Annotated in this window: 61 protein-coding genes and 1 riboswitch (1 of these 62 running past the window's edge); of the genes, 40 read left to right on the top strand and 21 right to left on the bottom strand. The window is 37.7% G+C overall.

The window, feature by feature from the left end:
- Positions 1-455 carry the end of a DUF1002 domain-containing protein gene (locus AC5WOC_RS20660; protein WP_496057314.1) on the top strand. Its footprint begins 460 nt before the window's first position, so 455 of the gene's 915 nt are visible here — the last part of the coding sequence; its start codon lies beyond the left edge, outside the window; the stop codon is at positions 453-455.
- A gap of 85 nt (positions 456-540) precedes the next feature.
- Here AC5WOC_RS20660 and AC5WOC_RS20655 read toward each other — a convergent pair whose 3' ends face one another.
- Together AC5WOC_RS20655 and AC5WOC_RS20650 are read right to left on the bottom strand one after the other, a co-directional pair.
- Complete coding sequence (locus tag AC5WOC_RS20655) at positions 541-1,158, bottom strand: nitroreductase family protein (RefSeq protein WP_496057313.1); 618 nt, start codon at positions 1,156-1,158, stop codon at positions 541-543.
- A gap of 10 nt (positions 1,159-1,168) precedes the next feature.
- On the bottom strand, positions 1,169-2,125 hold the full coding sequence (locus tag AC5WOC_RS20650; RefSeq protein WP_496057312.1) for a DMT family transporter: 957 nt from the start codon (positions 2,123-2,125) through the stop codon (positions 1,169-1,171).
- A 119-nt stretch (positions 2,126-2,244) separates the two neighbouring features.
- On the opposite strand from AC5WOC_RS20650, the gene AC5WOC_RS20645 reads away from it, so the two are divergent.
- The 4 genes from AC5WOC_RS20645 to AC5WOC_RS20630 all read left to right on the top strand — a co-directional run bounded on the left by AC5WOC_RS20645 (position 2,245) and on the right by AC5WOC_RS20630 (position 7,465).
- On the top strand, positions 2,245-3,468 hold the full coding sequence (locus AC5WOC_RS20645; RefSeq protein ID WP_496057311.1) for an aminotransferase-like domain-containing protein: 1,224 nt from the start codon (positions 2,245-2,247) through the stop codon (positions 3,466-3,468).
- 422 nt (positions 3,469-3,890) lie between these two features.
- On the top strand, positions 3,891-7,031 hold the full coding sequence (locus AC5WOC_RS20640; RefSeq protein ID WP_496057310.1) for an MMPL family transporter: 3,141 nt from the start codon (positions 3,891-3,893) through the stop codon (positions 7,029-7,031).
- 17 nt (positions 7,032-7,048) lie between these two features.
- Positions 7,049-7,183, top strand: a complete 135-nt coding sequence (locus AC5WOC_RS20635; protein ID WP_496057309.1) for an SRPBCC domain-containing protein — start codon at positions 7,049-7,051, stop codon at positions 7,181-7,183.
- Between the two features lie 21 nt (positions 7,184-7,204).
- On the top strand, positions 7,205-7,465 hold the full coding sequence (locus AC5WOC_RS20630) for an SRPBCC family protein (protein WP_496057334.1): 261 nt from the start codon (positions 7,205-7,207) through the stop codon (positions 7,463-7,465).
- Between the two features lie 117 nt (positions 7,466-7,582).
- Here AC5WOC_RS20630 and AC5WOC_RS20625 read toward each other — a convergent pair whose 3' ends face one another.
- Positions 7,583-7,894 carry a hypothetical protein gene (locus tag AC5WOC_RS20625; RefSeq protein ID WP_496057308.1) on the bottom strand — a complete coding sequence of 104 codons (312 nt, stop codon included), beginning with the start codon at positions 7,892-7,894 and terminating at the stop codon, positions 7,583-7,585.
- Positions 7,895-8,044: 150 nt separating this feature from the next.
- Positions 8,045-8,359 carry a hypothetical protein gene (locus AC5WOC_RS20620; protein ID WP_496057307.1) on the bottom strand — a complete coding sequence of 105 codons (315 nt, stop codon included), beginning with the start codon at positions 8,357-8,359 and terminating at the stop codon, positions 8,045-8,047.
- A gap of 308 nt (positions 8,360-8,667) precedes the next feature.
- Here AC5WOC_RS20620 and AC5WOC_RS20615 point away from each other — a divergent pair, with 308 nt between their 5' ends.
- From AC5WOC_RS20615 to AC5WOC_RS20590, 6 genes are all read left to right on the top strand, one after another.
- Positions 8,668-9,324, top strand: coding sequence for a succinate dehydrogenase cytochrome b558 subunit (locus tag AC5WOC_RS20615; protein ID WP_496057306.1), 657 nt, complete (start codon positions 8,668-8,670; stop codon positions 9,322-9,324).
- 15 nt (positions 9,325-9,339) lie between these two features.
- Complete coding sequence (gene sdhA, locus AC5WOC_RS20610) at positions 9,340-11,097, top strand: succinate dehydrogenase flavoprotein subunit (RefSeq protein WP_496057305.1); 1,758 nt, start codon at positions 9,340-9,342, stop codon at positions 11,095-11,097.
- The gene (sdhB, locus tag AC5WOC_RS20605) at positions 11,094-11,870 is read left to right on the top strand and encodes a succinate dehydrogenase iron-sulfur subunit (protein WP_496057304.1); all 777 of its coding nucleotides are present in this window, start codon (positions 11,094-11,096) and stop codon (positions 11,868-11,870) included. Before sdhA ends, sdhB begins: the two co-directional genes overlap by 4 nt.
- 192 nt (positions 11,871-12,062) lie before the next feature.
- Complete coding sequence (locus AC5WOC_RS20600) at positions 12,063-12,683, top strand: hypothetical protein (RefSeq protein ID WP_496057303.1); 621 nt, start codon at positions 12,063-12,065, stop codon at positions 12,681-12,683.
- A 268-nt stretch (positions 12,684-12,951) separates the two neighbouring features.
- Positions 12,952-13,593: a hypothetical protein gene (locus AC5WOC_RS20595; protein ID WP_496057302.1), complete on the top strand. Its 642-nt coding sequence runs from the start codon at positions 12,952-12,954 to the stop codon at positions 13,591-13,593.
- 290 nt (positions 13,594-13,883) lie between these two features.
- On the top strand, positions 13,884-14,240 hold the full coding sequence (locus AC5WOC_RS20590) for a hypothetical protein (RefSeq protein WP_496057301.1): 357 nt from the start codon (positions 13,884-13,886) through the stop codon (positions 14,238-14,240).
- A gap of 370 nt (positions 14,241-14,610) precedes the next feature.
- Here AC5WOC_RS20590 and AC5WOC_RS20585 read toward each other — a convergent pair whose 3' ends face one another.
- Complete coding sequence (locus tag AC5WOC_RS20585; protein ID WP_496057333.1) at positions 14,611-14,760, bottom strand: DUF3885 domain-containing protein; 150 nt, start codon at positions 14,758-14,760, stop codon at positions 14,611-14,613.
- 84 nt (positions 14,761-14,844) lie between these two features.
- On the opposite strand from AC5WOC_RS20585, the gene AC5WOC_RS20580 reads away from it, so the two are divergent.
- The 8 genes from AC5WOC_RS20580 (at position 14,845) to bioC (ending at position 22,248) form a co-directional block, all read left to right on the top strand.
- The gene (locus AC5WOC_RS20580) at positions 14,845-15,210 is read left to right on the top strand and encodes a hypothetical protein (protein ID WP_496057300.1); all 366 of its coding nucleotides are present in this window, start codon (positions 14,845-14,847) and stop codon (positions 15,208-15,210) included.
- 111 nt (positions 15,211-15,321) lie between these two features.
- On the top strand, positions 15,322-16,212 hold the full coding sequence (locus AC5WOC_RS20575; RefSeq protein ID WP_496057299.1) for a metallophosphoesterase: 891 nt from the start codon (positions 15,322-15,324) through the stop codon (positions 16,210-16,212).
- A 283-nt stretch (positions 16,213-16,495) separates the two neighbouring features.
- Entirely contained in the window at positions 16,496-17,845 is a 1,350-nt protein-coding gene (gene bioA / locus AC5WOC_RS20570; protein ID WP_496057298.1) for an adenosylmethionine--8-amino-7-oxononanoate transaminase, read from the top strand.
- Positions 17,842-18,552, top strand: a complete 711-nt coding sequence (gene bioD / locus AC5WOC_RS20565; protein ID WP_496057297.1) for a dethiobiotin synthase — start codon at positions 17,842-17,844, stop codon at positions 18,550-18,552. Before bioA ends, bioD begins: the two co-directional genes overlap by 4 nt.
- Positions 18,552-19,559 (top strand): biotin synthase BioB, encoded by a 1,008-nt coding sequence (gene bioB, locus AC5WOC_RS20560; RefSeq protein WP_496057296.1) that lies wholly within the window; start codon positions 18,552-18,554, stop codon positions 19,557-19,559. Before bioD ends, bioB begins: the two co-directional genes overlap by 1 nt.
- Complete coding sequence (gene bioF / locus AC5WOC_RS20555; RefSeq protein WP_496057295.1) at positions 19,547-20,740, top strand: 8-amino-7-oxononanoate synthase; 1,194 nt, start codon at positions 19,547-19,549, stop codon at positions 20,738-20,740. The genes bioB and bioF overlap by 13 nt, the downstream gene beginning before the upstream one ends.
- Positions 20,733-21,455, top strand: coding sequence for an alpha/beta fold hydrolase (locus AC5WOC_RS20550; protein ID WP_496057294.1), 723 nt, complete (start codon positions 20,733-20,735; stop codon positions 21,453-21,455). Before bioF ends, AC5WOC_RS20550 begins: the two co-directional genes overlap by 8 nt.
- Positions 21,442-22,248 (top strand): malonyl-ACP O-methyltransferase BioC, encoded by an 807-nt coding sequence (gene bioC / locus AC5WOC_RS20545; RefSeq protein WP_496057293.1) that lies wholly within the window; start codon positions 21,442-21,444, stop codon positions 22,246-22,248. Before AC5WOC_RS20550 ends, bioC begins: the two co-directional genes overlap by 14 nt.
- Before the next feature lie 114 nt (positions 22,249-22,362).
- Here bioC and AC5WOC_RS20540 read toward each other — a convergent pair whose 3' ends face one another.
- Positions 22,363-23,391 carry a LacI family DNA-binding transcriptional regulator gene (locus AC5WOC_RS20540; protein ID WP_496057292.1) on the bottom strand — a complete coding sequence of 343 codons (1,029 nt, stop codon included), beginning with the start codon at positions 23,389-23,391 and terminating at the stop codon, positions 22,363-22,365.
- Between the two features lie 314 nt (positions 23,392-23,705).
- On the opposite strand from AC5WOC_RS20540, the gene AC5WOC_RS20535 reads away from it, so the two are divergent.
- The 5 genes from AC5WOC_RS20535 to AC5WOC_RS20515 all read left to right on the top strand — a co-directional run bounded on the left by AC5WOC_RS20535 (position 23,706) and on the right by AC5WOC_RS20515 (position 29,203).
- Positions 23,706-24,674: a sugar phosphate isomerase/epimerase family protein gene (locus tag AC5WOC_RS20535; RefSeq protein ID WP_496057291.1), complete on the top strand. Its 969-nt coding sequence runs from the start codon at positions 23,706-23,708 to the stop codon at positions 24,672-24,674.
- Between the two features lie 11 nt (positions 24,675-24,685).
- A complete protein-coding gene (locus tag AC5WOC_RS20530) occupies positions 24,686-25,708 on the top strand; it encodes a Gfo/Idh/MocA family protein (protein ID WP_496057290.1) in 1,023 nt (340 codons plus the stop codon).
- Positions 25,709-25,724: 16 nt separating this feature from the next.
- Positions 25,725-27,002, top strand: a complete 1,278-nt coding sequence (locus AC5WOC_RS20525; RefSeq protein WP_496057332.1) for an ABC transporter substrate-binding protein — start codon at positions 25,725-25,727, stop codon at positions 27,000-27,002.
- Between the two features lie 65 nt (positions 27,003-27,067).
- The gene (locus tag AC5WOC_RS20520) at positions 27,068-28,363 is read left to right on the top strand and encodes a carbohydrate ABC transporter permease (protein WP_496057289.1); all 1,296 of its coding nucleotides are present in this window, start codon (positions 27,068-27,070) and stop codon (positions 28,361-28,363) included.
- 12 nt (positions 28,364-28,375) lie between these two features.
- Positions 28,376-29,203: a carbohydrate ABC transporter permease gene (locus AC5WOC_RS20515; RefSeq protein ID WP_496057288.1), complete on the top strand. Its 828-nt coding sequence runs from the start codon at positions 28,376-28,378 to the stop codon at positions 29,201-29,203.
- Between the two features lie 139 nt (positions 29,204-29,342).
- Here AC5WOC_RS20515 and AC5WOC_RS20510 read toward each other — a convergent pair whose 3' ends face one another.
- Positions 29,343-29,897, bottom strand: coding sequence for a helix-turn-helix domain-containing protein (locus AC5WOC_RS20510; protein WP_496057287.1), 555 nt, complete (start codon positions 29,895-29,897; stop codon positions 29,343-29,345).
- 109 nt (positions 29,898-30,006) lie between these two features.
- On the opposite strand from AC5WOC_RS20510, the gene AC5WOC_RS20505 reads away from it, so the two are divergent.
- The gene (locus tag AC5WOC_RS20505) at positions 30,007-30,591 is read left to right on the top strand and encodes a LysE family transporter (RefSeq protein ID WP_496057286.1); all 585 of its coding nucleotides are present in this window, start codon (positions 30,007-30,009) and stop codon (positions 30,589-30,591) included.
- 457 nt (positions 30,592-31,048) lie between these two features.
- Here AC5WOC_RS20505 and AC5WOC_RS20500 read toward each other — a convergent pair whose 3' ends face one another.
- The 5 genes from AC5WOC_RS20500 to AC5WOC_RS20480 form a co-directional block, all read right to left on the bottom strand.
- Complete coding sequence (locus AC5WOC_RS20500; protein WP_496057331.1) at positions 31,049-31,792, bottom strand: SDR family oxidoreductase; 744 nt, start codon at positions 31,790-31,792, stop codon at positions 31,049-31,051.
- Positions 31,793-31,796: 4 nt separating this feature from the next.
- Entirely contained in the window at positions 31,797-32,204 is a 408-nt protein-coding gene (locus AC5WOC_RS20495) for a MerR family transcriptional regulator (protein WP_496057285.1), read from the bottom strand.
- 35 nt (positions 32,205-32,239) lie between these two features.
- Complete coding sequence (locus AC5WOC_RS20490) at positions 32,240-32,611, bottom strand: carboxymuconolactone decarboxylase family protein (RefSeq protein WP_496057284.1); 372 nt, start codon at positions 32,609-32,611, stop codon at positions 32,240-32,242.
- 173 nt (positions 32,612-32,784) lie between these two features.
- Positions 32,785-33,894, bottom strand: coding sequence for an ABC transporter ATP-binding protein (locus tag AC5WOC_RS20485; protein WP_496057283.1), 1,110 nt, complete (start codon positions 33,892-33,894; stop codon positions 32,785-32,787).
- 453 nt (positions 33,895-34,347) lie between these two features.
- Positions 34,348-34,737, bottom strand: a complete 390-nt coding sequence (locus AC5WOC_RS20480; protein ID WP_496057282.1) for a hypothetical protein — start codon at positions 34,735-34,737, stop codon at positions 34,348-34,350.
- Positions 34,738-35,241: 504 nt separating this feature from the next.
- Between AC5WOC_RS20480 and AC5WOC_RS20475 the strand changes: the two genes are divergently transcribed.
- The 8 genes from AC5WOC_RS20475 to AC5WOC_RS20440 all read left to right on the top strand — a co-directional run bounded on the left by AC5WOC_RS20475 (position 35,242) and on the right by AC5WOC_RS20440 (position 42,217).
- Complete coding sequence (locus AC5WOC_RS20475) at positions 35,242-36,408, top strand: cytochrome P450 (protein ID WP_496057281.1); 1,167 nt, start codon at positions 35,242-35,244, stop codon at positions 36,406-36,408.
- A 29-nt stretch (positions 36,409-36,437) separates the two neighbouring features.
- Positions 36,438-36,635, top strand: coding sequence for a hypothetical protein (locus tag AC5WOC_RS20470; protein WP_496057280.1), 198 nt, complete (start codon positions 36,438-36,440; stop codon positions 36,633-36,635).
- Between the two features lie 87 nt (positions 36,636-36,722).
- The gene (gene ppaX / locus AC5WOC_RS20465) at positions 36,723-37,358 is read left to right on the top strand and encodes a pyrophosphatase PpaX (RefSeq protein WP_496057279.1); all 636 of its coding nucleotides are present in this window, start codon (positions 36,723-36,725) and stop codon (positions 37,356-37,358) included.
- On the top strand, positions 37,359-37,748 hold the full coding sequence (locus AC5WOC_RS20460; protein WP_496057278.1) for a globin domain-containing protein: 390 nt from the start codon (positions 37,359-37,361) through the stop codon (positions 37,746-37,748).
- A gap of 156 nt (positions 37,749-37,904) precedes the next feature.
- On the top strand, positions 37,905-39,002 hold the full coding sequence (locus AC5WOC_RS20455) for a collagen-like domain-containing protein (protein WP_496057277.1): 1,098 nt from the start codon (positions 37,905-37,907) through the stop codon (positions 39,000-39,002).
- A gap of 128 nt (positions 39,003-39,130) precedes the next feature.
- A complete protein-coding gene (locus AC5WOC_RS20450) occupies positions 39,131-40,246 on the top strand; it encodes a hypothetical protein (protein WP_496057276.1) in 1,116 nt (371 codons plus the stop codon).
- A 129-nt stretch (positions 40,247-40,375) separates the two neighbouring features.
- Positions 40,376-40,801, top strand: a complete 426-nt coding sequence (locus AC5WOC_RS20445; RefSeq protein ID WP_496057275.1) for a class I SAM-dependent methyltransferase — start codon at positions 40,376-40,378, stop codon at positions 40,799-40,801.
- Positions 40,802-41,005: 204 nt separating this feature from the next.
- A complete protein-coding gene (locus AC5WOC_RS20440) occupies positions 41,006-42,217 on the top strand; it encodes a cytochrome P450 (RefSeq protein WP_496057274.1) in 1,212 nt (403 codons plus the stop codon).
- 160 nt (positions 42,218-42,377) lie between these two features.
- Here AC5WOC_RS20440 and AC5WOC_RS20435 read toward each other — a convergent pair whose 3' ends face one another.
- A complete protein-coding gene (locus tag AC5WOC_RS20435; RefSeq protein WP_496057273.1) occupies positions 42,378-43,217 on the bottom strand; it encodes an MBL fold metallo-hydrolase in 840 nt (279 codons plus the stop codon).
- A 172-nt stretch (positions 43,218-43,389) separates the two neighbouring features.
- Between AC5WOC_RS20435 and AC5WOC_RS20430 the strand changes: the two genes are divergently transcribed.
- Complete coding sequence (locus tag AC5WOC_RS20430; RefSeq protein WP_496057272.1) at positions 43,390-44,235, top strand: lipase family protein; 846 nt, start codon at positions 43,390-43,392, stop codon at positions 44,233-44,235.
- Here the strand turns inward: AC5WOC_RS20430 and AC5WOC_RS20425 are convergent.
- The 3 genes from AC5WOC_RS20425 to AC5WOC_RS20415 form a co-directional block, all read right to left on the bottom strand.
- Positions 44,222-45,457, bottom strand: a complete 1,236-nt coding sequence (locus tag AC5WOC_RS20425; protein WP_496057271.1) for an aspartate kinase — start codon at positions 45,455-45,457, stop codon at positions 44,222-44,224. The genes AC5WOC_RS20430 and AC5WOC_RS20425 overlap by 14 nt on opposite strands.
- 350 nt (positions 45,458-45,807) lie before the next feature.
- Positions 45,808-45,991: riboswitch (Lysine riboswitch) on the bottom strand.
- A gap of 363 nt (positions 45,992-46,354) precedes the next feature.
- Complete coding sequence (locus AC5WOC_RS20420) at positions 46,355-46,993, bottom strand: helix-turn-helix transcriptional regulator (protein ID WP_496057270.1); 639 nt, start codon at positions 46,991-46,993, stop codon at positions 46,355-46,357.
- Between the two features lie 356 nt (positions 46,994-47,349).
- Positions 47,350-48,165 carry a helix-turn-helix transcriptional regulator gene (locus AC5WOC_RS20415; protein WP_496057269.1) on the bottom strand — a complete coding sequence of 272 codons (816 nt, stop codon included), beginning with the start codon at positions 48,163-48,165 and terminating at the stop codon, positions 47,350-47,352.
- A gap of 197 nt (positions 48,166-48,362) precedes the next feature.
- Here AC5WOC_RS20415 and AC5WOC_RS20410 point away from each other — a divergent pair, with 197 nt between their 5' ends.
- Positions 48,363-49,298, top strand: a complete 936-nt coding sequence (locus AC5WOC_RS20410) for an NAD-dependent epimerase/dehydratase family protein (protein WP_496057268.1) — start codon at positions 48,363-48,365, stop codon at positions 49,296-49,298.
- Between the two features lie 150 nt (positions 49,299-49,448).
- Here AC5WOC_RS20410 and AC5WOC_RS20405 read toward each other — a convergent pair whose 3' ends face one another.
- A complete protein-coding gene (locus tag AC5WOC_RS20405; RefSeq protein WP_496057267.1) occupies positions 49,449-49,631 on the bottom strand; it encodes a hypothetical protein in 183 nt (60 codons plus the stop codon).
- A 353-nt stretch (positions 49,632-49,984) separates the two neighbouring features.
- Here AC5WOC_RS20405 and AC5WOC_RS20400 point away from each other — a divergent pair, with 353 nt between their 5' ends.
- The 4 genes from AC5WOC_RS20400 (at position 49,985) to AC5WOC_RS20385 (ending at position 52,141) form a co-directional block, all read left to right on the top strand.
- Positions 49,985-50,599: a superoxide dismutase gene (locus AC5WOC_RS20400; protein WP_496057266.1), complete on the top strand. Its 615-nt coding sequence runs from the start codon at positions 49,985-49,987 to the stop codon at positions 50,597-50,599.
- A 24-nt stretch (positions 50,600-50,623) separates the two neighbouring features.
- Positions 50,624-50,938, top strand: a complete 315-nt coding sequence (locus tag AC5WOC_RS20395; RefSeq protein ID WP_496057265.1) for a luciferase domain-containing protein — start codon at positions 50,624-50,626, stop codon at positions 50,936-50,938.
- A 21-nt stretch (positions 50,939-50,959) separates the two neighbouring features.
- Entirely contained in the window at positions 50,960-51,583 is a 624-nt protein-coding gene (locus AC5WOC_RS20390; RefSeq protein ID WP_496057264.1) for an FMN-dependent NADH-azoreductase, read from the top strand.
- Positions 51,584-51,874: 291 nt separating this feature from the next.
- Positions 51,875-52,141: a hypothetical protein gene (locus AC5WOC_RS20385; protein WP_496057263.1), complete on the top strand. Its 267-nt coding sequence runs from the start codon at positions 51,875-51,877 to the stop codon at positions 52,139-52,141.
- Between the two features lie 337 nt (positions 52,142-52,478).
- Here AC5WOC_RS20385 and AC5WOC_RS20380 read toward each other — a convergent pair whose 3' ends face one another.
- The 4 genes from AC5WOC_RS20380 to AC5WOC_RS20365 all read right to left on the bottom strand — a co-directional run bounded on the left by AC5WOC_RS20380 (position 52,479) and on the right by AC5WOC_RS20365 (position 57,182).
- Entirely contained in the window at positions 52,479-53,972 is a 1,494-nt protein-coding gene (locus AC5WOC_RS20380; protein WP_496057262.1) for a phytoene desaturase family protein, read from the bottom strand.
- Positions 53,973-53,995: 23 nt separating this feature from the next.
- Complete coding sequence (locus AC5WOC_RS20375) at positions 53,996-54,613, bottom strand: TetR/AcrR family transcriptional regulator (RefSeq protein WP_496057261.1); 618 nt, start codon at positions 54,611-54,613, stop codon at positions 53,996-53,998.
- A 301-nt stretch (positions 54,614-54,914) separates the two neighbouring features.
- Positions 54,915-56,687 carry an excinuclease ABC subunit UvrC gene (uvrC, locus tag AC5WOC_RS20370; RefSeq protein ID WP_496057260.1) on the bottom strand — a complete coding sequence of 591 codons (1,773 nt, stop codon included), beginning with the start codon at positions 56,685-56,687 and terminating at the stop codon, positions 54,915-54,917.
- Between the two features lie 54 nt (positions 56,688-56,741).
- Positions 56,742-57,182, bottom strand: coding sequence for a GTP pyrophosphokinase (locus AC5WOC_RS20365; protein WP_496057259.1), 441 nt, complete (start codon positions 57,180-57,182; stop codon positions 56,742-56,744).
- A 221-nt stretch (positions 57,183-57,403) separates the two neighbouring features.
- Here AC5WOC_RS20365 and AC5WOC_RS20360 point away from each other — a divergent pair.
- Positions 57,404-57,671: helix-turn-helix domain-containing protein (locus tag AC5WOC_RS20360; RefSeq protein WP_496057258.1), on the top strand; the 268-nt coding region annotated here is incomplete at its 3' end.

Genomic DNA, 57,671 nt, shown 5'->3' with positions numbered 1-57,671 from the left:
AACAAGCAACAGGAAAACAGATCAGCGAAAACCAAAAACAAGTAGCCAACCAAGAGATTGTTCGTACACAAGATGTTGCCAAAGACATTGGTGGAGATTCCAAAACTGCTGGGGACAAAGCTGCACAGTTTATGAACTCTGTAAAACAAGAAATTGCAGATCAAAAACCACAAACTCCACAAGAGTACCGTGACATCATTGTCAATGTAGCTGGGGATCTAAACATCAACTTGAATCAAACAACGATCAATCAATTAGTGCAGTATGGTCAAGCATTCTCTACATTAGATATTAATTATGACCAATTGAGCGATCAAATTTCCAAATTACGCGGGAGTTTGAGTGATGTATTAAGTGTAGACCCACAAGGGATTTTTGATTCTATATTAGAATTCCTTGGAAATATCTTTAGTACGATCGGAAACTTCTTTACATCTTCCTCTTCTCGTCAATAAAGAAGAGATATACAAAAGCCACCCGGAATAATATGGGTGGCTTTTTGTATTTGTGTTATTTACGGACCATCTTATTAAAATAATTTTAAAATGACTCATGAATAACAGTATCTTCTAGCGGTAAGCGTATGGTTTTATACGGAGAAGAAGCAGCAATTCCAGCAGCGATCATCATCACAGGTACATAACGATCAGGAATATGCAAAGTCTCGACTAATTGATCTGCTTGAAATCCACCCATTGGAACAGAATCATATCCCTTTGATTTAATCGCAAGCATCAATTGCATGGCAAATAAGCCCGCATTTAAAAAGGCACTCTCTCTTCTATCAGCTATAGGAGATTGATAAGCCCCATAAATATCCCTTGTTGTCTGCTGGTATATTTCTTCTGACATAAGCCCTGCATTTACTAGTGGCCTATTCACTTTGTCTGCTGTCTTATTCGCTTCTATATCTCCTAAAATAACGAATACAACTGATGCATCTATTACTTGTCTTTGGCTGTAAGCAATTGGCAAAAGTGCTTCCTTCTGCTTAGCATCTTGAACAAGTACCACTTTCCAATGATGAAGATTCCAGGCCGAAGGCGCCGTTTGTGCTAGTTCAAGAATCTCCTGCAACTCGTTTATTGGGATAATATGATTTTTTTGATACTGACGGACAGCATGACGCTCTTTCAATACATCATCGAAAGATTGCACCTTTTCAGCTCTATGCATATTGATCACATTTTTGTTTTTTTGTAATTTCCTTCTTAGAACTGACTCTCCAATAACCTGCTAAATTGGTTCCTAAAACTCCCAGTATTATCATAGCAGCACCAATGATATGAATATAAGTAATCTGTTCATGCAGAAATAAAACCCCTGCCAAAATAGAAACCAATGTACTTAAATTATTAAAAACACTAACTTTATAAGCTTCCAATTTTGAAAGTGCGTAGTTAGAAAGCAAAATGGCAAAAACACCACTAAATGCTGCCAAATAAAAAATGCTAGTTACAAAAACAGGTTGATAGAATGGTTGAAATATCTCTCCTACTGTTCCATTTATGATATGTTGAACAATGCTGATGACAATAAAAACGAAAGAACCTAACATAATAATCACAAAGCTTAAATCGTAAGGTTTGTACGTTTGACTAGAACGGCGAACCAAAATGGTATATACTGCAAAAGTTAAAATGGATAGAAGAAGAAATCCAATACTGCCAATATGATCAATAGAAATGGAGTTTCCTTGCATAGCAAATATGAAAATCACGCCAGAGACAGATAAAATCAAAAATAATCGCTGCCATAAATTTGTTTTCTCTTTCAAAAAGAATGTACCGAGAATTACTGTAAAGATTGGAGTAGTCGCTTGAATGATTCCTCCTTCAGCAGATGATGCACCTAGCAAACCCAACGTTTGAAAAGTAAAAAAGAGAATTGGGTATAAAAGGGCAAACGGAATCAATCGATAAACATTTTTCCATTTAATTTGGAGTCTTATCCAGCCAAATAAAACAGGAATCGCTAGCAATAGAAACGCTAGCAAAAATCGAGCTGCCAAGATATCAAAGGTTGATGCAATAGGAACGATTAATTTCACAAACATAAACGAGAGCCCAATGAATAGGGAATAAGTGATAGCAGCAACATAAGCCATTTTGTTTCCTGGTTTCATGATTTTTAAAACCTCCTATCTAGCAAATTAATTGTCGATCTAACCGACTATGGTAACTATACATCCATAAAAGTATTATGAATATATCGTATTACCGTAACTGTACCGGTACAGAAAGGATGTCCAAAATATATAAATATGAAGAAGTAGTTCAGGACTTGTATCAAAAAATAAGCAATGGAACATGGAAAGAAGGACAAAGTTTACCATCTATTCGCCAACTTGCTGAACTGTATCAATGCAGCAAAAGTACTATCATACGTGCCTATACAAAATTGGAAGAACAGCACATAATCTATGCGATACCACAAAGTGGTTATTATATAGTGAAACAAGAAAAGCAAGAGATCAATAATATTGATCACATCATTGACTTCAGATCTGCCTCTCCTGATTCTACTTTGTTTCCCTATCGAGATTTTCAACATTGTTTAAATCTTGCAATTGACCGATATCAAAAAAGTTTATTTGAATATGGAACACCGCAGGGGCTGCCGTCCCTCCTCAGAGTTATCCAAAGACAACTTACTGATTACCAAGTATTCGCTCGAATCGAGCAATTTGTAATCACTTCAGGTGTCCAACAAGCACTTTCTATCCTTACTTCCATGCCCTTTCCAAGTGGTAAAGAAATAATTCTAATCGAACAGCCCAGTTATTATAAGTTTATTCAAACACTACAGTTGTTGGGTAAAGTCATAATTGGAATTCCTAGAAACATAGATGGTTTTGATTTAGATCTACTCGAATCAATTTTCCGCCAAAATTCAATCAAATTTTTTTATACAATGCCTCGATTACAGAATCCCTTAGGCACCTCTCTTCCTTCAAAACAGAAGAAAGCAATCGCAGAGCTCGCAAAAAAGTACAATGTATATATAGTGGAAGATGATTATTTAGTCGATTTAGAAACTGATAAAAATAATGATCCAATTTTTTCCTATCAAAATGGACATACCATCTATTTAAAAAGCTACTCCAAAATATTGTTTCCTGGTTTGCGTATTGGCGTTTCTATTCTTCCGGAAGAACTAATCGAAACTTTCCGTTCCTATAAAGAATCCCAAGATATCGATAGTTCTATGCTTTCACAAGCAGGTCTAGAAATATATATGAAAAATGGTATGTACCGTTACCATCGAGAAAAATTAAGAAAAGCTTATTCTCACAGAATGAAATTGGTCTATCAGACATTGAAAGCAAATCCTATGCAGGATTATGTCATGTATCCATCTGTGCAAACAGGTGTACATACACATCTTGTTATAAAACAACCAATTTCTTTTACAAACTTAAAGAAAAGGCTGTATAAAAAAACATATTTCTATTGGTTCCATTTCTGATCACTATTTAGATAAACAAAATCGAAGCAATATTATTCACTTAAACATTTCAAATGCAGTGGAAGAAAATATAGCAGATGGAATACAAATGATTTTGTCTGAAATCAAACAAATAGCTGATTTACATCGTCGTCAGTTCTTTTAAAAAGATACAACCGGTTTTTTGTTGTTATCTTCGAATATTTTCCAACCAAGTTTTGTACGCTTTTAGAGAATAAAGTCGATGCTAACTTCATCTTCAAATGCAATTCTCTCTTTTTGAATTGTATATCTACAAACTAAAATTCAATCTAAGGAAATTCCCTTTTCATTTTATGGTATCATGTGCCAGTCTTGTGTCATTTCTTTTTGAAATAGAAAGCAATGATATAATAATTCTATTCATGCAAAAAATTACATCCTACTGGTGGTGATAAATAAGTATGCGAAATGTCATACGATTGAAATGGTTTTGGCTCGGATTATGGGTCGTTTTGTTATCGATAATCTTATGGACAATGCCTTCCATGGATACACTGATTCGGGAAAAAGGACAGCCAAATTTAAATGGTTCCTATTCGTCCAGTACTGCATCCAAGTTACTTGCAGAATTTCATAAAAGCGACAAAGGCGGGAAAAATCTAGATACAATTCTAGTGTTCCATGATCCAAAAGGATTTCAATCAGCAGAAAAAAAGCAAATTGAGCAGAAATTAAAACAAATGCTGGGAAACAAAGCTTTACATATTCAGTCCATCTTAACCCCGTTTGCTAGTAAAGATGCAGAAAAACGGTTATATTCCGCTGACCAAAAAACAATTATGGCAATCGCTAGTGTAGAAAAAACAACACAGACGATTCCTCAAATCCGCACACAGTTTGAACAACAGATGAAAATACAAGGTATTCAGACGTATATTACTGGCGATGGATTCATTGAAGAAGATTATGCACAAAATTCCATTGATGGCGTGAAAAAAACAGAACTTTTTACTGTAATCTTTATCGTTCTTGTTCTCATTCTGGTTTTTCGTTCCCTGATTACACCTGTTATATCTTTGCTTATTGTTGGTGTAGCATACCTAATCTCGCAAGGGGCAGTTGGATTATTGGTAGAATACTTTGATTTCCCTTTTGCCAATACCACACAGATTTTTCTCATCCTTGTTTTGTTTGGAGTAGGAACAGACTACAATATATTACTATTTATGCGCTTTAAAGAAGAATTGGGTCAAGGAAAAGGCTTAATTACTTCTATTGTAGAAACATATCGCACAGCTGGGAAAACCGTATTTTTTAGTGGATTAGCAGTATTGATTGGATTCACGATGCTGGGATTTTCCACATTTTCGATTTACCAATCAGCGGTGGCTGTGGCCATTGGAGTAATCTTTTTACTTGGTGCGCTCTTCACAATCAACCCAATAATAATGGCACTGATGGCTCAACGATTGTTCTGGCCGTTAAAGAAATTTCATGGTCATGGTCAAAATCGCTTATGGTCGCGTCTTGGGCATTTTTCGGTCATCCGAGTATCAGTAAGTATTCTTTTAGTCGTCGTTTTGTGTGTTCCTGTGTTTCTTTTCTATAAAGATAAATTATCTTTTGACAACCTTGCAGAAATTGGTTCCGATTCTCCTTCTGTGAAAGGATTTACGATTGTTTCTCAATCTTTTGGATCAGGACAAATCTTACCTACTACTCTTGTCATCAAATCCAAAACACCGATGGACACAGCGGATGGTCTGGCTTTCTTGGATCAAATACACGAACGTTTGACACAAGTAAAAGGAGTAAAAGATGTTTATGGTCCTACTCGTCCTAACGGCGAATACATCAATGACTTATACTTGTCGAAACAGACCAAAGGAGTAAGTTCAGGAATCGGACAATCCAGTGATGGTTTGGGGAAAATCACACAAGGTCTGTCTACGGTATCCGATAAGATAAAAACTTCCACCTCTGGTGACTTAAATGATATCAATAAGTTAATTGAAGGAACGGTCTCCGTTCGCTCTGGTCTCAGTGAAGTACAAACAGCATTAACCCAGATAAACCAAGGCGTAAAGCAAGGAGCATCTGGCGCAAAACAAATTGAATCTGGATTGGCTACTTTGGAAAGCTCATTAAAGAAAGTGAACAGTTCTACCAAACAGTTACTTGCTGGTTATACCAAAATTAACAGCAGTATCGGGCAGCTCTCTACCGGCTATCAAGGAATTGCTGCAGGAATCAATAGTTTAGGAACATTAAACGGCTCCATGCAGACTGCGATTGCATCCATGGAAAAAAATCATCCCGAATTAGAAGGCGATGCAGATTTTACCAGCTTGAAAAACTCGAGTAATAACATGAATCAAGCACTGCCAATATTACAGAAATCCATCACGCAGCTTAATAGTTCATTGACAGCTTTAAATAATAGTTTATCTGCTGCAAACAAAGGATTATCACAAATTACAAGTGCGCAAACGCAAATTGCCTCTGGAACAGGAAAATTAAAAGATGGTGCTGGTAAATTGGCTGAAGGTCTCAAACAAGGAGCAAATGGGCAGTCGCAAGTAATCGCATCGATCCCTTCCATGAATGAAGGTTTAGGAGCAATAACGAATGGACAACGTCAGGTTTTAGCTGGGTTAAACGATTTTGAATCGAAAATGAAGCAATTGCAAGAAGGATTGTCACAGAGTGTAACAGGGTTAGATAAGATCAACAATGGTTTGAATTCCGCAAATAATTATTTGACAGAGGTTACAGGCGAAGGCTCAGCATATGGAACATTTTTTGTCCCGAAAGAAGTTCGTAACAGCAAAATGTTCCAGTCGGCACTGGACATATACATGTCCAAAGATCGCAAAATCGTGACTTGGACGATACCTTTATCCGTTGACCCATATTCAAAAAATGCAATGGGTGTCGCCCATGAAATCGATAAAACAATACGAGAAGCAATTTCTCACACCCCATACAACAATATCCAAATCGGAACTGGCGGAGTATCCTCTGCTAACTACGATTTGAGCAACATTTCCAATAAAGACTTCTCCCTAACGATTATATTGATGTTAGCAGGTATAGGAGTATTACTTCTCATCATGTATCGATCAGTATGGATCACAATTACAATACTAGGTACTTTGATTCTCGCATACTATTTTTCTTTGACCATCTCAGAAAACATCTTTATTCACTTCTTTGATGTGTCAGGATTATCATGGACCATTCCGTTTTTTGCTTTCATCATGGTAATCGCGCTTGGTGTAGATTATAGTATTTTCGTCATGATGCGTTATAAAGAATACAAACATCAAGGAATGGTAGTGGCAATACTCAAAGCAGTTGAACGCACAGGCAGTGTAGTCATTTCTGCTGCGATCATCTTAGCTGGAACATTTGCTGCCATGTATCCATCTGGTGTAACTACACTCGTACAAATTGCAACAGTAGTAATTATTGCCCTTTTGTTGCTGGCATTTGTACTATTACCAATGGTCTTACCTGCATCGATCTCTTTGTTGGACCGCATTTTAAAGAGCGACCAAGAAACAGTGGTTCCGGAAAGAAAAGAAGATATATATTTGTAAGTAGAGGCGTAATTAATATGAGTTCGATATCCAAAATCAATGCTCCAAAAAATAAAGTATGGGATGCAATTACCAAAACAGAATTAGTAAAACAATGGCAGTACAATAGTGACCTTATCACTGATTGGCAAATCGGTAGTGATATTCGTTAACTAAATGAATGGGAAGCAAGTATTTATGAACAAAATGGAAAAGTGTTAGAGGTCAAGCCATACGAGGTCATCAAATACACCCTGTTTGCACCACGGCCTGGTCTAGAAGATGCACCTGAAAATTATTTTGTCATGAGTTACTTGCTGACTGATGATGCTAACGGCACATTGTTGACCATTAAACAAGAAGATAATAGACAGATGGAGAACGTTCCAGAAACCGATGATCAAGAATCACCTATTTTAAAGTCGTTAAAAGATCTAGTAGAACAAAATATATAAAAAGAAAGAAACTAGCTAAAAACAGCTAGTTTCTTTTGTTTACTGTATCTAATGATGCTTATCGTTATCATCACGCTGGTGGAATATCCACCAGCGCATATTACTCTTTCATTGGTATCAACGCCACTGCTGAGGGCCGATCCAGATCTGATTCGCATAAGGAGCTGGCAAAATGAAAATGTCGCCATCATATCCTTCAACATCAAAAAAATCATCTCGCAAATTACCCTCTTCAAAGATTGCATTAGGAATAGAAATAGAAAACTCTTTCTGGGTCTTAGTCTCTCTATCTTCATAATTTCCTTTTACTCGATGAAGAGAACCTGTATCGCCTTCGATGATCAGAAACCCTTTGTCTGTAAGAGAGAGCTTCAGATCACCCGAATATTCAACAGTGTAAATTCCGATTTGCTTAGTAGTCTTCTTCATGCTATCTCCAATGAAAAAGTAACGATTTACTTACTTCTTAATTATATTTTTAACATTACCAATCTTCAATATTCATTTATGACTTACTATTCCACATCATATTACCGCGCTGATGGATACCCACCAGCGCGTTTTACTCCTCTACCGGTATTAATATTCGCTATTTTGCGTAAGACCAAACCATACAAAATGCTTAAATCTATCAAAAGAAACAAAAATGTCGCCAGTCATTTTGTCATGACGACAACCAGATCCCAGAACACCTTTTTGGAAATTCACATCAAGAAAAGAAATAGAGAACTTCTTTTTGCTGTTATCCTTCTTATCTGTATAATTTCCGGTAATTTGGTGAAGGGTACCGGTGCCTCCTTCGATAATCAGATGCTCTGTATCTGTAAAAGAAAATCTGAGATCACCTGAGTACTCTACAGTATAAATTCCAACTTTTTTGGTGGTCTTAGCCATGCCATCTCCAATACAAGAGTAACTATTGCTTACTTCTTAAGTATATTTGATCAATCTTAGTTCTTTCAATAAGTATGCTCTGTATAAACAAATACCATTTTTACAAAAACTAAATAAAACCAATATCTATCTTTTAAGACATTAGAGAAATAAATTTTTAAGAGCAGAACCACCCATTTGTTAAGATTTTATCCTTTTTGCAAGCTATGACGATTTCTTGACGCTCGATAGATGTTGGGAGTACAATAAGAAACGTTGAAGAACCATGAAAATGATTATTTTCGGTAATGAGAAATGGAGGCTTAGTTGTGAGCAATCAGACCGATTTTCTCAACCGGCGGCTTCACTCCCTTCTTGGTGTGATACCGGTTGGCTTTTTTTTGCTTGAACACCTTTATACGAACTATCATGCAACACAAGGCGCAGACGAATTTGTTGATGCTGTAAACTTTTTATGGGGTATTCCCATTTTGCCTGTCCTTGAAATTTTCTTCATTTTTATTCCTCTGATGTACCATGCGTTTTATGGTCTGTACATTGTATTTCGAGCTCGAAATAATGTAAGTCAGTTTGGAACGTTTCGTAATTATATGTTTCTTCTCCAACGTGTAACTGGAGTAATTACTCTTATCTTTATATTATGGCACGTTTGGGAAACCCGGGTTCATGTTCTATTGACACCTGGTATAACAGCAGATGGACTTGCAACACACACTGCAAGCATTTTATCTGGTAATGTAACAGCTATTTTATATGGAATAGGGCTTGTATCAACTGTATTTCACTTTTGTAACGGTATGTGGTCCTTCCTTGTAAGTTGGGGCGTCACCATTGGTCCACGTGCACAACTCGTTTCCACATGGGTTTGGATTGTTGCTTTTATCGTTCTCTCCTATTTCGGCATTGCATCGATAGCTGCATTCCATGATCCAAACTTTGCAAATAATGTATCAGCATTGCGATAGAAGGGAGCTTTACCAATGAATGAAAAACTGATTATCGTTGGGGGCGGTTTAGCAGGATTAGCTGCTGCTATGCGATCTGCTGAAGCTGGTGCTACTGTTGAACTATTCTCCATAGTACCCGTAAAACGCTCCCACTCCGTCTGTGCACAAGGCGGTATCAATGGAGCAGTGAACACAAAAGGAGAAGGAGATTCTCCATGGGTACACTTTGATGACACGATTTATGGAGGAGACTTCCTGGCTAACCAACCTCCTGTAAAAGCGATGTGTGAAGCAGCACCAGGTATTATTTATTTAATGGATCGTATGGGAGTTCCATTCAACCGTACACCAGAAGGTTTGATTGACTTCCGTCGTTTTGGAGGAACAAAACATCATCGTACTGCGTTTGCTGGTGCGACAACAGGTCAACAACTTCTTTATGCATTGGACGAGCAGGTACGTCGCTATGAAGTAGAAGGAAAAGTAGTAAAATACGAACACTGGGAATTCCTTTCCATCGTTCAAGATGATGAAGGCAGATGCCGTGGTATTGTTGCTCAAAATATGAGAAGTAATGAAATTAAAGCTTTTTCTGCCGATGCAGTAATTTTAGCCACTGGCGGCCCTGGTATTATTTTTGGTAAAACCACCAACTCTATGATCAATACAGGAACCGCAGCAAGCAGTGTTTACCAGCAGGGTGCTCATTACGCAAATGGTGAGTTTATTCAAGTTCACCCTACTGCAATTCCTGGAGATGACAAATTACGTCTCATGTCCGAATCGGCTCGCGGCGAAGGCGGTCGTATCTGGACATACAAAGACGGTAAACCTTGGTATTTCTTAGAGGAGAAATATCCAGCATATGGGAACCTCGTTCCACGTGATATCGCCACCCGTGAAATCTTCAAAGTTTGTGTCGATATGAAACTCGGTGTAAACGGCGAAAACATGGTATATCTCGATCTATCTCATAAAGATCCAAAAGAATTGGATATTAAATTAGGCGGTATTATCGAGATTTATGAGAAATTTATCGGAGAAGACCCACGTAAAGTACCAATGAAAATCTTCCCTGCGGTTCACTACTCAATGGGTGGTCTATGGGTAGACTTTGATCAAATGACCAATATCCCAGGTTTATTTGCAGCTGGGGAATGCGAGTACCAATATCATGGTGCAAACCGCCTCGGTGCAAACTCTCTTCTTTCCTGTATTTTTGGTGGTTTGATTACTGGACCAAAAGCGATCGAATACATACGGGGATTGGATAAATCAGTCCAAGACTTCGATCCTTCTTTCTCTGAATCACAACAGAAAGAACAAGAAGCGAAATACGAAAATATTCTTAAGATGGAAGGCACAGAAAATGCTTATGTCATCCATCGTGAACTTGGAGAATGGATGACAGACAATGTTACTGTTGTTCGTTACAATGATCGTTTAAAACAAACAGATGAGAAAATTCAAGAATTAATCGAACGCTATAAAAAGATCAATATGGTGGATACGAGCAGATGGAGTAACTCCGCTGCACCATTTACACGCCATCTCTGGAATATGCTGCAGCTATCTCGTGTTATCACATTGGGAGCACTCAATCGTAATGAAAGTCGTGGAGCACATTACAAACCAGAATTCCCAGAACGCGATGATGAAAACTTCCTAAAGACAACTAAAGCTCGTTTTACTCCAGATGGGCCAGAACTAAGTTATGAAGATGTCGATGTTTCATTAATTAAGCCACGTGCACGCCGTTACGATGTGGCGAAAGGAAGTGACAAGAAATGAGTGAACAAACTACAACAGCAGCAGAACAACAACAAACCGTTCACTTGATTTTTACTCGACAAGATGGTCCTGACAGCAAAGCCTATCAAGAAGAATTCCGAGTACCATATAAGAAGAATATGAACATTATTTCTTGTATGATGGAAATTCAACGCAATCCAGTCAACAGCAAAGGGGAAACCGTCGCTCCAATTCAGTGGGAATCCAACTGTCTAGAGGAAGTATGTGGAGCCTGTTCGATGGTCATCAATGGCAAACCCCGCCAAGCATGTACTGCCTTAGTAGACAAACTGCAACAACCGATTCGCATTGGTCCAATGAGTACTTTCCCAGTTATCCGTGATTTAGTCGTCAACCGCGGGCGCATGTTTGATGCATTGAAAAAAGTAAAAGCATGGGTACCAGTTGACGGTACACACGATCTGGGTCCAGCTCCCCGCCAATCTGCTACTGAGCAGCAATGGCGTTATGAGCTATCCAAATGTATGACTTGCGGGGTATGTCTCGAAGCTTGTCCAAATGTGAACGATAACTCAGCATTTATCGGACCTTTTGCTGTAGGTCAAGTAACCTTGTTCAATACACACCCAACTGGCAAGCTCAATAAAGAGGAACGTACCGAAGCATTGATTTCGGATGGTGGATTGCAACAGTGCGGAAACTCGCAAAACTGTGTACAAGCATGTCCAAAAGGAATTCCACTAACGACTGCCATTGCGACGATGAACCGCGAAGCAACAAAACATATGTTTAAAAAATGGTTGTCTTTCTAAGTTTCTTTGATAAAGCATTTCTCGATCACCGAGAAGTGCTTTTTTGTTTTTATCGATATTTCATTCCTGTCATTACTCGTTAAAGTCATTCTCATACAAAACTAATTAAATCACTTTACACCAAATTACATTATTACACCATTTCAAATTCTGATATAATTTCTACAAGTACAAGTGATCATAAGGAGTGTCATGAGCTTCACAATCCTTCGTCAGCGGGATGACAGCGACTCTCTTCTCCTTGGAGATATCAAGGAGTCAGTCCTTCAATCCATTCCTGACTGTAAGAAGAAAACGGCATCCAAATTCCTAAGCTCCACATTCAAGAAACTGGACAAGGATCAGCGTTACCTCTTCCTGAAGGCGATGCCCCTTTTCTTTTCCAGGCTTGAAACTGCCATGCATGAGAGTTCTCCTTGGGTGCCTGGGTTGACAGTCCAGGAAAGCATCCAAATCTCAGCACGATTTGCCATGCTCTCAGCTGAGATGGAAGAAGCTGTGAAGCTTTCTCTCTTCTTCTATGCCAAACGGCTTCAAGCTCAGCAGGTAAATGAAAGCCGCTTGCGCCGATCTCAGTCAAGGAAGCCGTACCAGTTCCCTGCGGAAATCATCATGCTTCATTCTCTTTTTGAAGAAGCAGATGATTACTTGGACACTGCCAACCGTGTCTTCCAGTTCGAGATTTCCCATTACACCGCTGCGCTGTTCAAATTGGATGGGCAGCAGCGTCAGGAATTGGATGACTGGATCTCCGTACTGACCAAAGCTCCTTGCTCTCAGCTGATGAATACAGCTCGCAAGCTTATTAGCTGATCGAGCTTCTTTCGAGTTAGTCTTGGAGTCCAGCTCTGCACACAGATCATGGTCACGGGCAGCAGATCATTCTGTTGCCCATCCATTTTCAAATGATCCATTCATGGTATAAATAAATTTAATTTGTCCCTTACGCATTCCTCAAAAAAGGAAATAGTATATTCCTGCACAGAAAATTCTTATCATTTATCTCTCATTTATTGAAAATACCGGTTAACTTCCTTACAATAAAATTAAGGTAAAAGCGACCACACAAGGAGTATGTACCGTGAGCATCAAGTCTGTGCTTCGGAAGTTCATTGACTCGACCGAGATTCGTAAGCAGGAGATGGAAGGCTTCATTGAGGAGCTTCCCGAGGGCGACCGTGCAGAGGCAACCAGCGTGATGGAAAGCTTCGTCGACAGTTTCAGTGTCAAGGATCTCCAGTCACTGCTGACGATCTACATGGAGCTGACGATCTACCAGCGAGTCCGCTTCCTCCAGGCACTCACGCTGTTCAACGAGCGCTTCCGTTTCCGTCAGTACGAATATCACATGAACAAGGAACTGCCTGTCCAGGACCGAATTCGGCTGGCAGAAGCTTTTGCCAAGCTTTCTTCCACGATGCTGGAAGTGATCAAGCTGTGCATTGAGTTCAGTGTTCTGAAGTCGGAAACGCCGAGGTACACCGACAGCAACGGCTACAAAACGCTGAATGCCCTGTTCAACGAAATCGGTGAGGGATGTGACAAGATGAATGTCATCCACATCCGAACGAAGAACATGGAAGAAGTGAGCGCTGAGCTCTTCAAGGCTCAGCGCAAGCTGAAATCAAAGGAAAACCAGAAGATTGAGCTCTGGCTTGACTGTCTGTCGAGCCCTGTTCTCGGGGGTCACCTCAAGGCGGCTCGCGAGCTGCTTGAGCAGTGAGACTGACAACTCACAAGGCATATCTGCTTTGTGTGGTCGCGGGCAGTGAATCCCATTCGCTGCCCGTCCATTTTCATCTGCTGATTAATTTTCCAATATACATAAAAAACATGAAATTTTCGTAATAATACCCACAAAACAATAGCAACTCCAATATCTTCAATCGGATAATGATATAATTTTTTAAATACAAAATAAATTACATTTCAAGTAGGAAAATAAAATAAACGAAGAGAATACTTTTGTAGATGGGAGTATATCATTTAATTACATCAAGAAAGGTCGTTCATATGTATATTATAACGCTTATATTGGAACTTACCCCAGAAACTGATTTTAAAGCCACGATTGACTACTATGAGAAAAAAATTGCCCCTGCATCTCTACGCATACCAGGTATTGAGAAGATTAACTGTGTACAATTAAAATCCACACCCTATAATGAATATGACCGAACACCTCTACGCAATCTCTTTTATCAAATTCAAATATCATTTTCCTCCGAAGATGCTGTAGAAGAAGCACTGCAAAAGCCAGAAACGATGAAATTAATTAAACGTTTTCTCATCTCAAGCAAATGTAACTTTCACTGGTTTGTGGGACACGAACAAACCTATTATGCGCAGCTGCAAAAAGAAAGTTCTTAATATGTAACCGTAAACATAATGCATATGCTTCAATCATTAAACGCTCAACTATACTCCATCCGATAAGCAAAACATTTACTGAAAAATGGAAATAAGAGGTCTTTATACGTTTCTTATAAGAATAGGAAAAACCACACATCGTTTGTGTGGTTTTTTATATGGTGAACTGTTTTTAGAAACAAAGAAACTTCATTATAGAAAACTTGCATGGAAAACTCAAAACGACAAAAGCCCTGCCTCTCTTTCATCTTTGCGGCTCCGATGACCGCGCCAAATGAATTGGGCTTCCAATACTAGAACTTTCTCTGCTTTCATGTATTACTAGTTACTACCAAAAAGAAATTATATCATCAAATCATAATTGATGCAACTAATTGAAAATAATATCGATTCTTTTTCTATCGTATTCCAAAATCCAATTTAAATATATGTTATGTATTGTTTCTAAAGAACTCTTTGAACTTGCAATCATATCACATCCTCGATCATCGTAAATGAAAAAAATGATTCCTTTACCAATATGAAAGTATGATCTATCACTCTACTACTAGTTATGATAGTCTTTCCAATATAGCAACCGCAGGACGAATCGGAGGATAAAAGAATGAGCGACATCGAAAGATTCACCTACTACATGGAAAAGAAAAAACACATATTGGATAAACCCTTTTCTCCTAATGATACAGTTGGATATCTTGCAATTGTTGAAATCCCCCATGTATTTCAGCTTGCAACAATTACTGCAGCGAATTTAAAACGATTTCAAAAAGAGGTATCTAGTTTCCCTTATTATTTCGCTTGGAAATTATCAAATTTAAAGAATGTAACTGCTTTTATAGAGCTCATGCTAGATTATTTGAATGAGAACCAGTTAGATAATAGCAAAGTAGAAGATGATTGTTTTGATTTATTGATTCATGAAATAAAACCCTTTATCATCAAGGAAATTGATCCTTACTCTACTTTATAGCACGCTGAATTTCTCACTTGTTAAAAATTACCATTTTTTAGATTTTGTGTCGTAATACGCTTGTAACATTCATAGCATAGAGTAGGTTACTAAAGCGAGGTATGACATAGAATGATTCAAAAACAAGCCATTAACGAAACAGCCAAACTTCACATAAATAGAAGAGACTTTATCAAACGCAGTTTTTATTTTTTATCTGGATTAATAGGCATCACTGGTTTAACTAGTGCATATTCCCGTTGGATTGAGCCATACCAACTGGAAACAACCAAAGTCGATATTACTCTCCGCAACTTACCTTCGAGTTTTCATAACTTCACTATTTGTCACTTTAGTGATCTTCATTTGGGCTTTCATCTTGAGATAGACGATCTTTCTCCACTTATCTACGCCATTCAAAATGAAGTTCCCGACTGTATTTGTTTTACAGGGGATTTATTTGATAAGGAGCCAAACAATCTCAAAAAAACAACAAAACTGCTCTCTCAATTAGAAGCTCCGTATGGGAAATATGCTGTCTTTGGCAACCATGATAATTGGTCGAACCAGCAGTCCGTGAAACATGTTTTGAAGAAAGCTGGATTTGAACTATTAGTAAATAAACACATCTCATTAAAAAGAAAGACAAACAATCTCTATATCGCTGGAATTGATGATCCTTGGGTTGGAGATGCAGATATCGAGGCCTCTTTACGTGGTATTCCAGAAGATAATTGCGTGATACTTCTATCCCATGAGCCTGATTTCGCGGATGAATTTTATCGTTATCCCATTGACTTACAATTATCCGGGCATAGCCACGGCGGACAAGTCCGAATTCCTTTTGCAGGGGCTCTCTATACACCACCCCACTCAAGTAAATATCCCTATGGTTTAAATAGAGTTAAAAATAGCGAGTATCAAGTGTACACGACAAGAGGCATTGGAATGACTCGCATGCCTATTCGTTTTCATTGTAAACCTGAACTAACGATAATCACATTAAAATCACAATCCGAATAAAACGCTACGAAGCGAGAGATAATCTCGCTTTTTGAATACATTTTTACTGAATTTTATATTCCGAACTTCATTTATAACCTTTTTTTGCAATTACACGAATAACTATTTACATGTACTTGTTTGTTCTCAAATATGATAACTCCACCTTTTAAAGGATACAGCTTTTATGGATTCTGGCAACTTTTTTTGGCTTCCAACCAATTATAGGTTTCTGGTATACTTAACGAAGATTTATTGTAAACTTAAAAATATATTCGGTTTACAATCAGAAAGAGGTGTATCTTTGTCAGTTAAATATACGGAGTTATTGGAAAAAAACAAGAAATATTTATGGAATCCATTTACACAAATGAAGAATTATCTAGAAAGTGAGCCATTAATTATTGAGCGCGGTGAAGGTGTGAAACTGTTCGATGTACGTGGAAATGAATATTATGATGGCAACGCCTCTGTTTGGCTAAATGTCTTTGGCCATAACAAACAAGAGTTAAATGAAGCTATTGTGAGTCAACTGGAAAATATCGCTCACTCCACCTTACTTGGTATGTCAAATGTCCCATCTATCTTATTAGCTGAAAAATTAGTTCAGCTAACTCCTCCAAGCTTACAAAAAGTATTTTACTCCGATAGTGGAGCTACAGCAGTAGAAATTGGTCTTAAAATCGCTTTTCTCTATTGGAAGCATCGAGGGAAACCACAGAAGAATAAGTTTCTAAGCCTGCGAAATGCATATCATGGAGATACGGTAGGAGCTGTAAGTGTTGGAGGAATTGATACTTTTCATCATGCTTTTGATCGATTGCTTTTTCCAACAGAAAAACTATCCTATCCTTATCCATACCGTTTTTCTGGGTCCATGATGGAATGCAAGGAAGCGTGTCTCATTGAACTTCGGCAAATATTAGAAGAGAAAGCAGAACAACTAGCTGGCTTAATATTAGAGCCAATGGTACAAGGAGCCGGCGGGATCATAGTTATGCCAGATGGTTATCTTGCTGAAGTAGAAAAATTGTGCCGGAAATACGATGTTTTACTACTGGCAGATGAAGTTGCAACTGGGTTTGGTCGTACAGGGAAAATGTTTGCTTGTGAGCATGAATCAATCGAACCAGATATTATGATGGTTGGGAAAAAATTAACAGGAGGTTACTTACCTGTTGCGGCAACGCTCACCTCGAACGAAATATATGATGCATTTTATGCTGATCAAACAGAAGGGAAAACGTTCTTCCATGGTCATTCCTATACAGGCAATCAATTGGGATGTGCAGTAGCTCTTGCTAATTTAGATCTGTATGAAAAAGAAAATCTGCTCGAACATGTACAAACAACTAGTAAATTGCTTGCCAATGAGCTATTGAAACTGCAAAATTTGACACACGTTGGTGAAGTACGACAAATAGGCTTGATGGCGGGCATCGAACTCGTAAAAGACAAAATGACGAAAGATCAATACTCCATTGAAGAAGTAATTGGTGAACGAGTTTGCCATCGTGCTAAAGAACTCGGGTTAATCACACGTCCACTAGGTCCAGTGATTACTTTTCTGCCCCCTCTCATATCATCAGAACACGAAATAAAAGAGATGCTGCAACGTTTATGTCAAGCGATTCAAGAGGTTACAGAGGCATGAGTAAGGGAGTGTTTGTTACAGCAACAGGAACCGAGGTAGGAAAAACCATTATAACTGCTGGACTAGCGCTCGTCTTTCGCTCTTACGGACTTCGAGCAGGCATCTTGAAGCCGATTCAAAGCGGCCATAAGCTGTATTCACCTGAAAGTGATGGTATGCGATTAAAAACGTTGGCAAAATTGGAACAAGCAATAGAAAATATTGTTTTATATAGTTTTGATGATCCTGTAGCCCCTCAGTTAGCCTCCGAATTAAATGGCGTAACAATAGACCCAGCAAAAATATTGGAGCGGCTAAAAGAAATACAAAAAAAGTATGATGTCGTTTTGGTTGAAGGTGCAGGCGGTTTGTTGGTTCCAATTCTAGAACACTACACAATGGCAGATTTAGCACGAGACATTGGTTGGCCAATGATTATTGTTGCCCGCCCTCTTCTAGGTACAGTGAATCATACTGTCTTAACTGCATTAGCAGCCCGTCAGTACGGATTAGTTCCAAGTGGCGTTATTTTAAATGGTTTAAAAGAAAGTGAACAAGATTTGAGTGTACCACATAATGCTAAATTTATTGAACAAATGTCATCTGTTCCTGTGTTAGGGACTGTTCCTTGGATAAAAGAAACCATTGAATCAGATATTTTACAACAAATAATTCAGCAGTACGTAGATATACCAAAATTAATTTTTCATTTGGGTTGGAGGATATAATGAGTAAACAAATTCAAAAAACAAGCAATCTCCTTTGGGAGAAGTATGCAGATAAAGCTTTAAATGGCGAACGATTATCAATGGAAGAAGGACTATCCATTCTAAACGCAGATGATGATCAATTAATGCCGTTATTGCAAGCTGCTTTTCGAGTTAGAAGGCATTACTTTGGCAAAAAAGTAAAACTCAATATGATTATTAATACAAAGAGCGGTTTATGCCCAGAGGATTGTGGTTATTGCTCTCAATCGATTGTCTCTACTGCTCCGATTGAAAAATATAACATGCTAAAAAAAGACGTGATTATTTCTGGGGCAAAAGAAGCACTGGCACGTCAAGCAGGCACTTATTGTATTGTTGCAAGTGGACGTGGACCGACTGAAAATGAATTAGAAGAAGTTATTCAAGCAGTAAAAGAAATAAAAAAAGATTTTAAAATGAAGGTATGTGCATGTTTAGGTATTTTACGAAATGATCAAGCTGCTCGTTTAAAAGATGCTGGTGTAGATCGTTATAATCACAATATCAATACAAATAAAGATCATTTCGACGTAATTACAACTACCCATAATTATGATCATCGAGTGCAAACAGTAGAGATGGTCAAAAAAGCTGGGATGTCCCCTTGTTCTGGACTTATTGTAGGTATGGGGGAAACAACGGAACAAGTAGTGCAAACTGCTTATGCATTACGTGATTTAGATGCAGATTCTATTCCAGTGAATTTTTTGAATTCGATTCCGGGAACCCCGCTAGAAAATATGAAAAACTTAAATCCTCTTTACTGCCTAAAAGTATTGGTGCTCGTGCGTTTTATTAATCCTAGTAAAGAAATCCGTGTATCTGGAGGAAGAGAAGTAAATCTTAGACAGTTGCAACCCTTATCTCTCTATCCAGCTAATGCTATTTTTGTAGGTGATTATCTTACAACAGAGGGGCAAGCATCTTATTTGGATCATCAAATGATTGAAGATCTTGGCTTTGAAATCGAACAATGCGCTCTATGAACTGGGATAATTGGATTCAGCTAGAGTTAGATCAGTTAACAAATAGAGGATTGAAGCGTGAGCTGAAAGTATTATCTCAAGCAGATAAACCGATTTGTTACTGTCAAGGTAAAAAAATGATTAATCTTTCATCCAATAACTATTTGGGATTAGCAAATCATTCACGACTTATCGATGCAATGCAAAACGCTGTGTCATTTGGTGCTGGATCACCATCTTCTCGCTTGATTGCAGGTCATAACAGTCATATAGAACAGTTAGAATCAGAAATAGCGGATTGGCAAGAAACAGAAAATTCTCTGGTTTTTGGTTCTGGTTATATGGCCAATACAGGGATATTGTCTGCGTTTTTAAGTAATCGAGATGCAGTATTTAGTGATCAATATAACCATGCAAGCATTGTAGATGGAATAAAGCTCAGTGGTGCTGCTTCATACCGATATCGTCATAACGACATGAAACATTTAGAAAAACTGTTACAGCTGGCCGATAACAAAGGACATAGAAGAAAGTTAATTGTGACAGATGCGGTATTCAGTATGGATGGGGATATTGCTCCGCTTTATGACATTATTCATTTAAAAGAAAAATATGGAGCAGTACTGTTACTAGACGAAGCACATAGTACTGGTGTGATGGGACCATTCGGAAAGGGACTTGCCCATGAATTGGGTGTTGCAGATCATGTGGAACTCAAAATGGGGACTTTTAGTAAATCTTTTGGTGTCTATGGTGCTTTTCTTGCTGGTAAAGCAGAATGGATTCAGTATCTCATACATACTTGCCGCAGTTTTATTTATACAACCGCACTGCCCCCTATCGTAATTGCCGCAATACGAGAATCATTGCAATTGGTCAAAGATAGCGCCCTTTCCAGGCAGAGCCTTTCAACCAAAAGTAAATATTTTCGTGATGCTTTGTGTCGAGCTGGTTTTAAGACTGCCGGGTCTTACTCCCAAATCATTCCTATTGTAATAGGAAAAAACGATATGACCTTAAAATTTAGCGAGCGATTGCAAGAGTTAGGAGTACTAGCAGTTGCTATTCGGCCGCCAACCGTTCCACTAGGTAAAGCACGAATTCGATTTTCTTTAATGGCACATCACCAAAAGGAAGATTTAGAGAAGGCACTTCAAATAGTTATCAGTGTAGGAAAAGAGTGTGGATTACTCGATGAATAAAGCATTTCTTTGGATTTCAGGATGGTCGATACCATCTAAAATATGGGAACCATTTTATCAATTTTGGCCAAATGCAAGGCACTACTGCCTATCATTCGAGATGTGTACCAAAAAAGAACAGATTTTTGAATATTCCAAACGTGTCTTAGAACAAATAGATGCACCCTCCGTTAGACTTGTTGGCTGGTCACTCGGGGCAATGATTGCTTTGCAATTAGCCTCCCAGTTTCCATCCAAAATAGAACATCTATTTTTAATTGCAGGTGTGAATCGTTTTATTAAACAAGATTCTGCTAGTCTTGGTTGGGATGCATGTATCTTACAACAAATGAAAAAAAAGCTGTATTCCAATGCATCTTTGGTAGTACAGAAATTTGATCAAAAAATGTTTACGAAATTCGAAAAAAAAGCAGGTTATTTGCAAAAGTGGAATCAAGAATTTCGAGGTAAAGAACTTGATGTGGAAATGCTTCAAGCAGGCCTAGATTACTTACAATCTTTTCATTTCACCAATGAACAACTAAATATTCCAATCTCACTGCTCGCTAGTGAAAAAGACCAAATTTGTTCTGTGGAGATGACAACTGAGCTCGAAAAGCAATTAGCCCTTGTAAATTGCAGCATTTGGAAACAATGTGGTCATGCGAGTTTTTGGATACAGCGTGAAGCATTTCATCAATGGATCCAAGGGGAGCTTGATAATGAGCATAAATAAATCGTTTGTTTCACGTCGATTTAATCGGGCAGCTTCTACCTATGACCAACATGCCATTATTCAAAAACAAATGGCAGAACATTTAATCCAGATGTTACAAAAATATAAGCACCCAGTAGAATTCATTTGTGAAATTGGCTGTGGGACAGGGTATTTAACAAACTTACTCAGTCAAACTTATCCTTCTGCAAAAATAATAGCTATCGACCTGGCTTCGCAAATGATTGAAACAGCAAAAATGAAACTAAGTAATCCTAATGTTACATGGATTGTCGGTGATGCAGAAGAAGGATTGAAAGACATAACTCATTCCTTTGATATAATTATTTCCAATGCGACTATCCAGTGGTTTTCTCACCCGTGTGAAACACTGCAATACTGGTTGCAACTTTTACGGCCGGAAGGCCTGTTTCTAGCTTCTACTTTTGGAAAAGATACTTTTCAAGAGTTGACAACGCTTTTTCATCAAATAGAAGTAGAATTGGAAATAGAACACAGCCAGCATCATTTAACGATGCAAGATAGGTTTTTTTGGAAAGAACTGCTAAAAAAACAAGGCTTAGGTTGTGTGATAACAGAAGAAAATAAGATAAAAAGCTTCTATAAAAACAGTCGCTGTTTTTTACAAAGTATTAAAGCAACAGGTGCAAATTATAGTGAAGGAGTTTCCACTCTCTCTGCAACTCGCCTTCTACTACAGAAAGTTATGCAGGAGTACAATTACAAGTATCAACATAAATCTCAAGTATTCGCTACTTACCATCTAATTTACTTATACGGGCAAAAAGAGTAATGCCAGGAATTGCCAATTGATATAGTTGTGTCGGGTGAACACATTCCTGTTTCCCGACACATACTTGTATATAAATGGAGAATCAAATTTTGTTTCGAGGCTGTCCGCAAACAATTACTCTTCGGTCAACAACTTCGTAGATTCTCTAATAATAAGTCGGTGCGGAACAATTACTTGTGTTAATAAATCTTTTTCACCAGTTAACTTTCGGATCAAGTGCTGCACTGTCTGATATCCTAACTGATAAATCCCAACATCAATCGTCGTAATGGGTGGATTGCTCATATCAGACATATTAATATTATTAAATCCAGCAATCGAAACATCCTGCGGGATACGAAATCCAGCTTCTACTAATTCCCGGATCAAATGAATTGCGATCATATCATCAATCACTAAAATCGCAGTTGGCCGTTGATTCGTATTCATCAACATGGAAATGGTGTGATATCCATTTTGTTCTAACATCTCAGCACTGATGATCCAATCGGGATTTAGCACACAAGCCGCTTCTTTTAAAGCTTTTTTAAACCCTTCTAAGCGGTCTTCAGAAACTACCAGATCAGGTGATCCTGTTACAATTCCAATTTTGCGATGTCCTTTGGATAACAGAAAATTTGTCAAATCATAAGCAGCCTTAATATTATCATTGTTGACAGATAGAACATGCGGATATTCTTGCGATCTGCCGAGCAGTACAAAAGGAAAATCATACTCTAGTAATTTTTTTACGATTGCATCGTCTTTACTTGGACTCATTAAGATGACACCATCTATCCTTTTTCCCAAAACCATACGATTGATTGCCTCTAACTCTTCATTTTGATTTCTAGCTGAAGATAAGAGCAGATCATATTTTTTATTATTTGCATATGCTAACATTCCTCTTAAAACTTCAGAAAAAAAAGGATTTATAAAAAGATTATCCGAAGAATATGGAAGAACTAGTCCAATCGTCTGTGTATGTTTGGAGACTAGACTCTTTGCCATGATATTCGGATGGTAATCCAGTTTACTCATTGCATCTCTCACTTTTTTCTGTGTCGCAGGGCTGATTCTCGGATGATTGGAGATGACTCGAGATACAGTCGAAGGCGAAACTCCTGCTAACTGAGCCACATCTTTAATTGTTACAGCAGACATAATCCACCTCCTGTGCAAACGTTTCCACTACTATATTAACAGATAAGAATTCATATGCAAATATCGTATAGAATTTTATATAATTCAATATAATTTATTCATCTTTGCCTGAAATTGCATAAAAAAAACTGTTTTCATATCGATTTTTTTATTGTAGGATAAAGGCAAACGTTATTCTTGATTATTTGTTCTGTATGAAAGCGGTTTCTTTTGCTGTTTTCGTGTCAAGTAATCGGACATAATCACAAATGTATTTTTCCATTAAAATACATTTAGTGCAAACGTTTTCCAGTATTTTATAAAGGATGGTTCAAATGAAACTCGGTACTTTTACAGTACTATTTAGCAAAATGAAGTTCGAAGACATGCTCGATCATGTCGCAGCAAAAGGCATTGAAGCCGTAGAAATTGGCACTGGTGGTTATCCAGGCAATGCTCATTGCAATCCTCAAGAACTTTTAGAGGATGCATCAAAATTACGCGCTTTTAAAAAAGCAATCGATGATAGAGGGTTGACCATTAGTGCCTTCAGTTGTCATGCGAATCCGCTAACTCCAGATCGTAGTTTTGCAGAGGAGTCGCATAACTTATTTCTCCAAACGGTTCAATTGGCAGAAAAATTAGACGTCCCAGTAATCAATTGCTTTTCAGGAACTCCTGGAGACCAAGAAAATGCAAAACACCCAAACTGGCCTGTTGTTACTTGGCCAACAGAATACCGTGATGTTTTAAAATGGCAATGGGAAGAGAAAATTATTCCTTATTGGAAAGAAGCGGGAAAATTTGCTCAAGACCATAATGTGAAAGTTGCATTGGAACTACACGGTGGTTTTTCTGTTCATACTCCTGCTACTCTTTTGAAATTACGAGAAGCTGTTGGGGAGGTGATAGGTGCAAACCTTGATCCAAGTCATATGTGGTGGCAAGGAATTGATCCTGTTGCAGCAATTAAAATTTTAGGAAGAGAAAATGCCATTTATCATTTCCATGCAAAAGATACTTCCATTGACCAAGAGCATGTGAATATGTATGGAATTACAGACATGCAACCATTTGAAAACTTACAAACTCGTGCATGGCAATTCCGTACTGTTGGATTTGGTCATGATTTGAAAACATGGGCCGACATTCTCAGCACGCTTCGTGTAATTGGTTATGACTATGTGGTGAGCATTGAACATGAAGATGCATTCTTCTCTGCAGAAGAAGGGTTCCAAAAAGCAGTAAACAATTTAAAACAAGTTATCCCACAAGAACCATTACCAAGCTTATGGTGGAATTAGGAGTGAATACCATGGAACCTTTACGTATTGGAGTTATTGGCTGTGGTAGTATCGCCAAACATCGCCATATCCCAGAATACGCTCAAAACCCAAATGTAAAACTAATAGCATTTTCCGATGATGTACTAGAAAGAGCAGAAGAATTCTCTACACTTTATGGAGGAACTGCTTACAATGACTATAAAAAATTGCTGGAAAATGAAAAACTAGACGCGGTTAGTGTTTGTACACCAAATGCTTTTCATGCTCCGATCTCCATTGCAGCAATGAAACATGGTCTTCATGTCCTCTGTGAAAAACCGATGTCCATCACATTGGAAGAAGCAGAAGAAATGATCCAAACAGCGGAAGAAAATAAAGTGCAGCTCATGATTGGTTATAATCAGCGTTATTTCTCTCCACATGTAATTGCCAAGGAAATCATCGAGAGTGGACGACTTGGGAAAGTATTGACTTTCCGTACTACCTTCGCTCATGGTGGACCAGAGCAGTGGAGTGTAGAGAAAGAAAATTCTTGGTTTTTCTCCAAAAAGAAAGCTTTTATTGGTTCTTTAGGAGATCTGGGCGTACACAAAATTGATCTCATCACATGGTTGTTAAACGAAAAAATTGTGGAGGTTAGTGCCCTTATTGCTACCTTACAAAAACCTGGTGATGTAGATGATAATGCTGCCATTGTAGCAAAAACAAGTTCTGGAGCAATCGGAACCATCACTACAAGCTGGACACTTGTTCCAGGAGAAGATAACAGCACTGTCATTCATTTTGAAAATGGAACAATGAAATTAATTACAGATACTGAATATCCATTGATTGTAGAATACCGTGATAGTTCAGTAGAAAAACACACCGTCGATGCTGTATCCACCAATGAAGTGCAATTAAACAGTGGTGTGATCGATGCATTTGTCGATGCTTTAATCAATCACCGAGATGTACCGATTACAGGATTAGATGGACTTAACTCAATGCGAGTTGTTATAGCTGCATTGCAATCAAGTGAAGAGAGAAAGACTATTCCTATCGCATACTAGACATGGAGGAAACATGATGAAATTAGGGAAAAAACTTCTATCGCTTGGTATTGTTGCTAGTCTGGTCGTAGGTATCACTGCTTGTTCTTCCAATACGACAACAGAAGATTCAAAGAAATCGGAAGTTGTTAACCTAACATTCGCACGTGGAAAAGATGCAAATGGTAGTACAACAAAATTGATCGAAGCATTTGAAAAAGACCATCCAAATATCAAAGTACACTTCAAAGAAATGCCTGCTGATTCAGGACAAAATCATGATCAACTCGTTACTATGCTCAGTAGTAAATCTAGTGAAATTGATGTTATCGATCTAGATGTTATCTGGCCTGCTGAGTTTGGACAAGCTGGTTATCTTCAACCGCTAGATCGTTATATTCAAAGTGACAATATCCCAATGGACAAATATGTCCAAGGTGCTGTTGAAGCTGGGAATGTGAACGGACAGCAATATGCAATGCCTCGTTTTATTGATGCCGGTCTTCTATTTTATCGCACGGATTTAGTGAAGAATCCTCCAAAAACGTGGGATGAATTACTAGCTCAAGCAAAACAATTAAAAGGGCAAGGCGGTACGCAGTTTGGTTACCTCATGCAGGCTAAGCAATACGAAGGACTTGTATGTAATTTCATCGAGTTTGCTGGTTCTTATGGTGGTAGAATTTTAGATAGCAAAGGGAATGTGGTAGTTAACAGCCCGGAAACAATCAAAGGCTTGAAAAAGATGATGGAAATTGCTCAGTCAGATGTCGTGCCTAAAAACATCTCTACCTTTACAGAAGTAGAGTCTCATACTGCATTTATTCAAGGGCAATCTCCATTTATCCGTAACTGGCCATACCAATATGCCCTTGCACAAGATAAAACACAATCCAAAATCGTTGGAAAAATTGGTGTAGCTCCGCTGCCTGCTGGGGATCAAGGTTCTGCAGCTGCTCTAGGCGGCTGGATGTCTGGTATTAGCAAATATTCGAAGCATAAAAAAGAAGCTTGGGAATTTTTGAAATTTATTACCGGTCCAGAAGGACAAAAAATCGCAGCACAATACGGTTCTACACCGACCTATCTTCCATCATTCGATGATAAAGATGTGCAAAAATCTAATCCACTTTATGCAAATAAAAACTTCATAGAAGGAATTAGCAAAGCAATTCCACGTCCTGTATCCCCTGTTTACCCAGCTTTGTCCGACGCAATGCAAATTGAGCTTTCCAAAGCTGTGACTGGACAACAAACTGCTGAAGTAACCGTGAAAAACATAGAGACGAAATTGAATGCTATCCTGAAAAAGTAGTGAAGGAATAGAAATCTTGGAGAGTCACCTCCATGGCTCTCCAACTTCTATAGGTGGTGAAAGATTTGAAGTCCAAACGAAGCTTAAATGAGAAAAATATTGCTTACTTGTTTATTCTGCCTGCTGTTCTCATTATTCTTGTCATTGCGGTTTACCCGGTTATTCGCACATTTTGGTTAAGTTTATACGATGTAGAACTAAATAACCCTTCTAAAAACGATATATATACAAGTTACAACCTAGATATGGATGGTTTTGTTGAAAAGTACCCTATCTTCATCAACTTGATTGATCGAACAAGTAAAAAACCCGAAAATAAGAATAACACAGCTGCCCTCGATAAAATAAGGCAACAAGCAGTTGCAGTCAAAGAAAATCTAGCACAGGACGCTAACTTTGCAAAACAGTATAACCAAGTCGATTCGATCCAATTAAATGATGGAAATGTTCCAGAAACATTAGCCACATTTTCCCTGAATAAAAAATCTGCTACTTATTTACTCCAAGAATTGAAAGCGCTTCAAAAAGAGGTGCGTGCTTTAACGGTAAAAGATACCTATAAACAGGGAATGCTAGGATTACTAACGGGATTGCAGCAAACCGTGATCGTACCAAACTTTGTTGGCTTTGACCATTATATTTATTTGATGAAACAAACTCGTTTCTGGCTTTCCATTTGGAATACCACACTATTTACAGTTGTTTCTGTTGGCATAGAATTAATCCTTGGTTTAGCTATCGCATTATTGATCAATCGACAGTTTCGCGGACGTGGCATTGTACGTGCATCTGTACTTGTCCCTTGGGCAATTCCTACAGTTGTGTCTGCTTTAATGTGGAAATTTATGTTTGACGGCCAAAATGGAATATTAGCAAAAGCTTTTCATTCCATTGGACTTATTCCAGATATGGGAACACTTCTTACATCCAAATTCTGGTCGATGTTTTCTGTCATCTTTGCTGATGTTTGGAAGACTACACCTTTTATGACATTACTACTGCTTGCAGGGCTTCAAACTATATCAGGCTCTTTGTACGAAGCAGCACATGTAGATGGGGCATCTCGGGTACAACAGTTTTTTAGTATCACTTTGCCTTTATTGAAACCAACCATACTAGTAACACTATTATTTCGTACACTCGATGCTTTTAAAATTTTCGACCTCGTCTATGTTCTCACAGGAGGCAGTAATTCCACCGAAACCATTTCTATTTATACGTATAAAGTTATGTTTTCCCAAATGAATTTTGGTGAAGGATCTGCTCTTTCTGTAATCGGTTTCATCTGTATTGCCATCATCAGCATCATCTACATTCGTTTCCTTGGTGCGAATGTGATGAGTAATAATCAATCCCATTAAGGAGGGACAGTCATGCGTAAGAAAATCTTTTTTTACCTTTTTGTTTGTTTGTTTCTCTTCGCTGTTCTGTTCCCATTCTTTTGGCAATTTATTACGTCCATTAAACCACCTGCTGAATTGTTTGGGGATCATGCATTTACGTTTTATACCACAAACCCAAGTTTGCAAAGCTATATGAATGTGTTTACAGATGAAAAGAGACCATTTCTTCGTTATTTATGGAACAGTACAGTTGTCTCTACAATCACCACTGCTTTCAGCTTAGTTATTGCATCTTTTACTGCCTATGCGATAGCTAGATTACACTTTAGAGGGAAAAATATACTCCTTGGGGTTATCCTCGCTATTTCGATGTTTCCACAAATTGCAACGATCGCCCCACTATTTTTGTTCCTGCAAAAATTTGATCTGACCAATAGCTATTTTGGATTGATTCTACCTTACACAACGTTTGCCTTGCCTCTTGCAATTTGGAATTTAACTACGTACTATAAACAAATTCCTTTGGAATTGGAAGAATCAGCAAAAGTAGACGGCGCTTCTGCCTTTCAACGTTTCTATCGAATTATCGTTCCACTCGTTCTCCCTGGTACATTTACAACTGCAATCTTGGTGTTCATTGCTGCATGGAATGAATTCCTTTTTGCCCTAACCATTAATACTGAAGAAATGTACAAAACGATTCCAGTAGGAATCGCTTTATTCCAAGGGCAATTTATCATTCCATGGGGGGACATTGCAGCTGCATCCGTCATCGTCACCATACCACTCATTGTATTGGTGTTGTTCTTTCAGAGATGGATCGTTGCAGGCCTTACCTCAGGTGCAGTGAAAGAATAGAACCGTGTTACGAACCGATATTTATTTTTATCGGTTCGTTTCTTTATATAAATAGCTGTTCGCTGATTCCAGACTTTTTGAACTTAGGATTCTAATATGGGATTTCTCATTCATGTAAATGAAATCACCACTAATGACCCTAAGCAGGATAATATAAAATCATGCTTAAATTCGTTTGCTCCTGTCCATTATTAATATAGTCATGTGGTCGATCTGCTTTAAAGCGGATTGAATCCCCTGAATGAATCACAAATTTCTCATCACCTATGCTTACCGTTAATTCCCCATCAAATATAGTGATATATTCTTCTGTGCCTTCTGAATGTGCTTCTGATTGAACAAATGCCCCTGGTTCAATTTCAACGGTATAAATTTCAAATCTCCTTCCATCTTCAAAAGGAAAATTCGAATATACCCTATATTTCCCATCGCACTCGGTCAACGTTTGTAATTCGTTTTTTCGGATTACTTTTGTATCTGGCAGAGGAGTATTTATTAAGGAACTAAACGAAATTTTAAGTCCACTCGCTATTTTCCAAATTGTTTTGATAGTAGGGCTCGATTCTCCTCTTTCGATCTGTCCGATCATTGTTTTGCTTACACCCGTTAGTTCTGCCATTTTTTCTAAACTCAGTTTCTTATCTTCTCGAAATGTCTTAAGGTTTTTCGCAATAATATGGTTTATTTCTTCCATCTTAAACTCCTTTTAAAAACAATATAACGCATGATATGTACAATAAAACGTATTGTATGTTATAGTGTCTGTATTAGTCATTATAACATACAACGAGGAGCGCTTGGTCATGCCAGTACTATCTTTTTTACTCTATCTTTTTGTCACGAGCTTCACACCTGGACCAAACAACATTATGGGCATGGTTTTTGGAAATAAGTACGGCGTAAAACGTTCCATTCGGTTTTGTTTAGGAGTTGGGACCGGATATTTTTTTGTTATGTTAGCATGTTGTTATCTCAATCTTTTGCTGCAAAATATAATTCCTAGTATTCAATTTGCACTAACTATTTTAGGCGGACTATATATGCTTTACTTAGCCTATAAAATTCTTACCAGCAAAACACTAAATGAAAAAGAAGAAAAAGAGCAGAATCATATTTATGTGACAGCGATATTGTTGCAGTTTATTAATCCCAAAGGAATATTATCCGGGATAACATTAGTGACAACTTTTATTCTTCCTTTCTTCCATTCGAATATAAGTTACATACTATTGTCTCTCGTTGTCGCTTTCACAGGATTTTTATCAACATTATGCTGGAGCTCATTCGGTTCTGTTTTCCAATCCTTTTTAACAAAATATCGTACTCCTTTTAATGTTGTAATGGCATTATCCCTTGTTTATATCTCTGTTTCTATTTTTATGGAATGATGGTTCTCCTTGTTACGCTGGAAAGCAAGGATGGGGGGCAGCTTAATCCAAGGGACTTCGTTATTCAAGGCGTAAAGGGAGAGTTTTATCCAGCTCGTCCAAGTAGCTTTCAGATTCGCTATACGCCGCTTGGCGGCGATAAGTACAAAAAGAATCCTGTTATTGTAGAAGCGCTGAAGTACATTGGTAACAACCTAGAGGAGATTAAAAGTTTGCCAAGAACAGTGTCGTTTCTAAAAACAACAAGCTTTACATTCGTACACATCGTGGCAACCTCGAACTTGATGTCAATGCTTATGCAGTTACGAATGCTACGAATACAGGTTTCATTGTGCATGAAGGAAAACTCTTCGAACAAACCCATGACCTTGTGAAGTAATCAAAGGGTACTTTTTGAGGTTACAAAAATAAAACACCTCAAAAAGGGCGAACTGATTATATCAGTCCGCCCTTGCAATTAAATAAATCCACCATTGACTCGAATCGTTTGCCCTGTAACCCACTGTGATTCTTCACTTGCTAGAAATGCTACAATATTCGCGATATCTTCTGGTTCTCCCAATCTCCCAAATGCATTCCCGCTGCCAATAGCATTAATTTGTTCATCTGTTTTCCCTGCAGTAAACAGTTCCGTGTTGACAGGTCCAGGAGCGACCGCATTAATCGTAATTCCTTTAGAACCCAGTTCCTTTGCTAACTGACGAGTAAATTGTTCCACTGCACCTTTTGTTCCAGCATATACGCTATATGCTGGAAACATCTGTCCAACCATCGAAGTAGAAAAATTGATGATACGTCCATTCTCGTTCATATGGAGTGCTGCTTGCTGAATGGCAAAATAGGTGCCTTTGACGTTTGTAGCAAATTGTTTGTCAAAATCTTCTTCTGTCACTTGTAGTAAGGCTTTATTGGTCATCACACCTGCGTTATTAACCAAGATATCTAATCTCCCAAAGATAGAGATTGTTTTCTGAAATAAATTTTCAATGCTGGATACCTTGCTGATATCTGCTTGTACAGCAATCGCCTCTCCACCATGGGATTGTATCATCGCTACAGCTTCTTCCGCTTGAGATACACTATTGGCATAGTTAATCACAACCTTTGCACCTTCCAGGGCAAGTCTTGCTGCTACTTCCCTTCCTATCCCTTTGGCGGCACCAGTTACGATTGCTATTTTGCCATCCAATTTTTTCTCCATCATCTTAACCTCTTTCAACGTTAGCAATTGCAATAGATTGCACATATTTTTCTTCCATTTTGTGGTAAATCTCAATTTTATCTTGAATCGCTTTTAGATTTTGTTTCACTTCATCTAAATGTTCTTCTACTTGCTGATGGTAATCTTCAAGCATCTTTCGTCTCTGCGTAATTGTCTCTTCTCCTTTTAAACGAAGTTCAGCATATTCTTGCATCTGTTGAATAGGCATTCCTATCGCACGTAGACGATTGAGAAACTCTACCCATACAATATCGGCTTCGGAATAAAGACGATATCCGTTCTCCTTTCGTTGAATAGAAGTGATCAAACCAATTTTTTCATAATATCTTAATGTATGCGTACTTAAACCAGTGATTTGAGACATCTTTTGGATCGTCAACAATTTAGTCATGCCTTTAGTATACACTTTTGAGTTTAATCTAATGTTCATTTTTCTTCTTTTTGCGTAAGCATTTGTTTTAACGTGTTCAGTGCATTAATTGCTGTTGGAAAACCAGAATATGGAACAGTTTGGATAATTATTTCTTCTATTTCTTCTGGTGTTAGACCAACGTTTAATCCACCGCCAATATGCACTTTCAACTGAGGTTCTCTTCCTGCTAACACTGTCAGCATTGCAATCGTAGCGATCTCTCGTTCTCTTAAACTCAATCCTTCTCGACTATAGATATCTCCAAAAGCAAACTCCACAATATATTTACCCAAATCTCCCAATGGACTTACTACATCATTTCCTGCTTGTCCATCCACTTCTGCTAACTTTGCTAATCCGCGCTCAAATCTTGTTTCTTCTACCATTTTCATCGTCTCCCTCTGTTTCATCATGTTGTTTATGTTCGTACTTGGTTATGGTGCAACTATACACCTTAGAGTTCACTCTAATGCAAGCCTTCTATACGAAGAAAATTTATTATGTATATTCTGATAATAACAAAGAAAAAAACCCTCAATCGAAGGGTTTTCATTTCTAACTATATAATTCTCTCTTCTGTCTCCTTATCAAAGACGTGTGTCTTATTCATATCGATCGCAAGTTGAATTACCGTATTTGGAGTAAAATGATTTCGAGCATTCACTCTAGCAGTCAATGAATCCGTTCCAAAGCCGTTTACATACAGGAACATTTCTGAACCCATATTTTCTACTACATCTATATTAGCTTGAATAATACTATCTTTTAATGTCTCCATTACAACCAGCTCATCGTGAAGCACCTCTGGTCGAATACCAAGCACGACTTCTCTCCCAATATAGTCTTTTTCTCGTAAAACTGATGAGCGTCCCTCTGGAAACTTCACACTCCCATTTACAGTATCAAAAAACAGCGCTGATCCTTCTTCGCGCAATTTACCAAGAACAAAATTCATAGCTGGAGAACCTATAAAACTAGCAACAAATTGATTCGCAGGACGTTGGTAAATTTCCGTTGGTGTATCGATTTGTTGGATAACACCATCTTTCATCACAACAATTCTTGATCCCATTGTCATTGCTTCTGTTTGATCATGAGTTACATAAATAACCGTCGTTTGAAGCCGCTGATGCAATTTACTGATTTCTGTACGCATTTGTACACGCAGTTTGGCATCTAGATTAGAAAGCGGTTCATCCATTAAAAACACAGAAGGTTCACGTACAATTGCCCTGCCCAAAGCTACCCGTTGACGCTGGCCACCTGAAAGCGCTTTCGGTTTGCGATCTAATAAATGCTCAATATCTAAAATTTTTGCCGCTTCACGTACTTTTTGATCAATTTCGTTTTTTGGCGTTTTTTTCAAGCGCAGTCCAAAGGACATATTTTCATAGCAAGTCATATGGGGATATAATGCATAGCTTTGAAAAACCATGGCGATATCTCTATCTTTTGGATGTACATCATTAACAAGACGATCGCCAATATAGAGTTGTCCTTCAGTAATTTCCTCTAATCCCGCAATCATTCGAAGTGTTGTCGTTTTTCCACATCCTGATGGCCCTACTAATACGAGGAATTCTTTATCTTTTATTTCCAAATCCAAATTATTAATGGTGGTAGTATCTCCATAACGTTTGTAGATGTTATTTAAACGCACTCCAGACACAGATGAAAACCTCTCTTCACTTTTCAGATTAATAGAGTAGATTTGGTTAATTTTCTATTATCGATCCTACTTATAGCATAATCAAAATCTCCTTATACCTCAAGAATTATTTATCTCTTTTTAAATATTTTATGTCAACTGTACCTATATAAGGCAAAAAATGAAATGATAGATCGTATGTTCGTTATTTGTCAAGCTTATCTGAAAAATAGTCAAACTTACGAAAGAACAAAAAATATTCTGATGCTCGCTTTCATCCCACGATTTAAACTTTGAGTTTTTTCGCTCGCAATGTTATAAAAAATGATTTAGACCTTCCTCATCTCCATTAGAAGCGAATGCTAAACTATCTAAGGAATCACAATTGAATTTAAAATTCATCAATCAAAAGAGCAGATTCTATGCTAGAAGAGCCTGCTCTTTTGATGAGAGTATGTAATTTTTTGGGATAACTTATTCTGTTAAATCAGCCACTTCATAGCCAATCCGTGCTATAGTCTTGCGTAAGCTATCTGTCATTTCACCAGTAAACCTTTTTTCTTTTCCCATAAACAACGATACTTCACAGGGGGTAACTTTTGTTGCCCTTGTCATCATTTCACTGCCTAGATCGGAAAAAATAAGCCCTTGTATTACTTCTTCAGATTCAAAATGAGTTTCCATCATAAGTTCAAATCCATTTAATTCTTTTGAAATATCAGGACTAATATGAGAGATAATTGTTACATCTGTACAAATAATCCCGGGCATTTTATGAATGACAGGATAAATTTCCTCAGTATAATGTTTTAGTAGAGCATCTAGGTTCCCAATATTTTTAAAGACTGTAATCAATTTAACCATACTTCCATTCTCCCTTTTTCACGTCAAAGATGTAAGCCCATACAATTTATTTCATTACAGATGAATTAATATTATTTTTGAAATAATAGTTATTATAATTTATTTGGTATGTGTTGGTTTTTTCATGAAAAATAGTCATTTTCAAGAGTATGCTTCATCTGTCTCATGGTTTAATTTATCAATTTTTCGATCAAATAGAAAGACCAAGTTGCATAAATATTTTAAAGGAAACGAAAAAACCAAATCTCCTCAACTGAGGAGGTTCTTTTTACTTATTTGATTGGCTATTCAGCAGTTATAAAGACTAGTTCCAGTATTTATAAAGATTCAGGAAATCGTTAATTTCACAACTCCCAGAAAAATTATTTTTAATAACAAAACAATTATAATGCAAAAGTTTACTATCACTGTTATTTCTAGTTAAAAACTTTTTATTTATTTCTTTTAGAATATTAATTTATAATAGAATATAAAGATAAAATTTTGAAATTTGGAGGAACTAGTTTGAAACATTCTATTAATAATCCCTTTCCTTGGTTTAAAACAATGATTACGGAAAGCCCTGTCGTTTACGATGCGGATTTTGTACACTTTTTTGGTTCAAAAGGTACATGGCATGTTTTTCGTTATGATGATGTACAGAGCGTATTAGGCGATTATGAAAATTTTTCCGCGGAATATCTTCCTAAAGTAGAAGAAAGTCCGTTAACAGATGCTTTGCAGGTTAATGATCCGCCTTATCATACGAAACTTCGTTCATTAGTGTCCAAAGCTTTTACGCCAAAAGCAATTGAAGATATGAAACCTTGGATTGAAGAGATCACCAATGAATTACTAGATCAAGTCACTGACCAAGGTGAGATGGATATCGTAAAGGATTTAGCAACTCCAGTACCCATCCAAGTTATTGCAAAAATGTTAGGAGTCCCCTATAAAGATCGAGAAAAATTTAAATATTGGTCTACTATCTTTGTCAAACAACCATCAGAAGTAGAAGGTGGAATCGAAGGTTATCTCCAAGTTCAGCAAGAGATGAGTCAATATTTTATAGAAATGATTGCAACACGTCAAGAGAATCCCACAAATGATCTGATCTCTCATCTCGTACAAGCAGAAATAGATGGCGGAAAATTGTCTACAAAAGAGTTATTAGCTTTTTGTATCACTTTATTAATAGCTGGAAATGAAACCACTACCAACCTGATTAGTAATTCCCTGTTTATCTTCATGGAAAATCCTAAAATGCAAGAACATCTCTACCAACATCCAAAAGATATTGCAAAAGCAATCGAGGAAGTATTGCGATATCGCTCACCTATTCTATATACCACCCGAATCGCTACCAAAGATATTCAACTACGAGGACAATTGATTAAAAAAGGCGACCTTGTCAATACTTGGATAGGCTCCGCCAACCATGATGAATCCGTGTTTGAAAATCCCGATCAATTTGATATTCATCGAACCAATTTGAGACATACCACGTTTGGACATGGAGTTCATTTTTGTATTGGAGCCCCTTTAGCTCGTTTAGAGGCAAACATTGTACTGAGAATTTTGTTTGAACGGTTCAAACAATTTCAATTAAAGTTTGATGGACCACTAACGATGAATCAAACTGCTCTCATGTTCTCCATCAAGGAGTTACCTGTAATTTTCCAGAAAAGATAGAAATATGACACTCCATCTGAGAGTGCACCTTGCTGCCTTGCCAACCGACGAATATATTAAAAATAGATGAGAATGAACTGCACTTTCCACTGTTAGACACCCTAACAAATGAAGGTGCAGTTTTTCTATTAGCAACAAAATTAAAAATTACTTACTTCTATGTAGCCTTTGACATAGAGATTGCTCGTTCCGCAGAACAATTCGAGCTGTTCGCCAATCTTATATAAAATATTGATAAATAAAGAGCAATCAGATGAAAGTAGAATGTAAACCACATGAATTTTATAGTACCATTAGAAAGAGGTGATTTTCCCATGAAATATTCCACTATTCTATTTGACTTGGATGGAACATTAATTGATACCAACGAATTGATTTTAGCTTCTTTTGAACATACATTTGATAAACACTGCCCTGACAAATTTACACGTGAAGATGTTTTACCGATCATGGGCGAGCCTTTAGTTGATCAAATGCATTTTTTTGATCCAAATCAAGCTGAGGAAATGGTGGCAACGTATCGACTATTTAATGAAACGCAACATGATCATTATGTAAAACAATTCCCACATGTATTGGACTGCTTACAAACATTATTTGAACAAAGTATCACAATGGGTGTCATTTCTAACAAACGAAGAGTAGCTGTAGAACAAGGTTTACGGCTCTTTGATATGGATAAATGGATGAAAGTGATCATCTGTGCGGATGAAGCAGGCAGAAATAAACCGCATCCAGATATGCTTTTCAAGGCTTTGGAAAAACTAAATGTTACAGCAAATGAAACGTTGATGGTTGGAGATAGCCGTTACGATATTATGGCAGCCCAGCGAGCTGGAATTGACTCCGTTGGTGTTTCATGGAGCTTACATGGAGAAGATATTCAACGCCACCACCCAACTTATTGGATTGAAGATATTCGTGAACTTATATCGATGGGGTTATATTAAATGGACAATGGTACAAATTCTATTTATGAGAAAATAGGCGGAGAAAAAACAATCCGAAAAATAGTAGACATTTTTTATTCACTTGTACAAAAACATCCAGAATTACATCCTTTATTTCCAAAAGATCTGAGCGACACCAAGGAAAAACAATTTCTATTTCTCAGTCAATTTTTTGGAGGTCCGCCGTTGTATACAGCTAGACGCGGGCATCCTCGTTTGCGAGCAAGACATCTGCCTTTTCCTATACACCATCATACAGCTGAAGCTTGGTTATCTTGTATGGCAGCAACCCTCGACAAAGTAGGGATTGAAGAGAATATAAGGGAAGAAATGTGGTCTCGACTCGTGATGACCGCATACCATATGATAAATCAAGAAGAGGAAAGCTAACAAAAATTCCATACATTTTGCTTCATATAGGAGTTGGTAAATACCAATTCCTTTTTCTAATCATGAAAAATAGACATAAGCTGAGACCAACACATAGACAAAAACATAGGTATAGGGTATATAACTACGATTTGACTATGTGTTGGGGGCTAAATAATGTTTTCAAAATGGAGAAAAAAAAGACTGTCTGCATCCGAACAGGAAAAATCAGAGAAAAATACATTATCCGCACTCAGGAGAAGAAGAAGGGCAAGAAGAAGGAAAAGACAAAATCCATACGGTTGTGGACCTCGAGTGATAGTAGGTCCTACAGGGGCTACTGGACCAGAAGGGCCAAGAGGTAAACGAGGTAAAGAAGGCGACGATGGAGAGAGAGGACGTCGCGGACCGACAGGACCTCAGGGACCAGCTGGAATCATGGGACCAATTGGACCGAGGGGGTTATTAGGACCAACAGGTCCGAGAGGACTAATGGGACCAACTGGATTAGGAGTTGGCGATCCTGGTGAAACTGGAGCAACAGGAGCCACTGGCGTTACAGGAGCTACTGGCGTTAAGGGGAACACTGGCGTTACAGGAAACACTGGTGCTACGGGAGCCACTGGCGTTAAGGGAAACACTGGCGTTACAGGAAACACTGGCGTTACAGGAGCTACTGGCGTTAAGGGGAACACTGGTGCTACGGGAGCTACTGGCGTTAAGGGAAACACTGGTGCTACGGGAGCTACTGGCGTTAAGGGGAACACTGGTGCTACGGGAGCTACTGGCGTTAAGGGAAACACTGGTGCTACGGGAGCTACTGGAACAGCTATAAGTGAGTATGCAAACTTTTATAACACAGTTGCTGTAAGCCTCCCAGTTACTGCTGATGTGATCACATTGCCTTTCAGCACAAACGGAGTTATCAGCGGTTCCTTTAATCACACTTCTGGTCAATCTGACATTGTCATCAATAATACTGGAAACTACAGTGTAGAGTGGAATATTATTTTACCATCTGTCCCTCTCAGCACTAGCTTTGCTGCCGGATTGCGATTAGGAGTTGCAAATATAGATGGTACATTTGTAGGAACTACCGTAAATCCAGGTGAAAATATTGTTTTAAAAGGACATTCTATCATTAATGTTTCTGTTCCTAACTCATCCCTCTTACTTGTAGTTTATCAAGATCTTTCACAAGCAGCTACTTTACCAACAACAATAGCTGGCACTCCAGTGGCGAACATACAATTAACCATCACGCGCCTTTCTTAATTAGTACCAACTCAGTTGCCTCCATATAGGAGGCTTTTTACTTTTGACTATTAAAAAAAGTTTTAGTATGTTACATTCATAATTCATATCAATAAGTGTTTCATCTATTAACCTCAGGAGCGTGCATAATGACTGATATCCACTTCGTAAAGCAAGACTTTTCCCAATATATACATAGTCCTATTTCCAATGGTGATGATCTAAAAGTAGATGCTTCTGCATTTCAAAAAGCCCCTATTAAGAATCTATTAAAATATGCTTCTAATCATCCGGAGGCATTAAATGACCTATTGTCTTTTTTAGACAATGCGCTGTCCCAAGAAATAGATATTTATAAAAAAGGAATTTCCAGCCTGCTCAGTGGGACACTGATAGAGATGGGCGGAGACCCTAATATTATTGTAGATACGATTGTGTCTCAATTAAAAAAACTTTTACCTTTTGCAGAAGCATTTTTAGATATCGTAAAACAAGAAAACATCTCGATTGATTCGCTAACACCTAAATCGTTGAATTATTTGTTTGCCTGCGATGCAGATGCAACAAAAAGTTATTTGATTTCTCCATTTATGGTATTAGCAGCGATGACCTCTGTCTGTCGAGTAAAAGAAGCAAGAAAAAAGCTGCGTGCCGATTCTACACTTGTGAAACAAATTTTTCACTTAGAAGATGATATCGATAATCTGTATTACCTCAAACAAGTTATTTATAGTGTTGATGATATGGAAATGATCGTTTTACATCCAGAAAGTAAGACTGGTCTGCGTTTAAAAGCAAATATGATTCAAAATAACTTTCATTTTTTCACATTGCTGCAAGGCATTTTTCTTGAGCAATTCAGCAGTCATGTTACTTTTGCTGACTATCAAAAAAATGATATTGCAATTGACTTAGCAAAAGGGACAACGAAAATAGAGAATGTGCATGAAACATTGACAGATACTGCTCTTTTTGGATTTTATACTTATGAAGCATTAGATATCAATGGTAAACTCTCTTCTGCTATTCCACCATCGAATTGGTTATTTGGAGAAGGAACACTTTATCATGTGCCTCAACTTAAACATATACCAATAGTGCTTTTAGGAGAAAACAGCCTTCAAGGTCGTTCATGGGATATTCATTTTTGCACACCTGTACATGAGGCACTCCAACCAAATTTAGAAGTTGTAGAGATATTTACGACCGAACAAGTACAAGAGCAAATCAATTTCATCTTATCTCAGCAAAATAAAGTAATGTAGTTTAGAGGATGTTTGTGTATGGAAAAAAAGGTTAATCGAATAGTAGTTGGAGCCTGATTATTTCATAATAATTCCAACTGGGTTCCTTTCCAAGAAGAAGAACTAAATATAGTAAAAACAGAAGATTGGTTGAAATACTATCAGCCGAATTCCATTCATGCTATTGTGGCGGAGCATGTATGGGAGCATCTAACTTACCAAGAAGCCGTCATAGCAGCCAAAAACTGCTATCTATTTTTGCAGAAAAATGGCTATCTTCGGTGCGCTGTACCAGATGGCTACTTCCCCAGTAAGAAATACCAGCAACTCATACAGATTGGTGGACCAGGACCAAAAGATCATCCTTCAAGCAGTCATAGAACAGTATTCAATTATCAAACGCTAACGACTTTGTTTGAAGAAGTTGGATTGGAGACAAAATTACTGGAATTCTTTAATCAACATAGATCTTTTCATTTTTACCCTTGGGATCCCGATGAAGGAAAAATATATCGATCTCTTCGTTTTGATCACCGTAATGGTGATAGGAAAATTGGTTTCACATCCTCATCATAGATGCTGTAAAAAAGGTGTTTAAACAACACCTTTTTCTTTATTTTACGTCATTGTGATTGTATCCAATAACATGAATATCCGCACAAATCATCAATCCCCAACACATAGAATCAAATGAAATCTCATGTATATCTTTTATATTAATGTTATAATTCTTGCTATATTAAATAAATACTATTCATCATTGGGAGAGGGGAAACTTCTTTGAAACCATCGGATTTTCCTAGAGATATTCGTTTCCGCACTGCTGGAGATGCTTTCATTGAAAATGGTGTAGCCCATTTGAGAAACTATGCTGATATTAAACGTGTGATGTCAGACGATGAATCATTGGAATTCACGCAAGATACTTCTTACTGGGCACCGAAAGATATGCGTATTCATATAAGTTGGTATTTTATGTGGGCTACTGGGAAACACAAGGCAGATGGCTCCTCTGGACGTCATCAAGTACTCCGAAGTATTATTGAACCGTATTTCCGCACAAAACCAGTCAAACAACTGGCTCTGCAAATAGAAAAAGACTCCAAATATTTTATTCGAAAAATTATTAAAAAAGGTACTGGACAGTTTAACATGGCAGAAGAATACGCATATCTGCTCTCCCTTCGTACAATCTGTTCGATGGTAGGACTGCCGTTTGAACGGGAAACTTGGATGAAAAAACAACTGGAAAATTTTACTCAAACTCCCGATTTAGAACAACTTCAGCAAGAACCACAAGAAGTAGAAGATTATTTTCGAGAAGTGATACGTTTTCGTAGTCAAAAACTAGGGAATGAAGCCATTGATATCTTAATAACTGCGTGGAAAGAAAATAAAATAACAAAATTAGAGTTAATGGGATATATGTGGGGACTTTTTCAAGCAGGAACAGATACAACTGGCACCAATATTATCAATACATTTTCTCTGCTTGGGGAACATGGTTTACTAGATGAGGCACGTGCACATTTGTATGATGAAGATTGGATCAAAAAAACGGGAGAAGAAGTTCTTCGTTTCGGCACTCCATTTGCTGCTGGTCCTTCCCTAGCAATTAAGGACGTTACACTAGACAGCGGACTACAGATTCCAGCTATGACAATGATCCGTCTATGGTTTAGCGCCGCAAATCGAGACAAGCACATTAATGGAGATAATCCCGCTGCATCCAGTCCTGAAATTTTCGATATACATCGCTGGCCAAATCAGCATGTGACTTTTGGTTTAGGATCACATTATTGTATGGGTTCCCAACTAGCCAAATTAGAAACCCGGATTGCTCTGCAAACACTATTACAATATTTACCTGATCTTCAATTTGATGAATCCAAACCATTCGATCGATTTGCTGGAATCGTCGACGGTGTACGAGAAGCTCATTTTACTTTTAATCAACAAAAAGCGGAAAAACTTTTCCATAAGCTCTCTTAAGAACCCCCCCCTTTGGAAGAAGGGGGTTTCTTTCGTAGTGAAATATATCACTTAAACCTTGACTATGTTCATTTGGCATAATGGGTAACTTTGTACTTGTAATGGATTCGGCGGTTCAGATAGCTGTTTAGATTTCTCTTTTTTCATTAATTTATACAAATTAATGAACATATCGCCCATAATCAGGAATTGCTGCTTTTTTGAAATTTTTTACAAGCCAATCCAAACCATCTTCTAATTCTGTTCCAGAAACAGGATTTCCATGACCTGTAACCGCTACACTTGGGTTTAATGCTTGCAGCTTTTGAACAGATGCAAAAGCTGCATCCCAATCTGGAGTGAAATATCGAGGAGGTCCAACGATTTCTGTCTTTTGCGTCAAAACATCAAATAGACGGTCTTGACGAACGGTTATAAATGCATCTCCTGCAATGAGTACCTTATCTTCTTCTCGAAACAAAGACACATGACCTGCTGTGTGTCCAGGTGTATGAATCCACTTCCATCCAGACATATATGGGATATGATGATCAACTGGAAATGACTTTACATGCTTACCAAGGTTAATTGGTTCATTTGGAAAAAAAGCAGATATTTTAGCCAATAATCCACCTTCCACTGTAGGATCAGGCTCAGGATAACTTTGTTTTCCCGTTAAAAATGGAATTTCTAATTCATGAGCATAAACTGGTACATTCCATCTTTTGACTAAGTCTACTATCGCACCAACATGATCAAAATGACCATGAGTCAAGACTATTGCATTTGGACGAACTTCTCTACCAAAACGCTCTTCTACTAACGATAAAATAGTGTCAGCTGATTTTGGCATTCCAGCATCGACAAGCACCCATCCTTTTTTATTACCAACCATGCAAATGTTCACTGCTTGGATATTATAGGTAAATAAATCTTTTGCTAATTCTTCCCCTAAATGAGAAGTAACAGAGGTGATGGGAATATATTTATTATCTTTACCGTACGCTAGGTCATCTATCATCGTTGAACCCCTTCTGCTAATAAATAATACTTCTTTTACTATTTTTCCAATCGAACCAATATATACAAAAAAATTTTATTTTATGGAAAAGTAATTAGGTAGAAAGGCTAACCATTGGAACCAACCTTACATAAAATAAGAAAATTCAATTTTTCTAGAGGGAGGAAAAAATATGGGGAGTCGTGACAATCGTCAACTATTCGAAAATGCAATTTTCTTATTAGCTTGCTGTGGACAAACAAAACATCTGGATAATCGACTTCAATTTGTCGTACCGAGAAACTTAGGTTATCGTCTGGTACAAATATTTCGTCTTCCTCGAAAATACGGTCGAGAAGGTTTTGCTTATTTATTAGAAAGTAGAGACAACCTGATTCTTGTGTTCAAAGGCACTGGTTTTCGGGTCTTTGACCTCTCCATCGATTTGGATCTATATCAAACAAAATATCCGTATGCAAAACACGCAGGTAAAACACATGAAGGTTTTACTTACTTGTATGGATTTCTTCGAGATCAGATTATACACACCTGTTGTGAACTTGCAAAACGGAGAGAATGTAAACTATTTGTTACAGGATACAGTTTGGGAGGAGCACTTGCGACGTTAGCAGCGCTGGACATAGCCAAAAACACTCCTTTTCGAAAACCAAAAGTATATACCTTTGGTGCTCCGCGTGCAGGAGATCCCTTATTCGTCGCAACCTATGACGCAATAATCGATGAAAGCATTAGAATTGTGAATATTCATGATTATATTCCACTAGAACCACAAGCGAATATCAAACCACCGTTTACCAAAAAGGGTTTAAGATACAAACACGTAAAAGGATATTGTCCTATTTCTTTTCAATGCAAAAAAGGGAACGAGCCGCAGCGGTTCCCCTTATTAAAAAATCACCAATTAAATATGTATTTTTCTGCATTAGAAAAATTTTGCCCCCTCTATACAGAAAAAATTTGTCTTACTGATTCTCGTTTTTGTCCAAAAATACATGTGAAGAATCTTAATTGGCAATAACTTTTGCACCAATTCCAAGTCCAAAATAGCGATGAAGTCGATTGGCGGCTTCAATTGCTCGATCACGGTCGATTACACAAGATAATTTGATTTCAGAAGTAGATACCATTTTTACTGGAATATTGGCTTCACTTAAACAGGCAAACATATTTGCAGCTACTCCAGGACGTGTCATCATACCAACTCCAACTGCAGAAACCTTTGCAAGTCCTCCTTCAAAAAACATTTCTTCATACCCGAGAATTGCCTGTTTTTCCTCCAATACTTGCTTTACTGCTTCTCCTTCTGCTTCAGAAATACTAAATGCAACACTAATCTGATCAGCTTGGTGTTCACTTTGCACAATGATGTCCACATTGATATGAGCGTCTGCTAATGCAGTAAACAATTGTGCTAAAATATCAGGACGGTTTGGTAGTCCAAGCAATTTTACTCGTGCAACATCCATATCATGGGCTATTCCTCTTACTTGCAAGCTTTCTTCCATTTGATCCTTCTCCTTTATCCATGTTCCTTCCACTGTTTCAAAACTTGATCGCACCACTAATTTCACTTGATGTGCTAAAGCACATTCCACAGAACGCGGATGTAATACACCAGCACCAAGCCTTGCTAATTCCAGCATTTCTTCATATGAAATTTCTTCTAGCTTTTGCGCCTCCTCTACAAATCTAGGATCTGCTGTGTATACTCCTGTTACATCAGTATATATTTCACAGTACTCTGCCCCAAGTGCAGCCGCAAGTGTTACTGCAGTAGTATCTGATCCGCCACGGCCAAGTGTTGTAATTTCCCCTTGTTCTGTGATTCCTTGGAATCCGGCAACAACTGCAACTTCATTTTTATCAAGAGCACTTACTAATTTTTCTGTTTTTACATTGTTTACAACTGCTTTTCCATGTACCTCGTCTGTAATAATTCCAGCTTGCCATCCAGTAAACGAGCGAGCTTCTATTCCCAGACCATGAAGGGAAACACTCAGTAAGGCAATACTGATCTGCTCACCAGTGGTCAATAACATATCCAATTCCCGTGCTGAAGGCTGATGGTTTAATTCTTTGGCAAGACCTACCAGCTGATCTGTCGTTTTTCCCATAGCAGAAAGAACAACAACACATTTGTATCCACTGTTTACTTTTTCTACTACTCTTTTTGCTACTTCTCTGATTCTTTCTGTACTCCCAACAGAAGTACCGCCAAACTTCATAACGATGATATTCAACAGGTTGTCTCTCCCTTTTCTACTAGATAAAATACTCCCCCAGTTGAGGAATTTACTAACATTTTTTTCCGAATCCGCTCGATATGCATATTTTCCGCGTCTGCCCACAAGAACACAAAAGACACTACAGCCAATCAAAGCGAGACTAGGAGCACAGCGACTTAGCGAGACTTGTGCCATTGTCTGAGGTGCATATCTTCGCTAGAATCGTTTATATCTATTTTTGCTCAAGCAGAGTAAGTCACTAATTTCATCTGATCTGTGTAAATTCTTGTCTCTACCAATTTTAAAGCAAATAAAAAAGACCACAGCAGAGAGAAACACAAGCTGTCGTCATAAGCGACTTCTCTCTGTGAGATAGTACTCCACAAGCAGTATTACTTGTGACAGTGTCGTGTCTATTTGACAACGACCCCAGTCGAGCATTTGTAAGGGCAAACAACTCAACTTCGGCAATGACAGCCTTTCTCCATTTCTCTTTGGTCCTTATCCTCCAAATGGATACTCTTCTTCATTGCAACCTCTACTACACAGGGTAAATATGTAATTTTATATATTTTACCACATTATTTTATTACATGACAATCTCCTTTTTTCACAAAGGAAACATATTTTTTTAAAAATAGAAAATTATTTCCAATCGCCTATTTTAACTTCTATAGCTAATAAATCATAGTTTACTTCTTATATTTAATACTATAAAGCTAAAATTGAATCTAAAAAAGTGAATGAATTCAAAAATCCAGGAAGGCACCATGTTCCAGGAACAAATATTTACATCTAAATCAAGTAGGGTATGGGTGTGAAAGACTAAGGAAAAAGTCTGGTTACAAGGGTACAAAGTGTAACCAGACAAAAATTAAAGTAAAAAGCCAAAAGTTTAGGAATACAAACGATTTATGAAGTATTATCCTTCTTCATCTTATACCGGCAACGGTGGTCTCCCTCCGACATACAAGCTGTGCGCTCGATGGAATCGGCTCCCAAAACTTCTTTAAATAACGCCAACTCGCACTCACACGCTTTGTTGTATTTATTTGCTACTTGGAAAATAGGACAATTGTATTCGACAAACTCGATCTCATTTTCGTTAATTATCTCTGTCTCGACCATATAACCATTTCGTATCTGGATATCTTTTAGTTCCATCACTTTTTCTTTGAAGTTTGGTTTTTGATTAATCCGTTCCCCATACTTCTCTTTTAAACGCTGCTTACGCCGTTCAAATAACTGATCTACCTTTTCTTTCCCATCTATTGCCTCTATATCCTCTAAAATCTCTACTGATATGGAGTCATACTTCTGAGGAAACAGGGCTTTTCCTTCTTCCGATAACTGATAAAGCGTAACCGGTCGACCCATTGCTTGTTTATGTTGAGTGGAACATATCAAATTATCTTTTTCTAATTTATTTAAATGCTTGCGAACTGCCATGTGCGTCACTTGCAACTCATTCGCTAAACTATTGACACAAGCTTGGTTATGTTTTTTCAAAAACTCCAAAATATGCTGTGTTGTTGGGCTAATCGATAACATCTCTTATTCACCTGCTTCCTTTGCCCATTTCGTCATGATACACTTTTTATACCACAAAGTATAAAATATAAACAACTCCCTGACAATACCATCATTTCCTGTATATTTCTTTCCTGTACTTCTATTTTTACAAGTGAAACAAGATAAATTTGCACATTATTACATATTCAAACGCTAGACAAGGTGATTGGTGTAATTAATAGTGTTATTGAAGTAGAACCGCTTTTTAAATAAACAAGGACGTACTCACATAATGAATACATCCCTGTTTGCATTTTGGACTCAGCTTTCATCCCCTTGCATTGATTTTGTTGATTTGTAGGTTCAGTCAATAGGTCAATTAGCAAAGTGTACAGTTACAAGTGACTTTGTAACAACTTACCTGTAGCAGAACTTACAGCATAAATAATCAACTGAAGATCTGTTCTCTCTGACGGCTGTAGAGTTACATATTCAAACTCTAAATTCCCAATAGAAGGAATACTCCACTCTTTATGACAATCCGTCACTGCTTGAATATCTTGACGATTCCAATAACGACGAAACCATCTATTTGTTTCCATTAACTCATGGATCAATTTATTAATAGACTCATCCTTTGGATATTGAGAGCTATGAGCTCGAAACCTCGCAATCATCACTTGTGCTTTCTCTTCCCAGTTCGTTGAATTTAATTGAACAGATTCATCAACCAAAAATCTCTTTAGCCAATTAGGTCTCAATTCTAATTCCACTTCATATTTCGGAAGGCGAAAAACGACTTCTGCTGCTCGATTCCAAAAAGCTAAATCCCAATTTCTCTTTAAAATCATCGCTGGATTAGGATCAAGATTGAAAACAGTTCTTCTCAGCCCTTCCGATATGGGCGAATCATTTGCTTTTTGAATGACAGTTGGTCTAGCCAATCTATATAAATAAAGCTTTTCTTCGTCAGATAGTTGAAGAACCTTAGCCAAGCTGTCTAGTACTTGATCAGATGGGTTGTTTTGTTTATCCTGCTCCAATGCTGTATACCAAGATATCCCAATATTCGCCAAAAAAGCTACTTCTTCACGTCGCAATCCTGGTGTTCGTCTTCGACCAATGGAAGATATTCCAGCATTTTCAGGAGACAGACGCTCACGACGAGAGCGTAAAAACTGTCCGAGAGTAAAGTGTCCTGAATGTCTCATTGTTTTACGTTAGATCAGAGTAAAATTTAGATTTTGCTCTGATTGATAACGAAAATCCTCCTTCCTTATTGCAAGAGAATCTCACTCTATCCTATTACTATTAATCGTACCATAATTACAGGCAGGTTCTATCAAATGGAACCTGTCATACTAAAGAATACCTATTGATATTTTCTTAAATAATGGAGGGTTCCTAAATGATACTTATCACAGGTGGTATGGGGTTTATTGGTTTACATGCAGCAAAGGCTCTTCTTGATATCGGTGAAGTTGTATTACTTACACGTTATCGCGAAGATCGAATGCCTTCCTTTCTTCAGAACTATCTAAACAAAAGGCTTTTTGTAGAAACGGTAGATATACTAAATTGTGCAAATCTAACAAAAATAACACAAAAACACAACCTCACAGGCATCATACACCTCGCTTCACCACCCATGCACGGACCTATTGAAACAGGAGTACAACAGAATGTAGTAGGTCTGTTGAACGTACTGGACGTTGGTAGAAGACAAAATGTAAAGCGAATTTTACTTGCCAGCTCCATAGCAATCTATGCAAATGTAGATGGGCTCTGGAAAGAAGATACTCCGCTACCCATTGATTCACCATATCCAATGACTGCATATAAAAAGATATTTGAGGTTATAGGAGACTACTACAAGAATCAAACTGGGCAAGATATCGTAAGTGTACGTATTTCAGCATATGGCCCTCTTACTAGAGGTTTGTATTTTTTTCCAGCTCAAGCTGTACATGCTGCAGTAAAAGGAAAACCAATAACCGAGTTCACTCCAAATGGATCACTTCCATTTGCCGAAGATAGTATTGATTTTTCTTATGTAACGGATACTGCCGAAGCTTTAGCAAAATTACAAACAGCTTCTACGCTTCATTATTCCATTTATAACGTTGGTAGTGGAGAAAATAACACAAATAGAGATTTTGTTGAGGCAATAAAAAAAGTAAAACCAAACTGTAAAATTGAACTTCAACCAAATCGAAGCCTTCCATCCTATCCATCACTAGACATTTCCAGAATCAAAGCAGATATTAACTGGGAACCTCGTTACACAATCGAAAGAGGGATTGCTGAATATATTGATTGGTTAGAAGCAGGTAACCCGTTTTGAACCACTCGGAATGGGTGACTGATATCTCGCCTGTAGCCAAGTACGATCATCTATTGTAACTAAAACAGCATCTTGCCACAAAAGTAAACAAACAGCATGTAAAAGATTATCCTTCCAAAAAAGGGATGTATCCATAACGAATACATCCCTTTAAATATGCACTTTCTCCTCATTGTTCCATACCACTTTCTTCCATTCCTTTGCATTACTCTGTTGTTCTTGCTTTGGAGGTTTTGGTGGTACACAACTACATGGGTAATCTTTTGTAAATGAACATCCACCTGCGATCAAAAGAAACGAAACACATCCTGCTAACAATATCCTTTTATTCATATCCAACACCACCTTCCTAAAAAAATTAAGGGCAATTTTGAAACAGATCAAAAAAACATCGCAGTCCTGTTTTTCCCTGTTGCTTCCTTGAAATATTATCTTCTTTAACTCACTAAATAAATCCAAGTGGAGAGAATGGTGATAATAAGAAAATAAGTGCTATATATAAGTAGGATCGAATGGTTTATTTCGTAAACATTTAAAACCCATCACTCCTAAGGCTTTTCTTTTATCATCGCATAACAGAAGTTCAAAAAGCTATTGCATTTTAAAATCATTTGATGTTAAATAACGATATAACAATTTTTTATACTTTATAGTTTAAAAAGTATAAATTATAAGGAGCGATTGATATGACTACCTTTACTTTGCCTGAATTGCCATTTTCTCCAGATGCACTGGAACCACATATTGATAAAGAAACGATGCAAATACATCATGGGCGACATCATCAAACCTATGTTGATAAATTAAATGAAGCGCTTGCTAACCATTCTGAATTAGAAAATCACTCCTTGGAAGATCTCTTGAAAAACATAGCTGCATTACCAGCAGATATTCAAACAGCGGTACGAAACAATGGCGGTGGACACTACAACCACAGTCTCTTTTGGGAAGTGATTACGCCCGGCGGAGCAAATAAACCAGTTGCAGAAGCTGCAAAAGCGATTACCGATAGCTTTACTAGTTATGAAGCTTTCCAATCTGAATTTACAAAAGCAGCACTTGGTCGATTTGGTTCTGGATGGGTATGGTTAGTGGCAGATGGAAATCAGCTGGAAATAGTACATACTCCTAACCAAGACAATCCTTTGATGGATGGAAAACAAGTTATTTTAGGATTAGACGTGTGGGAACATGCATATTATCTTCGTTATCAAAACAAAAGACCAGACTATGTAGCTGCATTTTTCCAAGTGATTAACTGGGATGTTGTGAACGAGAAATTCAAATCTCTACAGGCTTGATCTTGTTGAAGGAGAGGTCAGAAAATGATTGTTGAAACAATCAAACGCGAGTTACTTTCGCTTGATGGGGTTACTGTTCATGAACATCGTTTTGGTGGAGTCGAATTTCGATATCAATCCAAAGAATTAGGACATATCCATGGAGAGACACTTGCTGATTTACCTTTTCCTAAAAAAATCAGAGATGAACTAGTCGCTTCTAACCTTGTTAAACCACACCATATTTATCCTGATTCGGGATGGGTCAGTTATTATATCAAAAGTGAAAATGATATTCCGGATTTACTAAAGTTATTTTCAATGCAGTATGAGAGATGGAACAAAAAAACAAATCAATAACCCTGATGGAGGAATACAATAATGTCCAAAGTATTATTTATAAAAGCAAACAACAGACCTAGTGATCAAGCAGTCAGCGTGAAAATGTATGATGCATTTTTACAGAGCTACCGGGAAAATCATCCCAATGATGAAATTACAGAATTAGACCTGTTTCAAGAGCATCTGCCCTATTTGGATCATGTGATGCTAACAGGACAGTTTAAAGCAGGCCAAGGTCATGAACTAACACCCGAAGAGCAAGAAGCATTAGATATCTCAAACAAATATTTAGACCAATTTTTAGATGCTGACAAAGTTGTCTTAGCTTTTCCATTGTGGAATCAAACTTTCCCAGCAGTGCTGCACACCTATATTGACTATTTGAATCGTGCAGGAAAAACGTTCCGTTTTACCCCTCAAGGTGCAATTGGTTTAGCTTCTGATAAAAAAGTTGCCCTTCTCAACGCAAGAGGCGGCGATTATTCTGGAGATCGCAGTACTGCTGAAATGGCAGTTAACTTAGTATTGCGGAACTTAGAATTGTTTGGAGTTACAGATATAACTACAGTTATAATAGAAGGACATAACCAATATCCTGAGCGCAAACTAGAAATTATCGAAAAAGGAATCGAACTGACAAAACAAGCTGCTGTAACTTTTTAAGTAACAGCCAAAAGCAGCCCTGCAAAGTTAAACAGGGCTGCTTTTGTTCAACTACAGCAAGTTCAGTTGATACTTTCCAACGATTTACCTGAAAGGTATGAGAGGGATTTAGATCAGACAACACTTCTTCATCTTAATTCCATTTAAATTTCCTAAACATAACCACAGACGTACAACTTCGATATTATTCGTTCTGCTATATTTTTTAATATTCCTCCAATTGCTCCAATGCCTCTTCTGAAGAAATATGATATTATTTATCTGTCCATAACCAACATGGAAGGACAACAGATGAAGAGTAAGGGCTTCAAGGAGATCTGGATCTCACCACACAACCTCAAGGAATGGACGGTGGAGATCCATTTTCACAATCTACCTGAATGGATCTCCATTTGCAAATCGCAGCAGGAGATCGAGGCATTTTTGAAGGGAATTCCAGAAGTTCTGAACTGTTTCTCAAAAAAACAGGCAGAGACCTGCTTCCGAGCGTGGACAGACCACCTCAATACTTACACTGGTGTCATTACTAATATTGGTGAGTTCATCTGGCCTGACTAGTTTCACTGGTCATGTCAACACCACTCGAGGTGACTGACATGACCGCTACATCTTTATTTTCTATCATACAACCCGCCTTTGTTTAAACTACTGTTATTTTAAGAAAACAAAAAGATAATGAATCAGTGATACAGTAGTTTTCGTTCTTCTATTTCTGACCCATGCATTTCTTCGTATCCGTTACCCACAACTACTGCGACACAAAGTTATAAAAATAGTTGTTCGGTATCGTCCTAAAAACAGGACGATACCGAACAACGAAGCCTCTTATCCCACGCTTGAAACTTTGGGCTTTCAGCCTGCACAACTCTGTAATTATTGCCGAACCCCTATGAAATTAATACTCTAAACCTGTAGTTGACCATACTTTGTCTTGTTTCGCTAAGTCTTCTTCTACAAGATGAACGGTATTGATTGCATTGATAACAGACATTGCAATACTCCCGCCAATATGTGTACTGCTGTCGGTATAATAAAGACCATTTACTCGTTTGTCTTTAATATTTGGCTGAAAAAAATTGCTGATATTTACCCGGTCAATGGTAGTATGTTTGGTGCCGATTAGTTCTTCTAGCTCTTTTGGTCCATAACACTTTTCGGTAACAATTGATTTCTTTAAATCTACCAAGCCCAATTTAGTTTCCAGCCAATGAACAATAAAATCTTTGTAATTATCATAGTAATCCTGCTGATGAAGGCGGTTATCTGTATTGTAAGAAGGTACATTCACATGAATAACCAAGTTACTGCCATTCGTAGCGCGTGTTGACTCTGAAAACCCAGAATAAGAGACATGAAGTGTAGGAGATAATGACCATTCTCCCTGTTCAAATATATCTACATATTCTCTGCTATAATCCATTGGGTAAAAATAATTATGATGATGCAAATGCTTGTATTTTCTATCCACTCCTAGTAAACACAGAAAACCAGAAGAGCTCTGCTGACTGTTCTCTTTCGAAGGTTTCTTCTCTCTCTCCATCAAACCACGAAAAGTAGCAATATCAACACTAGAAATAACAAAATCAGCATCCCACAAGTATTTTTCCGTTCTTACCTCAAATAAATTATCAGATTTTACTATAATTTGATCTGCTGGAGTATTATGGAAAATATGGACATTCAGATCAGTTGCAAGCCGTTCCAATGCTTCGATTAATCGATAGTTACCTCCTTCTACATAATAAACTCCTTGTACCAATTCCAAATAAGCAAAAAATCCTAGTGCCGCAGGTGCACGATAAGGCGAAGAGCCAACATACGTAGAATAACGATTCATCATCGCCAGTAACCTAGGATCGTCAAAAAACCGTTTGTGAAATGCATCCATTGTCAAAAAAGGATAAACAGACAGAAAAGTTTTCATCCATTGAAATGATAGCAATTCAGACCAATGCGTTGCGGGGTTATCGAAAAAGTTTTCATCAGCTATTTGGTAAAGTCTCGCTGATTCATTTAAATAATCAATAAACCCTTGTCTGTTTTCCGAGGACAACATACGCAACTGGTCGATCATATAATCCGGATCTGATGTAAGATCGATCATCGTACCACTTTCAAAAAAATTACGGCTGTTTACAGCAAGTGGAATGAATCGAAGCTTTGGGTCAATTGTCCTGCCTGCTTCTCGAAATACCCTTTCAAATATCCACGGCATCGTAATCATAGATGGTTCAAAATCAAATTGAAAATTATCTAATTTTACTTCTTGGATTTTCCCACCAAGTGTTGATTGTTTTTCCAATAAGACGATATCATGTCCACGCGATGCCAAAATGGAAGCAGAAACTAAACCAGAAATTCCACCTCCAATAACCACGCCTCTCGCCATCTAACTCCCCCCAACCTAAGATGTTATGCAACACCATCCAAAAATACAGAAACTACTGTCAAACTAAGCTGAGTAATAACCGTTTCTTTCTGCTTGTTTTCAAAGGCCTGCCGACTTAATGAATCCAATAATCCTAACCATACATGAGTGAGTATCTCCACTTGCTGGATTTGATTTTGTATTTCTCCTTGCTTCATTGCTCTTCGCAATAAAACCCGATGAGGTTCAACAATGTATTTATCATAAGCTCGATGGACTTTCTGAGTCAGGACTTCCGATAAATGCTCGTTTACATCTCGCATAAGTGTAGACAAGCACATCGTTGCATATTTAAAAAAACCATATGCAAGTGTAAAAAGTTTTTCACGGATACTCATATCGCCTTCGATACTTGCTACAATTTCTTTACCAACTCGTCCCAACCGATTGCATATCACTGCTGCATACAAATGCTCTTTGTCAGGAAAATAATGATACAGGGTTGGTTTGGTAATACCAACTTCATTTGTAATTGAACTTATCGATACAGCAGCATAGCCGCTCTTCATAAACAAGCGGTCTGCATGTGTCAAGATAAGTTTATCTGTATCTTCTAGTTCACTATTTGTTTTTCGTTTTGGTCTACCTGGCGGCCGTTTCATACGTGAATGAGGAATAATTAAGAATCCCTCCTTTTCGAATAAAAATCTTAATACTATTAATTATAGATGATAGTGGAATTGGTAGCAATCTACTAATATTTCAATACTTCACAAAAAACCTTTGTTCATAATAACAAAGAAATTCAGACATAAAATATAAAATTATCTTTACAAAAGAAAAATTTTCATATTGTTAGTATTTCTTTTTAATAATTTTCAATCGAACTTAAAATACTCAGTGAGAAAAACAGCAGTTTTTAACATAAAAAACTCCATTCCCCCAAAATAATGGGGGAACGAATTATTGTTGTTCTCCATTTAAATGCATTTGTATGGTTTCGGCTAACTTCGAGGGAATTCCAGCTTTTTTAAATTCCTCTGTGTCTGCATTCTTTATTTTTTCCATGGACCCAAAGTATCGGTATAGCTGTTGTTTCCTTTTTTCTCCTATACCTGGAATCCCATCCAGCGTGGATTGAAGAAAACTTTTACTCCTTGTCTGCCGATGAAAAGATAATGCAAAACGATGAACCTCATCTTGAATACGCTGAATCAAGTAAAAACCATCTGTTCCTCTTTTTAACGGCGTCTCCGTTGGTGGTTCACCCATGATTAGGGTAGCTGTCTGGTGTTTTTCATTCTTTGCCATTCCACCGACTGGGATCGCCAGTCCAAGTTCATTCTCCAATACATCTAAAGCAGCAGCTAATTGTCCTTTTCCCCCGTCAATTAAAATAAGATCAGGCAGAGGAAGGTTTTCTTTTAATACACGTGTATAGCGTCTTCGAACCACTTCTCGCATTGTCTCATAATCATCTGCACCAGTAACTGTACGGATTTTGTATTTACGATATTCTTTTTTCGCTGGTTTTCCATCAACAAAAACTACCATTGCAGATACTGGATCAGTACCTTGAATATTTGAGTTGTCAAATGCTTCGATCCGTTTAGGTAAATCACTGCCGATTGCGTCTGCGAGCTGTGTAAGAGACAATGTCGTTTTACTCTCATCCCGTTCCATTAAACGCAATCTTTCTGTAAGAGCCACTTGCGCATTTTCGGTCGCCATTTCGACTAATTTTCGTTTTGTTCCACGCCTAGGAATGACGATCTTACCATCTGGAATAAGTCCTGATACGAGTTCCTCATCAATTCCTTGCGGAAGAAGGATTTCTTTTGGGAGTGCTGGTGCATCATAATAAAACTGTCCCACGAAACTCAAAAAATCTTCCTCGGGTTCTTGAAAATGAGGTGAAATAGAAACATTCCTTTCTAACAACTTTCCTTGTCTAACAAAGAAAACTTGGACACACAAATATCCTTTTTCTACGTAATAACCAAAAACATCACGATCAACTTGATCAGCAAGTGAAACATGCTGTTTTTCCATTAATGTATCAATATCTTTAATCAAATCTCGTAATTCTTTTGCTTTTTCAAATTCCATTACTTCTGAAGCCGCCTGCATTTGTTCCGTCAGGTCTCTTTTTAGTTCAGGATGGTTTCCGCCAAGAAACCGGGTGATTTTTTGGGTCAATTCCTCGTATTGTTCCGAAGACACTTCATATTCACATGGAGCCAAACATTGCCCTAAATGATAATATAGACACACTCGTTTTGGTAAATTACTGCATTTTCGAAGTGGAAAAAGACGATCCAATAGCTTTTTCGTCTGCTGAGCTGCACCAGCATTTGGATACGGTCCAAAATACTTTGAGCCATCTTTTATTAATTTTCGCGTTACTAACAACCTCGGATGGTGTTCTTTGGTTAATTGAATATATGGATAAGACTTATCGTCTTTTAACATGATGTTATAGTGCGGATGGTGTTTCTTAATTAAATTTGATTCCAAGATCAGAGCCTCTAGATCACTGGAAGTCACGATATATTCAAAATCAACAATATCCATTACAAGCCGAGTAGTCTTCGCATCATGTGAACCGGAAAAATAAGAGCGCACTCGATTTCGCAAATTTTTTGCTTTTCCTACATATATGATTTCCCCTTGGTTGTTTTTCATCAAATAACAACCTGGTTGACTTGGCAATAAGCTTAGTTTTTCTTTTAGCATGATTTCTCCCTCGCTTGTTCTCCTTTCTATTGTACGATATACATGCAAATACCTCTAGTTCTTTGCAGTTTGTTGTACTTCTGTCAAGAAAAAGTACGCCTGTTCATACTTTATTATTCTCTTTTCGTCTTTTGGGGAGGGATTTGGGATCCGTGATAGATTCATATTTTCTTGCAAATCTGCGAGTTTCACTTCGGTAGCCAGCATATTTTTTGCAATCCGTGCCAAAAATGCTTCGTATGTTTCTTCTTCTTTTCTTGTGACCGCACACACTGCCGCTACCACTTCTTGAGGAAATCCTTCTTCTTGTAATTGACGTGCCGTAACATCCGTATCTTCCAAAACATCATGAAGCACAGCTACAATCTTTGCATCGATCGACTCTACTCGATTCATCACTGCCAAAGGATGCAAAATATAGGGATGTCCTCCTTTATCTACTTGTCCTTGATGTGCTTGAAGCGAAATAAGAATAGCTTTCTCTAGTAATGTCATTGTATCTTCCTTCCCTGTAATGAAAATAAAAAATGTACAGACGTTAACTTTATAACATTGCGAGTGAAAAAACCCACGGTTTAAATCGTGGGATGAAAGCGAGCATCAGAAGAAGATACTTTTTTGTTCTTTCGTAAGTTTGACTATTTTTCAGATAAGCTTGACAAGAAACGAACATACGATCTATAATATTCTCAAAATTCCAACAAGGGGGTGATTCTATGCATAAAGCTTTTTCTTACCGTCTTCGACCTACCAAAACACAGGCGATCATGATCCATAAATCCATCGGCTGTAGCCGTTTTGTATTCAATCATTTTCTAGGCGAATGGAACAAAGTGTATCAAACAAGTGGAAAAGGGCTGACGTATTCCACTTGTTCCCGTGTCCTAACGGAGAAAAAGCGAGAATTAACATGGCTGAAAGAAGTCGATTCTACCTCCCTTCAAAACACCCTCAAACATCTTGCGGATGCCTTCCAGCGCTTTT

It is taken from the genome of Shimazuella sp. NTD247, assembly GCF_059510415.1.
Note: the sequence above shows the minus strand (reverse complement) of the source record. Positions and strands in the feature narration are given on the sequence as shown.

Bases quoted from the DNA above. Each gene is read 5' to 3' on its own strand.
- sdhA (WP_496057305.1), top strand. From the start codon at position 9,340: ATGAATGAAAAACTGATTATCGTTGGGGGCGGTTTAGCAGGATTAGCT.
- AC5WOC_RS20490 (WP_496057284.1), bottom strand. From the start codon at position 32,611: ATGGTAGAAGAAACAAGATTTGAGCGCGGATTAGCAAAGTTAGCAGAA.
- AC5WOC_RS20380 (WP_496057262.1), bottom strand. From the start codon at position 53,972: ATGGCGAGAGGCGTGGTTATTGGAGGTGGAATTTCTGGTTTAGTTTCT.
- AC5WOC_RS20500 (WP_496057331.1), bottom strand. From the start codon at position 31,792: ATGGAGAAAAAATTGGATGGCAAAATAGCAATCGTAACTGGTGCCGCC.
- AC5WOC_RS20580 (WP_496057300.1), top strand. From the start codon at position 14,845: ATGAGCGACATCGAAAGATTCACCTACTACATGGAAAAGAAAAAACAC.
- AC5WOC_RS20505 (WP_496057286.1), top strand. From the start codon at position 30,007: ATGCCAGTACTATCTTTTTTACTCTATCTTTTTGTCACGAGCTTCACA.
- AC5WOC_RS20455 (WP_496057277.1), top strand. From the start codon at position 37,905: ATGTTTTCAAAATGGAGAAAAAAAAGACTGTCTGCATCCGAACAGGAA.
- AC5WOC_RS20620 (WP_496057307.1), bottom strand. From the start codon at position 8,359: ATGGCTAAGACCACCAAAAAAGTTGGAATTTATACTGTAGAGTACTCA.
- AC5WOC_RS20625 (WP_496057308.1), bottom strand. From the start codon at position 7,894: ATGAAGAAGACTACTAAGCAAATCGGAATTTACACTGTTGAATATTCG.
- AC5WOC_RS20590 (WP_496057301.1), top strand. From the start codon at position 13,884: ATGTATATTATAACGCTTATATTGGAACTTACCCCAGAAACTGATTTT.
- AC5WOC_RS20635 (WP_496057309.1), top strand. From the start codon at position 7,049: ATGAGTTCGATATCCAAAATCAATGCTCCAAAAAATAAAGTATGGGAT.
- AC5WOC_RS20480 (WP_496057282.1), bottom strand. From the start codon at position 34,737: ATGGTTAAATTGATTACAGTCTTTAAAAATATTGGGAACCTAGATGCT.
- AC5WOC_RS20550 (WP_496057294.1), top strand. From the start codon at position 20,733: ATGAATAAAGCATTTCTTTGGATTTCAGGATGGTCGATACCATCTAAA.
- AC5WOC_RS20530 (WP_496057290.1), top strand. From the start codon at position 24,686: ATGGAACCTTTACGTATTGGAGTTATTGGCTGTGGTAGTATCGCCAAA.
- bioD (WP_496057297.1), top strand. From the start codon at position 17,842: ATGAGTAAGGGAGTGTTTGTTACAGCAACAGGAACCGAGGTAGGAAAA.
- AC5WOC_RS20515 (WP_496057288.1), top strand. From the start codon at position 28,376: ATGCGTAAGAAAATCTTTTTTTACCTTTTTGTTTGTTTGTTTCTCTTC.
- AC5WOC_RS20405 (WP_496057267.1), bottom strand. From the start codon at position 49,631: ATGAATAAAAGGATATTGTTAGCAGGATGTGTTTCGTTTCTTTTGATC.
- AC5WOC_RS20410 (WP_496057268.1), top strand. From the start codon at position 48,363: ATGATACTTATCACAGGTGGTATGGGGTTTATTGGTTTACATGCAGCA.
- AC5WOC_RS20575 (WP_496057299.1), top strand. From the start codon at position 15,322: ATGATTCAAAAACAAGCCATTAACGAAACAGCCAAACTTCACATAAAT.
- AC5WOC_RS20420 (WP_496057270.1), bottom strand. From the start codon at position 46,993: ATGTTATCGATTAGCCCAACAACACAGCATATTTTGGAGTTTTTGAAA.
- AC5WOC_RS20375 (WP_496057261.1), bottom strand. From the start codon at position 54,613: ATGAAACGGCCGCCAGGTAGACCAAAACGAAAAACAAATAGTGAACTA.
- AC5WOC_RS20460 (WP_496057278.1), top strand. From the start codon at position 37,359: ATGGACAATGGTACAAATTCTATTTATGAGAAAATAGGCGGAGAAAAA.
- bioB (WP_496057296.1), top strand. From the start codon at position 18,552: ATGAGTAAACAAATTCAAAAAACAAGCAATCTCCTTTGGGAGAAGTAT.
- AC5WOC_RS20535 (WP_496057291.1), top strand. From the start codon at position 23,706: ATGAAACTCGGTACTTTTACAGTACTATTTAGCAAAATGAAGTTCGAA.
- AC5WOC_RS20650 (WP_496057312.1), bottom strand. From the start codon at position 2,125: ATGAAACCAGGAAACAAAATGGCTTATGTTGCTGCTATCACTTATTCC.
- AC5WOC_RS20525 (WP_496057332.1), top strand. From the start codon at position 25,725: ATGAAATTAGGGAAAAAACTTCTATCGCTTGGTATTGTTGCTAGTCTG.
- uvrC (WP_496057260.1), bottom strand. From the start codon at position 56,687: ATGCTAAAAGAAAAACTAAGCTTATTGCCAAGTCAACCAGGTTGTTAT.
- AC5WOC_RS20540 (WP_496057292.1), bottom strand. From the start codon at position 23,391: ATGTCTGCTGTAACAATTAAAGATGTGGCTCAGTTAGCAGGAGTTTCG.
- AC5WOC_RS20400 (WP_496057266.1), top strand. From the start codon at position 49,985: ATGACTACCTTTACTTTGCCTGAATTGCCATTTTCTCCAGATGCACTG.
- AC5WOC_RS20415 (WP_496057269.1), bottom strand. From the start codon at position 48,165: ATGAGACATTCAGGACACTTTACTCTCGGACAGTTTTTACGCTCTCGT.
- AC5WOC_RS20450 (WP_496057276.1), top strand. From the start codon at position 39,131: ATGACTGATATCCACTTCGTAAAGCAAGACTTTTCCCAATATATACAT.
- AC5WOC_RS20430 (WP_496057272.1), top strand. From the start codon at position 43,390: ATGGGGAGTCGTGACAATCGTCAACTATTCGAAAATGCAATTTTCTTA.
- AC5WOC_RS20600 (WP_496057303.1), top strand. From the start codon at position 12,063: ATGAGCTTCACAATCCTTCGTCAGCGGGATGACAGCGACTCTCTTCTC.
- sdhB (WP_496057304.1), top strand. From the start codon at position 11,094: ATGAGTGAACAAACTACAACAGCAGCAGAACAACAACAAACCGTTCAC.
- AC5WOC_RS20385 (WP_496057263.1), top strand. From the start codon at position 51,875: ATGAAGAGTAAGGGCTTCAAGGAGATCTGGATCTCACCACACAACCTC.
- AC5WOC_RS20390 (WP_496057264.1), top strand. From the start codon at position 50,960: ATGTCCAAAGTATTATTTATAAAAGCAAACAACAGACCTAGTGATCAA.
- bioF (WP_496057295.1), top strand. From the start codon at position 19,547: ATGCGCTCTATGAACTGGGATAATTGGATTCAGCTAGAGTTAGATCAG.
- AC5WOC_RS20395 (WP_496057265.1), top strand. From the start codon at position 50,624: ATGATTGTTGAAACAATCAAACGCGAGTTACTTTCGCTTGATGGGGTT.
- ppaX (WP_496057279.1), top strand. From the start codon at position 36,723: ATGAAATATTCCACTATTCTATTTGACTTGGATGGAACATTAATTGAT.
- AC5WOC_RS20645 (WP_496057311.1), top strand. From the start codon at position 2,245: ATGTCCAAAATATATAAATATGAAGAAGTAGTTCAGGACTTGTATCAA.
- AC5WOC_RS20365 (WP_496057259.1), bottom strand. From the start codon at position 57,182: ATGACATTACTAGAGAAAGCTATTCTTATTTCGCTTCAAGCACATCAA.
- AC5WOC_RS20435 (WP_496057273.1), bottom strand. From the start codon at position 43,217: ATGATAGATGACCTAGCGTACGGTAAAGATAATAAATATATTCCCATC.
- AC5WOC_RS20495 (WP_496057285.1), bottom strand. From the start codon at position 32,204: ATGACTAAATTGTTGACGATCCAAAAGATGTCTCAAATCACTGGTTTA.
- AC5WOC_RS20510 (WP_496057287.1), bottom strand. From the start codon at position 29,897: ATGGAAGAAATAAACCATATTATTGCGAAAAACCTTAAGACATTTCGA.
- bioC (WP_496057293.1), top strand. From the start codon at position 21,442: ATGAGCATAAATAAATCGTTTGTTTCACGTCGATTTAATCGGGCAGCT.
- AC5WOC_RS20640 (WP_496057310.1), top strand. From the start codon at position 3,891: ATGCGAAATGTCATACGATTGAAATGGTTTTGGCTCGGATTATGGGTC.